We start from the raw sequence: 56,929 nt of genomic DNA, 5'->3' as shown, positions 1-56,929 counted from the left end.
TGGCGTTGACATAGAATTCGCCCGAAATACGCGCCGTCGCCTTGTCGCCGGCGAAGGTGAACATGCCGACGCCAGGCATCAGGTAGACGACGGCATTGGGATCGCGGATGGCGGGCGAATCCGGATGCTTGCAGCTGTCGTAGTAGACCTGGTAGCCGACGCGGTAGGCGGCGACATCGTCGGCGAGGCGCGCGATGACGGCATCGACATCGGGCTTTGCCGGATCGAATTCGATCACCAATGGGCGGATCTTGGTGCGCAGGAAATGGTCCGGGCAAGAGGTGCCGAGTGCGGCCAGCGGCCGCAAATCCCTGGAGTTGACGAATTCGAGTACGGCGGCCTGGTCGTCGAAATGGCCAAGCTTGTGGCTCTTTTCCGAAATCAGGCCGCGGATTTTTGGCATCAGCTTGGCCGCGATGGCGCGGCGTTCGGCGGCGTCGAGCGACTTGACCGCTTCACCGCCGAAGATGGCGAGGCCTTCGGAGCGGCGCTCGAACCATTCGATCGCCTGATTGATCACCGAGATCGTCGTCTCGTAGCATTCTCGAGGGGTGTCGCCCCAGGTGAACAGGCCGTGGCTTTCCAGGATGACGCCCTTGGCGGCGGGGTGTTCGAGGCAGAACTTCTCCAGCCATAGGCCGAGTTCGAAGCCCGGCCGCTTCCACGGCAGCCAGCCGATGGCGTCGCCGAAGATCTCCCTGGTCAGGGCCTTGGAATCCTTCGCGGCGGCGATGGCAATGATCGCGTCGGGATGCATGTGATCGACATAGGGTTTCGGCACGAAGGCATGCAGCGGCGTGTCGATCGAGGCCGCGCGTGGGTTCAGATTGAACGTGCAGTGCGGTAGGAAGCCGACCATCTCGTCTTCATGCGCGAGGCCGCGGTAAAGCCCCTTCAGCGCGCGCAGCTTGTCCATGTAGAGGGTGGCGAAACCATCTGTTTTAATCGAGGCGCTGTCGCCGCCCGAACCCTTGACCCAGAGCACTTCGACGTCCTCGCCGGTGAGCGGATCTTTCTGCCATATCTTCGAGGAAGTGTTGCCGCCGCCATAATTGGTGACGCGTTTATCGGAACCGAGCGTGTTCGAGCGATAGACCAGCCGCTCCGGCTCACTCATCGATTGGGCCTTGGCCTCGTCCCACAGATTGGCGAGGCGCGCGCCGGTGCGCTTGTCGAGCATGGATGATCCTCCCGAAGGCACGCAAACGGTGCGGCCCATTTGGTCCGAATTTCCACGGAAGCGTCCGACTTGTCAATCACAAACGATCAACATCGATCATATTGCACTGCACAATGAAATTATATGATCGGAAATGATTGACACTGCGCGGTTTGGGTGCCTAGATGTTTGGGCAGGGAGGAACCATGCACGAAAAAGAGCGCCACAGGATCATTCTGTCCGCCGTCCAGGAAAAGCCTGTGGTGACGGTGCAGGAAATGGTCGACCTGACGGAGTCCTCCGAGGCGACGATCCGGCGCGACATCGCGGCACTCCACGTGCAAAAGCGCCTGCGCAGGGTGCGCGGCGGCGCCGAGGCGATCTCGCCGCCGCAGTTCATCGGCCTTGCCGGCAGGCCCTTTTCCGTCAACGAAACGCTCAACGCCGCGCAGAAACGGGCGATCGCCCGCGAAGCAGTCGAGCTTTGCAAGGACGGCGAACCGATCATCATCAATGGCGGCACCACCACCTTCCAGATGGTGCATTTCCTGACCGGCCGCCGCATGCCGATCTTCACCAATTCGTTCCCGATCGCCGAGCACCTGCTCAAGCATTCCAAGAACACGGTCATGCTGTCGGGCGGCACCATCTACCGCGAACAGAACATCATCCTGTCGCCCTTCGACAATGACGTGACCCGCAATTTCTACGCACGCCGCATGTTCATGGGCGCGCAGGGGCTGGGGCCACTCGGGCTGATGGAAGGCGACCCGCTGTTGATCCAGGCGGAGCAGAAGCTGATCGACCAGGCCGACGAACTGGTGGTGCTGGTCGATTCCTCGAAATTCCGCAAACGCTCCAGCCTGATCCTGTGCGGCCTGTCGCGCATCGCCACCGTGATCACCGACGACGGCATCGAGGACCGTGAAGCCAAAATGCTCGAGACCGCAGGGGTGGCGCTGATCGTCGCCCGCAAATCGGCAACCAACAAGGAAGAATCTTCACTGCAGGCCTGAGACCAACTCGCGCCCGCAGCGGCGATGGAATGCAACGCTCAAGGGAGGATATTCGATGAGCTTTTTGAAGAAATTGATGGTGACGGCGGCATTCTCGGCCGCCATGTTCGTGAATGCAGCCTACGCGGAAAACGTCAAGATCGCGCTGGTGGTGAAGTCGCTCGGCAACGGCTTCTTCGATGCCGCCAACAAGGGCGCCGAAGAGGCGGCCAAGGAACTCGGCGGCGTCGACATCATCTACACCGGCCCGACCAAGGCGACCGCCGAGGCCCAGATCGAAGTGGTCAATTCGCTGATCGCCCAGAAGGTCAACGCCATCGCCATTTCGGCCAATGACGCCGACGCGCTTGTGCCGGTCCTGAAGAAGGCCATGGAGCGCGGCATCACCGTCATCTCCTGGGATTCGGGCGTCGCCAAGGAAGGCCGCCAGCTTCACCTCAACCCGTCCGACACCGGACTGATCGGCGAGACCATCATCAAGCTTGCCGCCGACTATCTGCCGGAAGGCGGCGACGTCGCCATCCTGTCGGCGTCGTCCACCGCGACCAACCAGAACGCCTGGATCGACGCGGCCAAGAAAATCCTGCCGGAGAAGTTCCCCAAGATCAAACTCGTCGCCACCGTCTATGGTGATGACGATTCGGCCAAGAGCACGGACGAAGCCAAGGGCCTGCTGAAGTCCTACCCGAACCTCAAGGCGATCATCGCACCGACCACCGTCGGCGTTGTTGCCGCCGCCCAGGTGGTCACCGACGAGAACCTGATCGGCAAGGTCAATGTCACCGGTCTCGCGCTGCCGTCCGAGTTCAAGAAGTTCATCGACAACGGCGCCTCGCAGGCGGTTGCGCTGTGGAACCCGATCGACCTCGGCTATTCGGCCGTCTACCTCGCCCATGATCTGGCGGTGAAGAAGGAAGAGGCCAAGCCTGGCGCCACGCTGTCGATCGGCCGCGTCGGCAAGGTCACGCTCGACGACACCAACTCGGCTGCGATGGCTCCGCCCTTCCAGTTCGACAAGAGCAACATCGAGAAGTTCTCCAAGATCTATTGATCTCGGACGCATGCACCCTCCCCCTTGTGGGGAGGGTCGGCGAGCCGGCTTTGGGCAGCAAAATCGGCGAGACGGGGTGGGGGTGGCGACATCTCCACACACCAGGACCTTGATATGCTAGACAACACCCACCCCGCTCAAATTGTTCGCGACCTTCCCCACAAGGGGGTGGGTGACGCAACCCCTCGCCTGACGCTGTCCGGCGTCTCCAAGAGCTTTCCCGGCGTGCGCGCATTGCACGATGTCAGCCTGTCGCTATATCCGGGCCAGGTGACGGCGCTGATCGGCGAAAACGGCGCCGGCAAGTCGACGCTGGTCAAGATCATGACCGGTATCTATCAGCCCGATACTGGAACCATCAGCATTGACGGCCAGGCCGTCACTCTGCCCAGCGCGCACGCCGCCTTCGGCTATGGCGTCACCGCCATCCATCAGGAAACCGTGCTGTTCGACGACCTGACAGTGGCTGAAAACATCTTTCTCGGCCACGCGCCGCGCACGCGCTTGGGCACTATCGACTGGCGCACGATGCGCAAGAATACGCGCGAAGTGCTCGATGCAATGCACGCCGGCCATATCGACGCCGATACAAGGCTGAAGGACCTCGGCATCGCCAACAAGCATCTCGTCGCCGTCGCCCGTGCCATGTCGATCGACGCCCAGATCGTCATCATGGACGAGCCGACGGCCGCGCTTTCGATGAAGGAGATCGAGGAGCTTTTCCTGCTCATCGAGTTCCTCAAGAGCGAAGGCAAGGCGATCCTGTTCATCAGCCACAAGTTCGACGAGATCTACCGCATCGCCGACCGCTACACGGTGTTTCGCGATGGCGAGATGGTTGGTGAAGGGTTGATCAAGGATGCCGGGCAGAGCCAGATCGTGCGCATGATGGTCGGCCGTTCGGTCGACCACATCTTTCCGCAGCGCAAGGCCGAGATCGGCGCGCCGGTGCTTTCCGTTTCCGGCTTGTCGCACCCAACCGAATTCAACGACATCGGCTTCGAATTGCACAGGGGCGAGATCCTCGGCTTCTATGGCCTTGTCGGCGCCGGGCGCAGCGAGGTGATGCAGGCGATCTCCGGCATCACCCGCACCACGGGCGGCACGATCACCCTGGAAGGCAAGACGATCGCGCCGAAATCGGCGGCGGATTCGATTGATGCCGGCATCGTCTACGTGCCGGAGGAACGCGGCAAGCAAGGCGTGGTGATCGGCCTGCCGATCTTCCAGAACGTCTCGCTGCCTTCGCTCAAGCGTACCTCCAAATCCGGCCTGCTGCGGCTGTCGGAGGAGTTCGCGCTCGCCCGCTCCTACACCGAGCGGCTCGACCTGCGCGCCTCCTCGCTCAGCCAGGATGTCGGCACTTTGTCGGGCGGCAACCAGCAGAAGATCGTCATCGCCAAATGGCTGGCGACCGCGCCCAAGGTGATCATCCTTGACGAGCCGACGAAGGGCATCGACATCGGTTCCAAGGCCGCCGTGCACGGCTTCATGGCCGAGCTGGTGGCGCAAGGCCTGTCGGTGATCATGGTGTCGTCCGAATTGCCCGAAATCCTCGGCATGTCCGACCGCGTCGTCGTCATGCGCGAGGGCCTCGTCGCGGCAGTCTACGACAACAACGAACTGGACGCCGAGACGCTGGTCAGGACGGCAGCGGGGATCGCGGCATGAAAGCCTTTCTCAAATACCGCGAAACCTGGCTGCTGGCGGCCATCGTCGTGCTAATCGGACTGATCTCGACGCGCTTCCCGGCCTTTGCCGACCCCGGCAATCTGCGCCAGGTGTTCAACGACACCTCGATCCTGACGATCCTGGCGCTCGGCCAGATGGTGGTGATCCTGACCCGGTCGATCGATCTGTCGATGGCGTCCAACCTCTGCTTCACCGGCATGGTGGTGGCGATGCTGAACGCCGCGCACCCGGCAATCCCGATCCCGCTGCTGATCGTCATTGCACTGGTCGTCGGTCTGGTGCTCGGCGCCATCAACGGCCTGCTGGTCTGGCGGCTGAACATCCCCTCGATCGTGGTGACATTGGGCACGCTGACCATCTATCGCGGCGCCACTTTCGTCCTGTCCGGCGGCGCCTGGGTCAATGCCGACAAGATGAGCCCCGACTTCATCGGCTTTCAGCGTGCCGCCTTCCTCGGTATTCCGGTGCTATCGTGGATCGCCATCCTGGTGATCGCGTTGTTCTTCGTCTTGATGACGCGCACGGCGCTCGGCCGCTCGATCTACGCTATCGGCGTCAACCCGACGGCATCGGTCTATGCCGGCATCGATGTCGGCCGGACGAAATTCATCGTCTTCTGCATCTCCGGCATGATCGGCGGCCTTTCCGGCTACCTCTGGATATCACGCTACGTGATCGCCTCGGTCGAAGTCGCCAACGGTTATGAGCTCAACATCATAGCCGCCTGCGTCATCGGCGGCATTTCGATCGCCGGCGGCATCGGCTCGGTCGGCGGCGCGGTGCTCGGCGCGTTGTTTCTCGGCATCATCTCCAACGCGCTGCCGGTCATCAACATCTCGCCCTTCTGGCAAATGGCGATTTCGGGCAGTGCCATCATCCTTGCCGTCGTGCTCAATGCGCGCAGCGAACGCCAGCAGGGCCGCATCATCCTCAGAAAAGTGGAGGCGGTGACATGACCGAAATCCCTGCCCCGCGCCACATTCCCGACCGGCTCGACAAGCCACTGAGCTCGGCGATCTTCTCCTGGGAAGCGCTGCTGGTCGTGGTGGCCGTCGCCATCTTCGCCATCAACAGCTTCGCCTCGCCCTATTTCCTCGATCCCTATTCGCTGTCGGACCTCACCTTCAATTTCACCGAGAAGGGTCTGATCGCCTTCGCCATGGCGCTGCTGATCATTTCCGGCGAGATCGACCTGTCGGTCGCCGCCATTATAGCGCTGGCGTCGACGATGATGGGCATGGCCGTGCAGGCCGGCGCCGGCACGCCAGTGTTAGTGCTGATCGGCATCGTCGTCGGGCTCGGCTGCGGCGCCTTCAATGGCTTGCTGGTCACAAGGCTGGGATTGCCGTCGATCGTCGTCACCATCGGCACGATGAGCCTGTTTCGCGGTATCGCCTTCATCATCCTCGGCGACCAGGCCTACAAGGGTTACCCCGAAAGCTTTGCCTTCTTCGGTCAGGGCTATGTGTGGTGGGTGGTGTCGTTCGAGCTGGTGCTCTTCCTCGTCGCGGCCGTCGTCTACTGGCTCGTGCTGCATCGGACGAGTTTCGGCCGCCGCGTCTTTGCAATCGGCAACAATCCGGTCGCGGCGCAGTTTTCCGGCGTGCGCGTCGGCCGCATCAAGTTCATCCTGTTTTGCCTGACCGGGCTGATGTCTGGCATCGCCTCGGTGCTGATCACCTCGCGGCTCGGCTCGACGCGGCCGTCGATCGCTCAGGGCTATGAGCTCGAAGTCATCACCATGGTGGTGCTTGGCGGCGTCAGCATCCTGGGCGGCGCCGGCAGCATTTTGGGCGTCGTGCTTGCCGCCTTCATCATGGGACTGGTGACCTTCGGGCTTGGCCTGCTCAACGTACCCGGCATCGTCATGTCGATCTTCATCGGCCTGCTGTTGATCATCGTCATCGCGCTGCCGATCGTCTGGCGGCGGCTGCGCGGAGGACGATGATGGCTGAGAAACACGCGTTCAAGATGAAGCTCAAGCCAGGCATGAAGCCCGAATACAAGAAGCGTCACGACGAGATCTGGCCGTCGCTGGTCGCTCTCCTGAAGCAGGCGGGCGTTTCCGACTATTCGATCCACCTCGACGAAGAGACCAACATCCTGTTTGGTGTGCTGTGGCGGCGAGACGGCCATGGCATGGACGATCTGCCGAGGCATCCGGTGATGCAGCGCTGGTGGGCTCACATGGCCGACATCATGGAAACCAAGCCGGACAACGAGCCGGCGGCCGTGCCGCTGGAAACCGTGTTCCACATGGCATGAGCGCGATGCGCCACATCGCCGTCATCGACATCGGCAAGACCAATGCCAAGGTGGCGCTGGTCGATCTCGCGACGTTGAGTGAGGTCGCGCTGCGCCGCATGGCCAATGCGCCGGTGCGGCAGGCGCCCTATCCTCATCACGATGTCGAGGCGTTGTGGACGTTCATCCTCGACAGCCTTGCCGACATCAACCGCGAACAGCGCATCGACGCCATTTCGATCACCACGCATGGCGCGACGGGCGCGCTGGTCGACGCCGCGGGCGAACTGGTGCTGCCGGTGCTCGACTATGAGTTCGACGGCCCCGACAGGCTGGCAGCGGACTATGATGCGATCCGCCCATGCTTCGCCGAGACCGGCACGCCGCGGCTGCCGCTCGGCCTCAATCTCGGCGCGCAGTTCTTCTGGCAGCAGAAAACCTTCCCGGCGGAGTTCGCCAAGGCCGCCGCGATGCTGATGTATCCGCAGTACTGGGCCTTGCACCTGACTGGCGTCGCCGCCAACGAGGTGACCTCGCTCGGCTGCCACACCGATCTTTGGAACCCGTGGACAGCCGACTTTTCATCGCTGGTCGACCGCCTGGGTTGGCGCGAGCTGATGGCGCCGGTGCGGCCAGCCAAAGACCGCCTCGGCCCGATCCTGCCTGCGCTCGCCGCGCGGACCGGGCTCGCTCCGCGGACGCCGGTGTTCTGCGGCCTGCACGATTCCAACGCCTCGCTGCTGCCGCATCTCCTGTGCGACGCGCCCCCCTTCTCCGTGGTCTCGACCGGCACCTGGGTGGTGTCGATGGCGGTCGGCGGCAAACAGATCGTGCTGGACGCGGCCCGCGATACGCTGGTCAATGTCAGCGCATTGGGCGATCCCGTCCCTTCGGCGCGCTTCATGGGCGGCCGCGAGTTTTCCCTGCTGACGGAAGGCCAGCCGGACATCTGGACCGACGATGATGTCGGCGCCGTGCTGGCGCAAAAGACGTTGCTGCTGCCCTCGACCCAGCAAGGGTCGGGACCGTTCCCGTATCATGCCGCGACATGGCTCAACACCGACGGCGCGAGCAAAGGCCAGCGCTTTGCCGCCATCTCTTTCTATCTGGCGCTGATGACGGCGACCTGTCTCGACCTGATTGGCGCCGACGGACCGACCACGGTCGAGGGCCCCTTTGCCCGCAACCGGCTCTTCGTCGGCATGCTGGCGGCCAGCACGGGGCGCGCCGTTGTCGCGTCAGAGGCCGCCACCGGCACCAGCATCGGCGCCGCGTTGCTGGCAACGGACCGGGTAACGGCCCACGGTAAAGGCGAGAGAATGGGGCCGCCGACCGATCCGGCCTGGGCTGATTATGTCAGTGCATGGCGGGCAGCGGTCGAAGCGCAATGCTGATCACAATATCCGCTTGCCGAAGGCCGACATCACGAGGTTGACCGTATCGGCGCCGATCCGCGGCTCCAGATCCGCGGTCAGGCCCGAAACATCCATCGACAACAGCCCGTCGGAGAGCGCGATCGCCTCCATCGCCTGATGGGTTTCCCGTAAGGTGAGGCCACCGGAACCTGCCGCCCAGCCAGCGAATTCGGTGACATCAGGCGAATAGCTGACATGAAAACCCTGCGTGCCCGAGGTGGCGATGCGGATCGCTTCGTGCATCAGGTCGCGCATGCCCATGGCGTCGATGTCGGTCATGGTGAAGGCCGAGACGCGCGAATCCTTGAGCACCCGCGCTTCCGCCGGATCGGCGTGGCGCAGGCCGATGATGACGACATTTTCCGGCGACAGCTGCGGCTGCAGCGCGCCCGCCTTGTGGTCGAGGCCGAGCGCGCGGGCCAGCACCGAGCGTTCCGGCAGATCGATGCCGTCCTCGTCCTCGGGCATCAGGGCGGCGATGGAATCGATCCAGATCAGGCCGAAGGAGTGCGTCGCGCGCGCCGTTGCGGTCAGCGCCTTGTGCGCGATGCGACGGTCGGCACCCGCCGCCAGCCGTATCAGCCCCGATGGCGGCCGCTCGATATCGGCCAGCTCGACGACATCGAAATTCATCGCTTCGAGCCGCGCGCCGGTTCCTTCCCGAGCCAGGATACCGGCGGCGCCCTGTTCCGCCAGTATCGACACCATCTTGCGGCCGGAAAAGTCCTCGACATCGTGCATCGGGGCCTTTTCGACATATTCCGAGGTCATCGCCAGCAGCATGGCGCCATAGCTCATGCGGAAGGCGACGCGGTCGCCGACGGCCGGCGGCGGGTCGGCGTCGGCCACATCCAGCAGCAGATGGTCGCTGGAGGCGCCGAGCACCCGCACCCCCTTGGCGATCGGCGTCAGTCCCTCGACCAGCACGTCCTCGCGGCCGATATTGGCGATGGCGCGCAGCCTGTCGCCCTCGTCGGGGAAGACCGGCTGGTTGCCGAAGGCGTCGTAGCCGGATTGCCCGATCGGCCGTGACGGCTTGAGCTTGACCTCGATGATGTCGCTGGTCAGGCGGCAGGCGTCGGGTTCGAGTTCAGCCCACGGCACATCGCGGAAGGTTTCGACGCCGCCTTGCAGGATCGCCTCGCCGACGCGCAGATTGTTGATGCCGGCCGGCAGCTTGCCTTCGAGCAGCAGCGGCAGCGATGACGAGGCGCCGCCGGAAATCCAGTCGAGGCTTTTGCCGGACAGGCGCTCGGTCTTGTAGGCGTGGGCGACGAGCTGGCCGAGATTTTCCTGCGTCGGCATGATGGCGCCGAAACAGCCGAGATTGGTGCCGATGCCGGCGATCCGCACGCCCTTGAACTGCAAGATCTGCTCGACCGTTGGGATCAGATCGCTCGGCCAGATGCCTTCGCGGAGATCGCCGAGGTCGATCATCAGCATGATGTCGTGGACGCGGCCCATGCGCTCGGCGATGCGTGAAATCTCTCGGATGATGGTCAGTTCCGACTGCAGGCTGATGTCGACGGTCCGCACCACCTCCTCGACACGCGCCATCGGTGGACTGCGCAGCAGCATGATCGGCGCGTTGATGCCGCTGTCACGCAGCCGGCGGATGTTCTCGAAGCGCGATTCGGCGATGCCGGCGACACCACCGCGCAGCATGGCGCGCGCCACTTGCGGCATGCCGCAGGTGCCCTTGGTGACGCCGAACACCCTGATGCCCGACAGCGCGCAACGCTCGACGATCGTGCGCGTGTTGCGCTCGATGCGGCCAAGGTCGATGGCGACTTGCGGTCCCGACATTCCTAGCCTCCGTAGACCAGTCCCTGTGGGTCGATCTCCGGCTTGCGGCCGGCGACGAGATCGGCAAGGAATTTCCCCGAGCCGCAAGCCATGGTCCAGCCGACATGGCCGTGCCCGGTGTCGAGATAGAGGTTCTTGTAGCGCGCCTGGCCGATGACCGGCACGGAGTTGGGCATCATCGGTCGCAGCCCAGCCCAGAGTTCGGCCTTCTTCTCGTCAAAGGCGCCGGGGAAGAGATCCTTGCCTGTTCTGAACATGGCGGCGAAGTCGCTTGGCTTGTGGGTGCGGTCGAAGCCGGTGAATTCCGCGGTTGAGGCGAGCCGCAGCCGGTTACCCAGCCTGGAATAGGCGATCAGCTGGTCCTCGTCGGCGCCGCCCATGGTCGGACCCTTGCTCTCGTCCTCCAGGGGGATCGTCGCCGTATAGCCCTTCACCGGATAGACAGGCAGGTCGATGCCATAGCGGCGGCCGAGCAGGCCGCTCTCCGGTCCCATCGAGATGACCACGGCATCGCCGGCAATCGGACCGGCCGAGGTCATCACCGCACCCACCCGGTCGCCCTCGATGGCGAGGCCTTCGACCGTCGTGCCGTAGAGAAATCTCACACCGAGCTTTTCGGCGGCATGAGCCGCCAGCTTTTCCACGAACTGCCGGGAATCGCCGGTCTGGTCGATCGGCGAATAGACGCCGCCAGCGATCTTTTCCTTCACGCCGGCAAGACCTGGTTCAAGCTCGATCAGCCGGTCGCGGCCGACGATCTCGATCGGCAGCCCATGCTCGGCCAGATAGCGGTAATTGTCGGTGCCGGTGTCGAGGCTGTGCTGCGAGCGAAAGAAATAGAGGATGCCCTTCTTGCGCTCGTCATAGCCGATCTCGGTGTCGGCAGAGATAGCGTTGATGCAGTCGCGGGAATAGAGCGCCAGGCGCAGCTTGACCCGGCTGTTGGCACGCAAGTGCTCTTTCGTGCACTGGCGCAGGAAGCGCAGGCTCCAGGCGAGGAAATAGGGATCGAAGCGCAGCCGCACCTTAATGCCGAGATCATGGTTATAGAGCGCTCGCAGGAATGTCTTCAGCGCCGCCGGCGATGCCCAGGCGGTGGCGTCGCCCGGCGATACCAGGCCGGCATTCGACTGGCTGGTGCCGCGCGCCGGTGCCGGATGGCGCTCGATCACGGTGACCTCGTGGCCGTCGCCGGCCAGATAGTAGGCGGCCGCCGTGCCGACGACGCCGGCTCCAAGCACCGTTATTTTCATGCCATCCCCCAAAGCTCTTCGCGGCGCAGCGCCCTGCCGCGAATGCCTTCAATAGCGCTTCGCTGGCCGCCTTGCGAGCCCTGGGGAGGACCCGGCTCAGCCCCGTGCGGAGTTCTTGCCAGTCAGGATGCGCTCCCAGGCGAGCGCGTCGGCAACGATCTGATCGAGATCGTCGCGTTGCGGGGTCCAGCCGAGTTCCGCGCGGGCGAGATCCGAATTGGCGACCACCGCCGCGGCGTCGCCGGGACGGCGAGCGCCCATCTTCACCTCGAAATCATGGCCGAAGGCGCGGCGCACGCTATCGATGACCTCGAGCACCGAATAGCCATGGCTGTAGCCGCAATTGGCGACGAGGCTTTGTCCCCCGTCGCGCAGCCGCTGCAGGGCAAGGCGATGCGCCGCCGCCAGATCGCTGACATGGATATAGTCGCGCATGCAGGTGCCGTCCGGCGTCGGATAATCGGTGCCGAACACCTGCATGAACGGGCGCTTGCCGAGTGCCGTTTCGCAGGCGACCTTGATCAGATGGGTGGCACCCGGCGTCGACTGGCCGGTGCGGCCCTTCGGGTCGGCGCCGGCGACGTTGAAGTAGCGCAGCGCGGTGTAACGGAGCCCATGCGCGATCGCCGCATCGCGCAGCATCCATTCGCTCATCAGCTTGGACAGGCCATAGGGTGACTCGGGAGCCAGGCGGGCATCTTCGCGCACCGGCTCCAGCCCGGCGCCGCCATAGACGGCCGCGGTCGAGGAGAAGATGAAATTGGACACGCCCTCGCGCACCGCGGTCTCGATCAGCGTGCGCGTCTTGCAGGTGTTGTTCTCGTAATAGCCGAGCGGATCGGCGACCGATTCCGGAACCACGATGGAGCCGGCAAAATGGATGATCGCGTCGACCTTGTTGTCCCTGATGATCGAGCCGACAAGTTCCCTGTCGGCGACATCGCCGACCACCAGCTTCGCCTCCGGCGCCACTGCCCATTCGAAGCCAGTGGAGAGGCGGTCGAGAACGACCACGCTCTCGCCGGCATCCAGCAACTCCCAGACCATATGACTGCCGATATAGCCGGCACCGCCTGTTACCAAAACCGTCATCCCAGTCCTCGCATCTCAAGATTTATCGGAAACTGTCTCAACCACCGCCTTACTGGAAAGCCTGCCGCATGGCCATTACAACCCTTGGTAACCGGCATCATCGGCATGTGGCATCATCCTGAAACAAAATTGATCCACATCAATGGAATAGGCCACGATCCGTGGTCGTTAGGAACAGGTCCGGGGCGTGGCATTTTGACCAAAAAGGCCCGGTGGACGACCAATGGGCCAATGATTATGATCCCGCGCAAAATTGGGAAGTCGACATGAACTATCAGCGGTTCTTCGAGGAAGCGATCGACCAGCTCCATGCCGAGCGTCGCTACCGCGTCTTCGCCGACCTCGAGCGCATTGCAGGCAAGTTTCCGCGCGCCATCTGGCGTTCCAATGGGCGCGCCGAGGAAATCACCGTCTGGTGCTCCAACGACTATCTCGGCATGGGCCAGCATCCCGATGTCATCGCCGCGTTCCAGAATGCGGCGGGCAAGATGGGCTCCGGCGCCGGCGGCACCCGCAACATTTCCGGCACCAGCAACCCGCTGGTCGAGCTGGAACTGGAGCTTGCCGACCTGCACGACAAGGAAGCCGCACTCGTCTTCACCTCCGGCTTCGTCTCCAATGAAGCGTCGATCTCGACCATCGCACGGCTTTTGCCCAATTGCCTGATCATTTCGGACGAGCTGAACCACGCTTCGATGATCGAAGGCGTGCGGCGATCGGGTGCGGAAAAGAAGATCTTCCGTCACAATGACGTCGCGCACCTGGAAAGCCTGCTGCAGGCGGCGGGCCGCGAACGCGCCAAGCTGATCGTCTTCGAAAGCGTCTATTCGATGGATGGCGACATCGCGCCGATCAAGCAGATCGTCGAACTCGCCGAGCGCCACAACGCCATGACCTATATCGACGAGGTCCATGCCGTCGGCATGTACGGATCGCGCGGCGGCGGCATCACCGAGCGCGAAGGCCTGGCCGACCGCATCGACATCATCGAAGGCACGCTGGCCAAGGCGTTCGGCACGCTGGGTGGCTATATCACCGGCACCAGTGCCGTCATCGACGCCGTGCGCTCCTATGCGCCGGGCTTCATCTTCACCACGGCCCTGCCGCCGGCGATCGCCGCCGCCGCGACCACGTCCATCCGCCACCTCAAGCGCTCGCAAGCCGAGCGCGACGCGCAACAGCGGCAGGCGACGCGAACCAAGCAGATCCTTTCGGCCGCCGGCCTGCCGGTGATGGAGTCGCCGACGCATATCGTGCCGCTGCTGGTCGGCGACCCGGAACTCTGCAAGATGGCCAGCGACCGCCTGCTTGGCGTGCACGGCATCTACATCCAGCCGATCAACTATCCGACCGTGCCGCGCGGCACGGAGCGGCTGCGTATCACGCCGACGCCGTTCCATTCCGACGCGCTGATCGCCGAACTGCAGGACGCGCTAGTCGAGACCTGGGATGCGCTGGGCATACCCTACGGATCCGCTGGCCGCCCCTCGGTCGCCAAGAGCGACCGGATCATTCCACTGCTGGTGCCCAAGTCGGGCGGTTGAAGCCCGTTTGAACCTCGGTCCGATGGCGGCTCAAATAGTCTTCATCCACTTCGCCAGCCGGTTCGCCGCTTCCTCGACCTGGTCGAGGCGGCGGTGGAAGCACAGTCTGAGGAAGGCTTCGCCACCGGGGCCGAAGGCCGTGCCGGGCGCCAGGCCGACATTGGCCTTGTCGACGATGTCGAAAGCGGCGGTGCGTGAATCGGTGATGCCGTCGACCGTGAAGAACAGATAGAACGCGCCTTGCGGCACGGTGAACCGGGCGCGGTCGGTAGCCCCGAGAATGCCGCAGACCAGGTCCCGGGCCTTCCTCGCCCGCTCGACCTGTTCGGCAATGAAACCATCACCCTCATCAAGGGCGGCGACCGCGCCGCGCTGCATGAACTGGGCGACGCCCGAGTTGGAATACTGGATCAGGTTCTCGAACACCTGCTGCAAGGCAGGATGGGTCTTGATCCAGCCGACGCGCCAGCCGGTCATCGCCCAGTTCTTGGAAAAACTGTTGACGAACAGGATGCGATCCTCAGCCGTCGCGATGTCGAGGAAGGAGGGCGCACGGCCATGGCCGTAGTGAAACAGCGAATAGATCTCGTCGGCGATGATCCAGAGATTTTTGGCACGGGCGAGATCGAGGATCGCCTGCAAGGTTTCGTGGTCGGCGGTCCAGCCGGTCGGATTCGACGGCGTGTTGATGAACAGCGCCTTGGTGCGCGACGTGATCGCCGCCGCGATCTTCTCGACGGCGCAGGACCAGCCATTGCCGGAGTGATCGAGCGTGACCGGCACCGGAACGGCTCCCGAAATCGCCGCGGCAGCGTCGAAATTCGGCCAGGCCGGCGACAGATAGACAACCTCGTCGCCGGCGCCGGCGAGCGCGTCGAGCGCCAGCTGGATGGCATGCATGCCAGAGCCGGTGACGATGAACTGCTCCTCGGGGAACGTCTTGCCGAAATGCCTGGCATAGTAGCGGGCAAGCGCCTGCCTGAGATCGGGGATGCCCCTTTGCCAAGTGTAGAACGTCTCGCCGCCGGCCAGAGCCTTCGAAGCGGCATCGGTGATGAAGGCGGGCGTCGGCAGGTCGCCCTCACCGGCCCAGAGCGGGATCATGCCCTCGCGCAGGCGGCCGTAATTGACGACGGCGACAATACCGCTTTCGGGCGCCGCACGGGCTTCCGCGCGCAAGCTGTCGATCAAGGTCATGGCGGGTCCGTTCCAATCTCGAGCGTCCATCAGCGCTCCATACCAGATGCGAAAACAGAAAACCCCGGCCGCGAACGACCGGGGTTTTGGTCCAGCAAAGCTGCCCGAGACGTTAGCGCTTGGCGAGCAGATCGCGAATTTCGGTCAGCAGCGCAACGTCGGCGGGCGGCGGCGCGGCAGGTGCCGCAGGCTTCTCGGCCTCAAGCCGCTTGCGCATGTTGTTCACCGCCTTGACCATGAGGAAGATGATGAAGGCGAGGATGAGGAAGTTCAGCACCGCGGTGATGAAGCTGCCATAGGCGAAAACAGCGCCTTGCTTTTTGGCGTCCGCCAGCGCGGTGGCGTTGACTGCCGAGGACAGTCCAAAGAAATAGTTGTTGAAGTCCAGTCCGCCGAAGATCGCGCCGACGATTGGCATGATGACGTCGTCGACCAGCGAAGTGACGATCTTGCCGAAGGCCGCGCCGATGATGACGCCGACCGCAAGGTCCATCACATTGCCCTTGGAAATGAATTCCTGAAATTCCTTCAGCATTCGACCCTCCTTGTCGTGACCGGCCGCTCTGCCGTTCCGTCCTTGCGGCATCGACCTGAGGGCAACATAACAAAAACCTGGGGTTGCAACATGGGCAAAAGGGAGAAAGCAACTGGTTTCTCCCTACCTAGCGGAAACCTTGGGCGGCGCCTTTGACGTCAGCTTGGTTGCTGTCTGAATGTCGCCACCATGCTTCCAAAGCCGCAATGGACTCGGACGCCAAGCTGTGATTGCGTTCGGACAAGCCGGATAGAAAGACGGCAAGGGAGGAAATTCCAAGCGTGCAGGGCTTGTTCATCGTCATCATCGCGATCGCCTATGTGACGCTGCTGTTCGCCATCGCCAGCCTGGGCGACCGCCGCTCGGCGATATCCGGGCCGAGCCGGGCGCGACCGTTCATCTATGCGCTCAGTCTAGCCATCTACTGCACGTCCTGGACCTTCTTCGGCTCGGTCGGCCTCTCCTCCGAGCGCGGCCTCGAATTCCTCGGCATCTATACCGGCCCGGTGCTGGTGTTCGTGTTCGGTTTTCCACTGCTCAACCGCATCGTGCGGCTGGCCAAGACAGAGAAGATCACCTCGATCGCCGACTTCCTTGGCGCCCGCTATGGCAAGAGCTTCACCGTCTCGGCGATCGCGACGCTGATCGCCACCATCGGCGCCGTGCCTTATATCGCGCTGCAGTTGAAGGCGATCTCCGGTTCGGTCAGCCTGATGGTCGAGCATTACACCGGCTCGCCACCCTCCTTCGATCCGTTCGTCAGCGACATCTCGCTGGTCGTCGCCATGCTGCTGGCGCTGTTTGCGGTGCTGTTCGGCACCCGCCATGCCGATGCCACCGAACACCAGGATGGGCTGGTGCTGGCAGTTGCGGTTGAAACCGTGGTCAAGCTCGCCGCTTTCCTGGCGATCGGTCTGATGGTCACCTTCCTGATCTTCGGCGGCCCTGGCGACATGTTCGACAAATTGGCGCAGAACGCACAGGTCCGGCAGGCGATGGGCTACAACACCTCGCTTGCCACCTGGCTGGTGCTGACTTGCCTGAGCGGCTTCGCCATCATCATGCTGCCGCGGCAATTCTACGTCACCATCGTCGAGAACCGCGGCGAGGCCGAGTTGCGCACCGCGACATGGGTGTTTCCGCTCTATCTGGTGGCGATCAATTTGTTCGTGCTGCCGATCGCCTTTGCCGGCCTGTCGCTGGTCGGCACCGGGACCAGCAGCGACCTCTATGTGCTATCGCTGCCTTTGTTCAGCGGCCATGATCTGCTGGCGATGACAGCCTTCGTCGGCGGCCTGTCGGCAGCAACGGCCATGGTGATCGTCGAAAGCGTGGCGTTGTCGATCATGATCTCCAACGACCTCGTCATTCCGCTGTTCGTGCGCCGCCTGCTCAAGACCTCGACCTCCGAAAACGAAGACTGGTCGACGCTGATCCTCAATGTGCGGCGCGGGGCGATCTTCATCCTGCTGTTCATCGCCTTCCTCTACTACCGCGAGAGCACCAACAGTGCGCGGCTGTCGTCGATCGGCCTGATGTCGTTCGCGGCCATCGCCCAGTTCGCACCCGCGCTGATCGGCGGACTGATCTGGCGTGGCGCCAACGGCCGGGGTGCTGCACTCGGCATGGTCGCCGGCATCCTCGTCTGGGGCTACACGCTGCTGCTTCCATCGCTTGCCGCACCCGACACCGACATCATCGCACACGGGCTGTTCGGTTTCGAGGCGCTGCGACCGCAGGCGCTGTTCGGCACCGTCGCCGAACCGCTGAACCACGGCGTGTTGTGGAGCCTGTCGATCAACGCGGTGTTCTTCGTGCTCGGCTCCCTGTCGCGCGCGTCGGTGCCGTTGGAGCGCATCCAGGCGTCGATCTTCGTGCCGCGCGATGCCGGGCCGATGCCCAGCCTGCGCCGCTTCCGCACCGCCATCACCGTCAACGACCTCAAGGACACGATCTCGCGCTATCTCGGCGTCGAGCGCACCGAGCGCTCCTTCCAGTCGTTCGAAAAGACCAATGGCGCCTCGCTGCACGGCAAAGAGCAGGCGAGCATGGACGTCATCCGCTTTTCCGAGCAATTGCTGGCCAGCGCCGTCGGCTCTTCCTCGGCACGACTGATCCTGTCGCTGCTGTTTCGGCGCCACGACCGCGAATCCAGGGATGCCTTCCGGCTGCTCGACGATGCCACCGAGGCACTGCAGCACAATCGCGACCTCTTGCAGATCGCGCTCGACCAGATGGAGCAAGGCATCACCGTTTTCGACCGCGATTTCCGCCTGATCTGCTGGAACCGCCAGTACCGCGCGCTGTTCGACCTGCCCGACGAGATGGGCCAGGTCGGCGTCTCGCTCGACCGCATCCTGCGCCATCTTGCCGAGCGCGGCGACATTCCATCGGACCAGCGTGTGGCCATGCTCAACCGGCTGACCAGCTTCGTCAGTCCGTGGCAGATGGAGTTGAAGACCAGCGGCCGCATCCTGGAGCTGCGTTCCAACCCGATGCCGGATGGCGGCATCGTCGCCACTTATGCCGACATTTCCGGACGCGTCGAACAGGACCTGGCGCTGAAGCGCGCCAATGAATCGCTGGAGCAGCGCGTCAAGACCCGAACCATCGAGCTGACCCGCGTCAACGAAGAGCTGGCGCAGGCACAGATGCTGGCCGAGGAGGCCAATCTCGGCAAGACACGCTTCCTTGCCGCCGCCGGCCACGACATCCTGCAGCCGCTGAACGCTGCCCGGCTCTATTGCTCGTCGCTGATCGAGAAGGCCGGCAAGGGGCCTGCCGGCAAGGCAGCGGTCAACATCGAATCCTCGCTGGAATCGGTCGAGACCATTCTCGGCGCCGTGCTCGACATCTCCCGCCTCGATGCCGGCGCGATGAAGCCGGACGACACCGCCTTCAACCTCGACGGATTGCTGCGCCAGATCGGCAATGATTTTCGGCCACTGGCTGCCGAAAAGAAACTCGGCCTGACGATCATGCCGTCGTCGCTGACCGTGATGACGGACCGCAACCTGCTGCGCCGCCTGATCCAGAATCTCGTCTCCAATGCCATCAAATACACGCGGAACGGCCGTGTGCTGGTCGGCGTTCGGCGACGAGGCGACCTGGCCGAAATCCAGGTGATCGACACCGGCATCGGTATTGCCGGCGACGAGCTGAACACCGTCTTTCACGAATTCACCCGGCTGGACGAAGGTGCGCGCGAAGCCGAGGGCCTCGGTCTCGGTCTTTCCATCGTCGACCGCATCGCCCGGGTGTTGCGCCTGGAGATCCGGATCTTTTCCAATCCGGGCAAGGGTACGCGCTTCTCCGTCATCCTGCCGGTCGCGGCCGTGCAGGAGCCACGACGCGAGATCGAAACCAGGGCCCCTGCCCGCGCGACAGCTTCGCTGGCCGGCCTGCATGTGCTCTGCATCGACAACGATGCCCGCATCCTCGAAGGCATGCGGCTCCTGCTCGAGGGCTGGGGCTGCAATGTCGACACGATATCAGGCTCGAGGAATCTGGCGGGTTCCACGATGCACCGCCCGGACATCGTCCTTGCCGACTACCATCTCGACGGTGAAACCGGCCTCGACATCATCGTCAGGCTGCGCGCGATCCATGGCGACGCCCTGCCGGCCGTGCTGGTCACTGCCGACCGCTCCAACGAGGTGCGCACGGCCGCGGGCGGGCTCGAGATTCCGGTGATCAACAAGCCGCTGAAACCGGCGGTGCTGCGTTCGATGATGGCCAGGGTCAGGCCGCTGGCATCGGCCGCCGAATGACGATTCCGACGAGACCCGCGTGTCAGCCGGCCGGCTGCAGCGGATCGCTGCCGATCTTGGACAGCAGGATCACTGCCTGGGTGCGGCTATCGACGCCGAGCTTCTGCAGGATGGCCGAGACATGCGCCTTGATGGTGGCCTCGGAGACGCCGAGCTCATAGGCGATCTGCTTGTTGAGCAGGCCCTCGGCCAGCATGCCGAGCACGCGGGTCTGCTGCGGGGTCAGCGCCTGCAGGCGCTTGATCAGGTCGGAAATCTCGGGATCGCGCTCGACGCCGAGATCGATGCCGACGGGCGCGGCGATGTCGCCGGCAAGCACCGACTGCACGGCGTCGCGGATCTCCTCCATGCTGGCCGACTTGGAGATGAAGCCGGAAGCGCCGAGATCGAGCGCACGCCTGATGGTCGCCGGATCGTCATGCGCCGAGACCACGACAAGCGGCACCGCCGGATGGATGCCGCGCAGCGAGATCAGGCCGGAAAGGCCGCTGGCGCCCGGCATCGACAGATCGAGCAGCACCAGATCGACATCTTCGTTGGCTACGACCAGCGCCTTGGCGCTCTCGAAATCACCGGCCTCGTGGATTGCCGCGACATTGCCGATGCCGGCGAGCGCTTCGCGCAGCGCACCGCGAAACAGCGGGTGATCGTCGGCGATGACGAAAGAATAGCCTGACGGCAAATGTCCCTCCCCGAATCCCGATGATTTTTTAGCTCTTTGCGGGACCAGTTGGACGATTATGAGGGGCTGCGCGCTGTTTTCAAGCGGCAAAGCCAGCGCGCCGCGTTTTCCCTGTTTCGAGCGCTCAGGTCTTCTGCGAGTTGAGCTGGGCGCCGTTGTCCTTGTCCATATCCTTGACGATGCCCATGAATCCACGCAGGAAACGCTCCATGTAGCTCATCGTCTTGTTGAAATCCTCCTCGCTCGGCAATTGCGATTCGAGGCGGGCGGAGAGCGAATTCTCGAGCTTGGTGACGCGCTCGTCCATCGCCTTCATCGAGGTCTGGAGGCGGTCGACCTCGTCCTGGAAAGCGGCCCGTTCGTCGGCCGCCATCTTGCAGACGAGCTGGCCGGAGCGTTCCTCGCAGATCGACATCGCACCGGTCTGCGTATCCATGCGGACATAGCCGTTACCAGACTTCTCCAGCCGGTAGCGGTCGGTTTCTTCCGAATAAGCTGAAGCCGCGACCAGCGAAACGAGCGCGGCGGGGATCAAGATGTGCTGCAGACGCATGTTGTCCTCCATGGCCAAAGCCTGATTTATCGCATGTTTGCGCCGGAAATGGGGAAGACCCTTGGCGTGGTCTTTCCCGCGTGGCTGGTTCGGACTATAGCGCAACCATGTCTCAGTTTATCTACAAGATAACCCCGGAAGCGCCTTGGCGCGAGGCCGAAGCCAATGGCCGCTTCACCGGCGCGCCGATCGATGTCGCCGATGGCTTCATCCATTTCTCCACGGCGGGGCAGGTTAGGGAAACGGCGGCGAAGCATTTTACCGGCCAGACCGGCCTGCTGCTGGTCGCCATCGACGGCTCGCGTCTGGGCGCCGCGCTGAAATACGAGGTCTCGCGCGGCGGCGCGCTGTTTCCGCATCTCTATGGCGTGCTGGACATGAAAGCCGTCCTTTGGGTCCGACCGCTGCCGCTTGGCGCCGACGGCACCCACCTGTTCCCGGCACTGGAGGTCGAATGAGCGTGCTCGACCGGCTCGGCCAGAAGCTGCTGTTCACATTCGATCCGGAAACCGCGCATGGCATGTCGATCGCGGCGCTGCGATGCGGCCTGCCGGTCGGCGCGCGGGCAACGCACGATGCGCGGCTGAAGGTGACGGTCTGCGGCCTTGATTTCCCCAACCCGCTCGGCATGGCGGCCGGCTATGACAAGAACGCCGAGGTGCCTGATGCGCTGCTTGGGCTCGGCTTCGGCTTTGCCGAGGTCGGCACGGTCACGCCGCTGCCGCAGGCCGGCAACCCGACACCGCGCATCTTCCGGCTGACGGCGGATGAAGCGGTGATCAACCGGCTGGGCTTCAACAATGAAGGCCACGCGGCCGCCGAAAAGCGCCTCACTGCCCGCAAGGGGCGCGGCGGCATCGTCGGCGTTAATATCGGCGCCAACAAGGACAGTGCCGATCGCATCGGCGACTATGAGCTCGGCGTTACCCGCTTTGCGCTCTACGCCAGCTATCTGACCGTCAACATCTCCTCGCCCAACACGCCGGGGCTGCGCAACATGCAGGCGCGCGAGCAGCTCGGCGAGCTTTTGTCACGCGTCATGGCCGCGCGCGCCGCTGCAACGGTGCAGCCGCCGGTCTTCCTCAAGATCGCGCCGGACCTGGTCGAGGCCGAGCTGGAAGACATCGCCGCCGAGGTGAGCGAGAAGCGGATCGACGGTGTCATCGTCTCCAACACCACCATCTCCCGGCCAGGGCTGCGCAGCGGCGACGCCGCGCGCGAGACAGGCGGGCTCTCCGGCAGACCACTGTTCGAACGCTCGACCATCGTGCTGGCCAGGATGCGCAAACTGCTCGGGCCAGAGCTTGCCATCATCGGCGTCGGCGGCGTCGATTCGACCGACGCGGCGCTGGAAAAGATCCGAGCCGGCGCCGATCTCGTTCAGCTCTACACCAGCATGATCTATGCCGGCCCCGCACTGCCGGGCCGGATCGTCGCCGGGATGGCACGCTTTGCCGAAACGGGGCGCCTCAGATCCATTCGCGATTTGCGCGACAGCCATCTCGATCAATGGGCGTCGAAACCGCTCAGCTGAACGCCGTCCGCAGTCGCAGCCGCAAAATCGTCAGCAGGCTGAAGCCTCGTGCGAGCAGGAAGACGTGCAGCGCCGCCCACAGGCCATGATTGCCAAAGGCAGGCGCCAAGGTGAGCAACGCGACTACAAAGACCAGGAACGACAGCAGCATCATGTTGCGCATGTCACGCGACCAGGTCGCACCGATGAAGACGCCATCCATCTGGAAAGCCAGCACGCCGCTCAACGCAGTGAACGCTGCCCACGGCAGGTAGATATCGGCCACTGAACGGACCTCCACCGCCGTCGTCACGAGAGCGACCAGATTGGCGCCGGCCAGCAGCAGCACCAGGGTCGCCGCGCCCGCCAGCCCGAACCCCCAAAACAAGGTGAGCCGCACGGCCTGCCGGAACGGTGTGGCGGCACGCGCGCCGACGGCACGGCCGGCCAGTTGTTCAGCAGCGGTGGCAAAGCCATCGAGGAAATAGCCGGCAACGAGAAAGAAATTCATCAGGACGGCGTTGGCGGCCAGCGTCACCGTGCCGAACTGCGCACCCTGGCGGGTGAACAGTGCGAAGGCGGCCAGCAGCGAGAACGAACGGATCATGATGTCGCGGTTGAGCGACAGCATGCGCAGGAAGGCGGCCATGTCGAGCAGGCGGTGGCGTGGCAAGGACGGCGCCGCCCGGAATCGGAGGACCACGATCGCCAGGCCGAGCAGCATGGCGAGGAACTCCCCGGCGACGGTAGCCCAGGCGACGCCTGCAACGCCCCAGCCAAGCTTCAATCCAAGCAGGAAGCAGAGCGCGATGTTGATGCCGTTCAGCACCAATTGCAGCATCAGCCCGAGCCCGCCCTCGCCGCGCCCCAGGACATAGCCGAGGATGGCATAGTTGATCAGCGAGAAGGGGGCTGCGAGCATCCTGATGTGGATATAGACGGCCATTGCCTCGCTAACGCGCGGTTCGGCGCCCATGAACTTTTGCCCGGCGATGGCAACCAGCGGCGCAAGTGCGGCGAGCACGATGCCGGCGACAACCGCGATCAGCACGGCGCGCCAGAACACTGCCTGTTCCTCCAGTTCGTCGCCGCGCCCGAAGGCCTGGGCGACGAGGCCGGTGGTGCCCGAACGCACGAAATTGAACGTGGTGAAGACGACGTCGAAAACAAGTGCGCCTGCCGCCAGGCCGCCGAGCAAGGCGGCGTCGCCGAACTGGCCGACGACAGCCGTGTCGACCAGGCCGAGCATCGGTGTCGTCAGATAGGCGAGCGTCATCGGCACCGCGATGGCGAGCACGGACCGGTTGGTGACGACAAAGGACCTTGCGTCGGCTGGGATTGCACCCTTGTCCAGAGGATTGCTGCCTTGCTGATTGCGGCTTGATCGAACAGCCGGTGTGCCCCATTTTGCCGGCATCGCGCAATCACCCATCCCGTGACGGCCAACCGAATCCCCGACCTGGCGCGAGCCCGCCGGACCGAGTTCATGCCCCTGCAGATCGTCCACCATCCCGACTACGACGCCGGCTTCGCCGTCAACCATCGCTTTCCGATGAGCAAATATCCGCTGCTGATGGAAGCCTTGCGCGCGCGCGGTCTGGCCGGGCCCGGCGCGCTCAACATCGCCGAACCGGCGCCGGCATCATGGCTGAAACTTGCCCATGCGGCGGAGTATGTCGACCAGGTCATCAACTGCTCGGTGCCTGAAAAAATCGAGCGCGAGATCGGTTTTCCGGTTGGCCCACGTGTCTCCTTGCGCGCCCAGCTTGCCACCGGCGGCACGGTACTGGCGGCGCGGCTCGCCTTGCACCACGGCATCGCCTGCAACACCGCCGGCGGCAGCCATCACGCGCGGCGCGCGCAAGGCGCCGGCTTCTGCACCTTCAACGATGTCGCTGTCGCCGCGCTGGTCCTGCTTGCCGAGGGCGCCGCACAAAACATCCTGGTCGTCGACCTCGACGTGCATCAGGGCGACGGCACGGCCGACATTCTCGCGGGCGATCCACGTGTGTTCAGCTTTTCCATGCATGGCGACCGCAACTACCCTGCGCGCAAGATCGCCTCCGACCTCGATGTCGCGCTGCCCGACGGCACAGGTGACGCTGCCTATGTCGAAAGGCTCGCCGCCATCCTGCCGGAATTGTCGGCCCAAGCGCATTGGGACATCGTCTTCTACAATGCCGGCGTCGACGTCCATGTCGAGGACAGGCTTGGACGGCTGTCGCTATCGGATGACGGCCTGCGCGCCCGCGACGACATGGTGATCCGCCATTTTCGCACGCTGGGCATTCCCGTCTGCGGCGTCATCGGTGGCGGTTATTCAACCGATGTGGCAACGCTCGCCGCTCGCCACGCCATCCTGTTCGAGGTGGCGTCAAGCTATATCAGATAATCCTTTTACGCATGATCTTGTCCAAAAACCGGTTCCCACTTTCGGGATCATGCTCTACTTCCGGTAGCTGGCGATCCTAAGCAGGATGAAGGCCGGGACGACGATCGCCGCACCCAGCAGGATGTAGCCGAGAAAGCGATCGATGGCGTGGAAGCCGAGATTCCAGAGATCGGTGAAGAACTTCCGGATGCCATAGAACACATCCAGCGGCGACCAGCCGAAGGCATTCATGACCAGGCCGACGAGGAACGACACCACCAGCAGCTTCAGGATCACCCTAAGCGGCGAGTCGCCGAGAAAGCGCGTCAATGCGGACAAGGCCCGTCTCCCGATTGAGGTGCCCAGACTCGAGGGCGTCGGCCCAGACATACGCACTTGGCTTCCTGGCTTCAAGCCGACAGGTTTGCCAGGATAGCCTAGGCCTTGGGCGAGACAGAGCGCGGCACTGTAGTGCGAATGATACTGATCGAGCCCATGCCGATTTTCTAAGAATCGGTAAACAGCACCTATCTAATTTGTTGAAAATACAGCGAAAAATCTTCATTTTTCGATTTCCCGCAATGTGCGTGCAATTCTCGCCTGCGAGATGATCCACGTCTTTCAGGCAGAGGTTGCGCGAAAGATCCGGTCACCCACGACTGCCTTGCGTCAGTTCCCGTGGCCAGCGCGACCGTTCCCGGCGAGACAAGTGAGCGGGAGCGCGACCGTCCCAATGGTCAGGCTCCCAAGAGATCAACCTGCGTATCTTCGGATGCGCGTGCGTGTTGGAGTAATGCAATGTCCCCCCAAGCAATGATGCTGCTGACGGCAAGTGCGCTTGCCATGTGCCTGAACGGCTCGGCAATGGCTGCCGATCTTGCGCCTGCCTATAACGTTCCTCCCGCCTTTCAGTGGAGCGGCGCCTATGTCGGCGTACATGGCGGCACGACATTCACTGGGATGCCGAATCCGTTTGCCGGCAGAAACGGCCTCAGCGGCGGTATCCAGGCCGGCTAGAATCAGCAGCTAGGCCCGGGAGTCCTGGGGGCCGAGATCGAAGGCTCCTACCTGCGCGGCGCCGCGCACGACGTCGAGGGCGGCAAGGTCAAGGAAAAGTGGGCGGTGCCGCCAAGGCCAGGGCCGGCGTAAGCTTCGACCAGACGATGCTGTTCGGAACCGGGGGCGTTGCGCTGACCAAATTCGACAAGGGCGACAAGGTGAGCAGCACCGACGGATGGAAACTCGGCTATCTCTTCGGCGCCGGTATCGAGCAGGGTTTAGCCGGCGGCCTCCCGGCCAAGGTCGAACCTTTCCCGCCAGGTCGCGCTTCTGCATGATGGCACCATCCGGATATTGGCGGGGTCCTGGCGCGGCGCGCGCATCCGCATGGAACTGCCGGTTCGGTCGTGACCGTGGCCGCCGGCGAGAGGCCGGCCAATGCCCGCGACCGACCCCGCTGGCTTATCTGTTTTCTAACCAATTGCCGCTATTCCCAATCGAATAGCGGGAGCAAGGCATTTGGTGGAGATGGAGAAAAACACCGCGCGACGCGCCGTCATGCTGTCGGTGGTCGTCCCATGCTACAATGAACTGGATGGGGTGGCCGAACTTCATCGACGGGTGACGGCCGCATGCCTGGAACAGGGATCCTCCTATGAGATCGTGCTTGTCATCGACGGCGCGACCGACGGCACACGCGAGGCCATTTTCCAATTGGCGGAAAAGGACGACCATGTCGTCGCCATCGACCTTGCCCGCAACTACGGCCACCAGATCGCGTTGAGCGCGGGGCTCGAATTCTGTCGCGGCCAGCGCATTCTCATTCTCGATGCCGACCTGCAGGATCCGCCGGAACTGCTCGGCGCGATGATGGCGAAGATGAATGAAGGCTTCGATGTCGTTTACGGCCAACGGCAGAGCCGCGACGGGGAAAGCTGGTTCAAGCTCGCCTCCGCCTCGATGTTCTATCGCTTGCTGCGCCGCATGGTCGATGTCGAGATCGCTTCGAATTCAGGGGATTTCCGGCTGATGAGCCGCCGCGCGCTCGACCATCTGAACGCGATGCCCGAACGCTACAGGTTCATTCGCGGCATGGTGAGCTGGATCGGGCTGAAACAGGTGGCCTTCCCCTATGAACGGCATCGGCGCTTTGCCGGCACCACCCACTATCCTCTGAAGAAGATGGTTCTTCTGGCGGTCGACGCGATGACCAGCTTTTCCATCGCACCCTTGCGGTTCGCCTCGCTGCTTGGAATGTTGTTCGGGCTTCTGGGCCTGGTCGTGCTCGGCTACACCCTGGTCGAATGGTCGGTCGGAAACGTGTTGCCCGGCTGGACCAGCCTTGCCGCGATCGTGCTGATCCTTGGCAGCGTCCAGCTTATGGTGCTTGGTATCTTCGGCGAGTATCTCGGGCGCATGTACATGGAGACAAAGCGGCGGCCGCTTTACTTCGTCAACGAGATCGTTTCGCGCAGCCAGGCAGTCGAGGACAAGGATCTGCCCGTCCACCGCCTGCAGGAGATGGCAAAGAGGGCCGCACGTGCTTGAGGCGGAGTTCGACCAGTTTGCACGGGAATACCAGGAGCAGCACGCCGCGAGCATAAGGCTGAGCGGCGAAACCCCGGACTTCTTCGCCAGGTACAAGATCGACGACATCGCCGCGACGCTGCGGCGGGCCGGCGTGACACCGCGACGAATACTCGATTTCGGCGCCGGTGTCGGCAATTCGCTCGGCCATATGCGCAACGCCTTTCCCGACAGCGAGATCACCTTGCTCGATCCTTCGCGGGAATCGCTCGATATCGCCAGCAAGCGCTTTCCCGGCCAGGCTGCCTTCACGCATTTCGACGGCGAGACAATTCCCTTCGCCGACGGCAGCTTCGACCTGGCTTTCGCGGCCTGCGTCTTCCACCACATTCCCGAAGATCTCCAGGTCGGACTGCTCGCGGAGATTGGCAGGGTGCTGGCCGGTGGCGGCAGCTTCTTTGTTTTCGAGCACAATCCGTGGAACCCGCTGACCACGCACGCGGTGAGAAATTGCGCCTTCGACGAGAACGCGGTTTTGATCAATTCGCACGAGATGCGCAGGCGCATGGCCGAGGCTGGTCTTGCCAACACCCGGATCATCTACCGGATCTTCTTTCCTCGGCTGCTTGCGCAGCTGAGGCCGTTCGAGCGTTTCCTCACCAAGATTCCTGTCGGAGCCCAATATTTTGCGCATGCGGTCAAACCTGCCGTTTGACTATCCGAGGATGCTGCGATTTGGCGTCGTCGGTCTGTTGAACACGGCGCTGGGCTACGCCGTCATTCTGGCCGGACTTGCGTTGGGTTTTGGCGACATCGTCGCCAATGCCACGGGCTTTGGCGCCGGCCTTGTCCTCGGCTTCTTCCTCAACCGCCAATGGACCTTCACCAGCGCCGATGGCTTCCGGTCAGGAACCCTGTTGCGATATGGGGGCGTCTTCCTGGTCGCCTACAGCATCAATCTGGCAGTCGTGATCGCCGCCCGGTCAGCAGGCATCACAGAAAGCCCCCTGGTTCACCTCGCGGGAATCTGCGTCTATTCGGTTGTTTTCTACCTCGGTTCGGCTCACTTCGTGTTTGTCGGGCGCGGAGGTCGCGAAGACGATGAAGCCGACCGGAACCTTCCGATGGCCGGTGGGTCTCGGCGGATGCCGACCAGTCGAAATCCTTGAACCAACTGTCATCGGAAGCGATTAGAGGCGGCGCCATGAACAACGCTCAGGCCAGTGCGGGCGCGGCAACGTACGATCAGCGTATCCAACTGATATTCTGCCTGTTCACCGCCTGTATCATGGCGGCGGTGCTGGCCGCCTTTGCGCCCTCCATCCTGCAGGATCCCGACAGTTGGTGGCAAGTGAAGGTCGGACTGGATCTCCTGGCAAGCCGGACATTTCCGACAGTCGACCCCTATTCCTACACGTTTGCCGGCCAGCCATGGATCGCCAAGGAATGGCTGGGGCAGGTCCTTTTGGCTCTTGCCTACCGGGCGGGAGGCTGGAACGGCGTGGTCACGCTGATCATCGCCATGATTTCCCTGACGGTTTTCCTGATGGGGTGGTTTCTCAGCAGATGGCTGAAGCCGATCCTGTCGATTGCGCTGGCCTTCATTGCAATGGCCCTGATCACCCCGATCTTTACGGGGCGTCCACATATCTTCACTTTCCCGATCATCGTCGTCTGGACGGCGATGCTCTTTCGTGCGGCATGGGAAGAACGGGCGCCACCCTGGTGGCTGCTTGTGCTGGTTGTGTTGTGGGCGAACCTGCACGCCACCTTTACCTTGAGCTTCGTCATCGCAGCTTTCGCCGGTCTCGATCTGCTGACGCGTACAGGTCTCACAAAACCGGCCCTCGTGGCGAAATGGATCGCATTTGGTCTGCTTTGTCCGCTGGTCAGCCTGATCCACCCCTATGGCGTCCAGGCTATCCTGGCGACCTTCGCCGTGGCCTATGGCAACGAGGCGGTGTCGCTGATCGCGGAATGGCGACCGTTCAATGCGCAGGATCTCGTTGTCCAGGAAGTTGCGATGCTGGTGGCGCTGTTCGGGCTGCTGGTGTCACGGTTGCGAATTGGCTGGGCCAAGGCGTTGTTCATCGTCTTCACCTTGCATGCCTTTCTCGCTCATCTGCGTTTCATGTATCTGTTCTTCCTCCTGGTCCCGGTGGTGATCGCGATGGAGGTCGCACAGCAATATCCCTCGCTTTCGGCCACCGCATGGCTGGCTGAAAAGCGCGACGGGCTGGAACAATTCTTCGCCAGGCGGTTTTACGCGATCTGCGGCGCGGCAGCTGTTTTGGTCATCGGCGCGGTCGCCGTGTTCGGCAGCGTCTATCAGGTCGCGCCGAGCCCGAAGACGTCGGCCAGCGGGGCGCTGGCGTTCGCCGAAAGCCATCATCTGTCCGGCAACGTGCTGAATTCCTACAATTTCGGCGGCACGCTGATCTTCCACGGGATCAAGACCTATATCGACGGTCGGACGGACCAGCTGTTCCTCGGTGGTTTCACAAAAGCCGATGACGAGACGGGACACAGCAACGGCAAGCCACTTCTCGAAGCCCAGCTGAAGAAATACGCCATAGGCTGGGCGCTGATTGCAGCCGACGACAGTCGCATTCCCTTCTTCGACCAACTGGGCTGGAAGCGGGCCTATTCGGACGATCATGCGGTGATCTACCTGCCCGGCGCCTGATCCCGCCGCGCCGGCCCGGATCGGCCTCGCCGGCATTCGAACTGGCACATGCCTTGACACTTATGTTGCGGTGCAGCAAAGTTGCACCGCAGAGGATAGGCATGTGAGAGCGACGAGCCGGAATTTTTTGCACGAGCGGGACATCGCCGCATGAGCGGCGTCTTGAACTCGCAGAACCAAAGCTTCCGGCCGCGGCGCGCGAGCCTGTCCGGATGAACTACAGGCGCGACATCGATGGCCTTCGGGCCGTGGCGGTGCTGCCCGTCCTGCTCTTCCACTTCGGCGTCTCCGCCATTCCCGGCGGCTTCACCGGCGTCGACATCTTCTTCGTCATATCGGGATACCTGATCAGCGGCAGCCTGCTCGACGATCTCGAGCGCGGCGAGTTTTCGATCGGTCGCTTCTATTGGCGCCGCGCACGGCGGATCCTGCCGGCGCTGACCTTCGTCATCCTGCTCGCCAGCATTGCCGCCTGGTTCATCCTGCTGCCGTCGGATCTGCACGAATTCAGCTTGAGCGTGATCGCCGCCTCGACCTTCTGGTCGAACATCTATTTCTGGAAGACGACGAACTATTTCTCCATCGACGCCGAACTGCGGCCACTGCTTCACACATGGTCGCTTTCGGTCGAAGAGCAGTATTATATCTTCGCACCGATCCTGCTCTATTTGATCTACCGATATGTCTCGAAGCGCTGGCTGACGGTACTGCTGCCGATCGCCATCGGCAGCTTTGCCGTAGCGGTCATGGCAACCTCGCTGGCGCCGACAGCCGGCTTCTACCTTTTGCCGACGCGCTTCTGGGAACTGGCGCTTGGCGCCATGCTGATGCTGAAGAAGCCGCCGGCGCTTGCCAGCCGGTTGGCGATGGAACTTATCGGCCTCGCCGGCTTTGCCCTGATCGCCTTCGGCTTTCTAACGATTTCGGAGAGCGACCCGTTTCCGGGCTACAATGCCTTGTTCCCCTGCATCGGAACCGCCCTGCTCATCTATGCGGGCCACGATCACCCCGGCGCCGACAGGCCGGCACCTCTTGCGACCCGCGTCCTTCGGTTCGCGCCGCTGGTCTGGGTTGGCCTCATTTCCTATTCGCTCTACCTCGTTCACTGGCCGATAAATTCGTTCGTCCACTATCTCTCGCTGAAGGCCATCGGCGTGCCGACGGTCATCGCGATGATGGTAGCCAGTTTCGCCCTGGCGACATTTTCCTGGAAATATGTCGAGCAGCCGTTTCGCCGGAAACGGGCGTTCACCGCCCCATTGCCGATCTTCGCCTTTTCGGGGGCGGCGATCGTCCTGCTCTGTGTCGGCGGCTTGGCCGGCGCGCTCGGCGGTGGTTTTCCGCAACGGTTCCCGGACTTCTCGACCGAGCCGATCCGGGTCGGCGACTGGCGCAACGGCGTCTGCTTCAACGAAGGGGCCCGCATCGACACCTGGAACCTCGCCGACTGCACCCGCACCCAAGGCTTTGCCACCAACGTGCTTTTGTGGGGCGATTCCTTCGCCGCCCACTATGTTTCGGGACTCGACGCCAACGCCCAGAAAATCCAGGCCAATGTCATCCAGTACACCTATGCCGGCTGCCCGCCCGACCTCACCTATTTTTCCTATGCCCGGCCAAGCTGTACGCTTTTCAACGAACGAGCCTTGTCGATTATCCGCGACGCTAACATCCGGGCGGTGATCCTGAGCGGCCGATGGACCGACTACCAGGTCAGGGGCTTCGATGGCCTGCAAAAAACGATCGATCGGCTTCGCGACATGGGCGTCAAGGTCTATGTCATCGGCCAGTCGCCCGAATTCATCGCCGACGTCCAGAAAATCGCTTTCTTCGCAAGGCGGGAGCATGCCGGGAACACGTCCTGGCCGACTGCCATGGATCCGGGGATCAACAAGCGGGTGCTGCCGTTCGCCAAAGGGGCGACATTCATAGATCCGCTGGCATATCTGTGCGATGCGGCCGGCTGTTCGTACGCAGATGCCGACAGCAAGCAATTTCTCTATTTCGATTATGGTCATTTCTCTTCCGCCGGCGCGACGTTAGCCATCTCGAAGTACTGGCCAAGCTTTGCCGCCGGCAACAAGCTCGCCAGGGCAAGATAGCAATCGCAGGTCGATATGCATCGCCGCAGCCTGCGGTGTAAAAGCCGCTTTGCGATTGCCCGAAGGCCAACCCGCATGGTAACGAGGGATCGCGCGGGTATGATGTAATGGTAGCTTGTCAGCTTCCCAAGCTGAACGCGAGGGTTCGATTCCCTCTACCCGCTCCAGCCAATGGCGCCAGCAACAATTTCAGCGCCCGCCTGTTCGTCGAACACAACCGAGCAGCCTCGTGCAAGCGCAACCGTTGCAAGCGCGTTTGCCACTACGTCATCCGATGAGACGAAATCGCCGGTCAGTACCCGCAATTCTTCCACGCCTTCAGCCATCGACACGAAATTCCCGACCGATCGTTCGTGCTTGCAGGCCTCGACCACGCAAAGCAGGTCGATCATTTCGAAGCTGCGCATGTTCGGTCTCCTGAAGAAATCGTCCGTTGCAGGAATATCAACGCATCGGCAGGAAATAATGTTCCCGCCTTGCTGTTCGCCAGCCCCGAACCCGAAGCCTGGCTGAGCCGTCATCCCACCTCTCGCAGGATGAAGTCGTGCAGCATCTTGGCGGCCGGCGACAGCACACGGTTCTTCACCGTGATCAGGCTGTAGGGTCTGACCTCGATGTCGAATTCGGTCTGGACGACGTCGATGGCGCCGGCCAGCCCATCGGGATTCTGGATGAATTTCGCCACCTGGACCGATACCGGCGCAATCGCATCGGAATGTGCGACCATGACCAGGGTCAAGAGCAGCGAGCTGGTGTTGAGGATACGGTCCGGCAAAGCGATGTTGCGGTTGAGGAAATTGCTCTCCATCGCCTGGCGCAAAGGCGACCCGCCCGACTGGAAAACCCAATCGTAGGCGGCGGTGTCCTCCAGCCGCACTGCCTCGCCCTTGGTGAGCGGATGGCCCCTGCGCACGATCAGGCAGGCCTTCTCGACGCCGATGACGCGCGACTCGAACAGCCGCGGATTGAGATCGTCAGGGATGCGCGCGATGATGAAATCATGGCGCGTGGCGATCAATTCGCGTGCCAGCACGTTGGAGGTCTCGACCTGCATGGTGATCTCGATGCGCGGATAGATACGGCGGATTTCGCGAATCGCCGGCACCGCCAGCTCGATTGCCGGTGCCGTCACAGCGCCGAGGAACACCGAGCCGCCTTTGCCCGCCTTAAGTTCGGAAATTTCGCGGTCGACCTCGCGCATTTCCAGGAGGATCGAGCGCGCGCGCCTGGATAATGCCTTGCCGAAAGGCGTCAAGGTGATGCCGCGCGGCAGCCTTTCGCACAGCTTGACCTCCAGCACGGCCTCCATTTCGCTGATCATGCGCGAAGCCGCCGGCTGAGAAATGTTCATAACTTGGGCTGCCGCGCTCACCCGGCCATGGTCGTCGAGCGCGACGATCATACGCATGTGGCGCAAGCTGAGGCCACTGCGCAGCAAGGTTTCGCCGTCGCCCGGCATCTCTCTGTAACCATTTGAAATCGCAGTCGGATTCCTTAGCGCCGCCATAGCCTCTCCTTGCTTCTGCGCGCAGGCGGCCAGCGGTCGTGCCAGCCGTCTCGCCTCGATAGCATATACCAATATTGATATAGCAATCATCAAAGATCGCATTTGACAGTTATGGCAAAGGATCACAACCTTCGCGCGTTCCGAGACGCGACGGTCGCAGACGAGAAAAATCGTATCGATTGAAATCAGCGCCTCGGGGCCATGGGAGGATACCGGAGATCGATATGACGGCAGCAGTGCCTTGGCGCTTCTGCACGATTGCGCGGCCCGCGACCCCCGGGGTGCCGCGTCCATCAACCAGGGAGAGTTAAGTGAAAATCATCAAGACGTTAGTCGCCGCCTTGGCGGTCAGCATCGCGGCCATGTCGGCCACCGCCTACGCAGCCGACAAAGGCCTCGTCGGCGTGCTGATGCCGACCAAGACCTCGCAGCGCTGGATCAACGACGGAGACGCCGTCAAGTCCCAGCTCGAGGCTCTGGGCTACACCGTCGACCTGCAATATGCGCAGGACGACATTCCAAACCAGCTCAGCCAGCTGGAAAATGAAATCACCAAGGGCCCGAAGGCGCTGATCATCGCCTCGATCGACGGCACCACCCTGTCGGACGCGCTGCAGAAGGCCGCTGACGCCGGCGTCGTCGTCGTCGCCTATGACCGCCTGATCAAAAAGACCGCCAACGTCGATTACTACACGACCTTCGACAATTTCGGCGTCGGCGTCATCCAGGCGAATTCGCTGGTCAAGGGCCTCAAGGAGCGTTTCCCGAACACCAAGCCGTGGAACGTCGAACTGTTCGGCGGCTCGCCCGACGACAACAACGCCTTTTTCTTCTACAATGGCGCGATTTCCGTCCTGCAGCCACTGATCGACGACGGCTCGATCAAGATCAAGTCCGGCCAGACCGGCATGGACAAGGTCGGCACGCTGCGCTGGCTGGCGGCCACCGCTCAGGCCCGCATGGACAATCTGCTTTCGGCCAACTACTCGGACGGCAGCCGCGTCGATGGCGTTCTGTCGCCCTATGACGGCCTGTCGCGTGGTATCACCGCATCGCTGCGCGCTGTCGGCTACGGCACGGACGCTCAGCCCTGGCCGATCGTGACCGGTCAGGACGCCGAGACCGCCTCGGTCAAGCTGATCATCTCGGGCGAGCAGTACTCGACCGTGTTCAAAGACACCCGCGAACTGGCCAAGTCGACCGTTGAGCTCGTCGACAAGGTGCTGTCGGGTGGCAAGCCGGATGCCCTCGACACCAAGACCTACAACAACGACGTCAAGGTCGTTCCCTCGATCCTCTTGACGCCACATGAAGTCGACAAGTCGAACTACCAGGCGCTGGTCGTCGACTCCGGCTACATCAAGGCCGACGAGCTGAAGTAATTCGGTTTCAAATCCAGGGGTCCTGCGCAACGCAGGGCCCCTTTTCGTTCACCAGCAGGCCCGGTATTGTTACCGACCTCGCCGGCAGTGTTTGCCGACCTCTCAGGGAGCGGTAGTCCCAATGGCCTCGACGATTTTGGAGATGCGCGACATCACCAAGACGTTCCCCGGCGTGAAGGCGCTGTCGAACGTCAACCTCAGCGTCGAGGAAGGCGAGATTCATGCCGTGGTCGGCGAGAACGGCGCCGGCAAGTCGACGCTGATGAAGGTGCTCTCGGGCGTCTATGCGTCCGGCACCTATGATGGCGCGATCGTCTACCGTGGCGAGGAATGCCATTTCAAGGGCATTCACGACAGCGAGCACAAGGGCATCGTCATCATTCACCAGGAGCTTGCACTGGTGCCGATGCTGTCGATCGCCGAAAACATTTTCCTTGGCAACGAACACGCCAGATTTGGCATCATCGACTGGAATGCCAACGAGACACGTACCAGCGCCTTGCTGAAGAAGGTGGGCCTCAAGGAGGACCCCAAGACGCTGATCACCAATATCGGCGTCGGCAAGCAGCAGCTGGTCGAGATCGCCAAGGCGCTCAGCAAGGAAGTGCAGTTGCTGATCCTCGACGAGCCGACGGCGAGCCTGTCCGAAAAGGACAGCCAGGCACTGCTGGACCTGCTGCTCGAATTCAAGCGGCAAGGCATCACCTCGATCCTGATCTCGCACAAGCTCAACGAGGTGAACCGGGTCGCCGACAAGGTCACCATCATCCGCGACGGACGGACCATCGAAACACTTGCCAAGAAAGACATTTCGGAGGACCGCATCATCACCTCGATGGTCGGCCGTTCGCTCGACGACCGTTATCCGCCGCGCGAGCCCAAGATCGGCGAGGTCGTGCTCCAGGTGAAGAACTGGTCGGTCTATCACCCAATCCATGCCGAGCGGCAGGTGATCAAGGGCATCGATATCGATGTCCGCAAGGGTGAGGTGGTCGGCATTGCCGGGCTGATGGGCGCCGGACGCACCGAATTCGCCATGAGCCTGTTTGGCCGCTCCTATGGCCGCCGCATCACTGGCGACGTGCTGCTCAAGGGCAAGCCGATCGATGTTTCGTCGGTGAGCAAGGCTGTGGAACACGGCATTGCCTACGTCACCGAGGACCGCAAGACCTACGGTCTCAATCTCATCGATCACATCAAGCACAACATCACGCTGGCCAACCTGCCCGGCGTGTCGCGCCACGCCGTGATCGACGACCTGCGCGAACTTGCCGTCGCCAATGACTACAAGGCCAAGACCAACATCCGCTCGTCCAGCGTCTATCAAATGACCGGCAATCTGTCGGGCGGCAATCAACAGAAGGTGGTGCTGTCGAAATGGCTGTTCGCCAATCCGGAAGTGCTGATCCTCGACGAGCCGACGCGCGGCATCGACGTCGGCGCCAAGTATGAAATCTACACCATCATCGCCCGCCTCGCCTCCGAGGGTAAGGCGATCATCGTCATCTCGTCGGAGATGCCAGAACTGCTCGGCATCACCGACCGCATCTACGTCATGAACGAAGGCCGCATCGTCGGCGAAATGGCGGCGAGCGAAGCCAGCCAGGAAAAGATCATGCGCGCCATCGTTCGGGGAGAAGGAAAAGCATCATGACCACCGAAAGCGCTCCCGCGCCGAAAAGCGGCGTCGCCGAAGATGTGCAGCAGGGGCCGCGTGTGGCCGTCTCGGCGCTGATCACGAATCTGCGCGAATACGGCCTGATCCTGGCGCTGATCGCCATCATGGTGTTCTTCCAGTTCACCACGTCCGGCACGCTCTTCAAGCCGGTGAACCTGAGCAATTTGGTGCAGCAGAACAGCTTCATCATCGTGATGGCGCTGGGTATGCTTCTGGTGATCGTTTCGGGCCATATCGACCTCAGCGTCGGCTCCGTCGCCGGTTTCATCGGCGCGCTGGCGGCAATGATGATGGTCATCTGGCCGCTTGGCCCCCTCAGCAATCCGCTGGTTGTATCGATCATCTGCCTCATCATCGGCGGCGGCATCGGCGCGGCCCAAGGCTACTGGATTGCCTATCACCGAATACCGAGCTTCATCGTGACGCTGGCCGGAATGCTCATCTTCCGCGGCATCTGCCAGGCGCTGCTGGGTGGCGGGTCTTCCGTGGGACCGCTTCCAGATGGCTTCAAGGCGCTCAGTTCCGGCTTCATTCCGGACGTGATCGGCCCCTTGACGCTGATCCCGCCGACGGTGAACGCCGCCGGCAAGACCATCATCGGCAGCGGCCTGACACTGCACATGACGACGATCCTGATTGGCGTCGTCGCCGTGCTCGCCTATGCGTATTTCGGGCTCAAGGCACGGCGCACGCGCGAGCAGCACGGCTACGAAGCCGAGCCTTTCACGCTGTTTGTCATCAAGACCCTGGTGACCAGCGCGCTGGCGCTGTTCCTAGTCTACCAGTTCGCCAGCTACAGGGGCCTGCCAATCGTTCTCATGGTGATGGGCGTGCTGATCGCACTGTTCGTGTTCGTCACCAAACGCATGACGATCGGCCGGCGCATCTACGCAATGGGCGGCAATGCCAAGGCGGCACAGCTATCGGGCATCAAGACCGAGCGACTGACCCTGATGGTGTTCGTCAATATGGGCGTGCTGTCAGCGCTTGGCGGCCTGATCATCGCGGCCCGCCTTGGGCAGGCAGTGCCGGCGGCAGGCCTTGGCAGCGAGCTCGACGTCATCGCCGCGGTGTTCATCGGCGGCGCCTCGGCGATGGGTGGTGTCGGCCAGGTCATCGGCGCGGTGGTCGGCGGCTTCATCATGGGCGTGATGAACAACGGCATGTCGATCATGGGCGTCAATGTCGACTGGCAGCAGGTGGTGAAAGGCCTGGTGCTGCTCGGCGCGGTGGTGTTCGACGTCTACAACAAGAACAAGGGCTGAGGGAACCAGGAAGGCATACGGGTCACATCGCGGCGCTGCCCGGCGGCACGAAAAGAAGTCCCTGAGGGACCAGGCTCGCGAGCGCAATCCGAATGGAGAATTTCACCCGTGGCATGGACGAGGTCCTGGCCGCGCTGGGCAAGGTTTGCCGTCCCGGCAGCCCCTGCCAAGGCAAATGAGAGAGGATTCATCATGCTGATCTCCCAGATTCTCGATGACGCCGAGACCATCCGCGTCGTTGCCCGCAACGGCGGCAAGACCCGGATCATCAATGGTGCGCGCAGCGTCTATTCGCTGGCGATGGAGGCCGCCCGCACCGGCGTCGGGCTCGTCGCGCTGATCGAACGCAAGGGGCTTGGCGAGACAATCGATCTCGATGCCGCCTACAAGAAGGGGCGGCTGCTGTCGCCGATCAACCACCCCGATCCGGCGCACCTGCATCTGACCGGCACCGGACTGACGCATCTCGGCTCGGCCGCGACGCGCGATTCCATGCACAAGAAGCTCGGCGCCGAGGGCGAGGAACAGCTGACCGATTCCATGAAGATGTTCCGCATGGGGCTGGAGGGCGGCAAGCCGGCGAAAGGCCAGATCGGTGTGCAGCCGGAATGGTTCTACAAGGGCAACGGCACGATGGCTGTGGCGCCAGGTGCCGCACTGCTGTCGCCGGCTTTCGCCAAGGACGCCGGCGAAGAGCCGGAAGTGGCCGGCATCTATGTCATCGGCGACGATGGCGCACCGTTCCGTGTCGGCTTCACGTTGTCGAACGAGTTTTCCGACCACGTCACCGAGCGCGTGAACTATCTGTTCCTGGCCCACTCCAAGCTGCGCAACGCCTCGTTCGGGCCGGAAATCCTGATCGGCGACCTGCCGTCCGACATCCGCGGCAGCTCGCGCATCTATCGTGACAACGAGGTGCTGTGGGAAAAGCCGTTCCTGTCAGGCGAAGCGAACATGTCGCACACCATCGCCAATCTCGAACACCACCACTTCAAATATGCGGCTTTCCGCCAGCCAGGCGACGTGCATGTGCACATGTTTGGAACGGCGACGCTGTCCTTTGCCGACGGCATCAAGACCGAGGCTGGCGATGTGTTCGAAATCGAGGCCAAGGATTTTGGCCTGCCGCTGCGCAACCCACTCGAGATCGAGCAGCCGGTGAAGGTGGCGGTGAAGGCGCTTTGACAGCACGACCTCCCCTACGAGTGGGGAGGTCGGCCGTTCGAAGCTCAATAAATATCGAAGTCGAAGTACTTGGCCTGGATCTTCTTGTAGGTCCCGTCGGCAACGATGGCGTCTATTGCCGCATTGAGCTTGTCGCGTAGCGCGGTGTCTTCCAGGCGAACGGCAATGCCGGCCTGGGTCTCCGTGCCCTTGACGTCACCGACCAGCTTGCAGCAGCCGTCGCTTGCCTTCTTCAACCAGTCCACCAGCACGAATTTGTCAGAGATGACGGCATCGAGACGGCCGTTCGTCAGATCGGTGATCGCCTCTTCCTGGGTCGGGTAGAGTTTCGCCTCCGCGCCAGCCTTGCCATAGACATTCTGGGCATAGTCGGCCTGCGTGGTCGAGGCCTGGGCGCCGACCGTCTTGCCGGCAAGGGCCGCCGGTTCGGTCGAGGTGAGTTCGGTATCCTTCGGCGCCACCAGCGCGAGTGGCGTCGTATAGTATTTGTTGGTGAAGGAGACCTGCTTCTTGCGTTCCTCGGTGATGCTCATCGAGGCGATGATGGCATCGAATTTCTTGGCCTGCAGGGCGGGGATGATGCCGTCCCAGTCCTGGGTGACGATCTCGCACTCGACCTTCATCTGCGCACACAGCGCATTGGCGATGTCGATATCGAAGCCGACGACCTTGCCGTCCGGGGTGATGGTGTTGAACGGCGGATAGGCACCCTCGGTGCCGATCTTCAGTTTCTCAGCAGCCTGCGCCGACAGAGAGCCGGCCGCCATCAGCAACACGGCAGCACCTGCTGCCGATATGATCCATTTTGAAATCCGCATTTTCTTGGTTCCCTTGAACGCCGCCAGCTTGGCGACCAGAAAGCCAGCCAAGCATGACGAGCCATCGCAGGCAAGTGTATTGCCCGACGGGAATTGGGTTCAGCGCGCTGGGCGGAAATGCTTGGACAGCTTCAGGCCTTGCGCCTGGTAGTTGGAGCCGAGATCGGTGCCGTAGAGTGCCTGCGGCCGCTTCAGCATATGCTCGTAGACCAGCCGGCCGACGATCTGGCCATGGTCGAGGATGAACGGCACTTCGTGGCTGCGCACTTCGAGCACTGCGCGACTGCCGGTGCCGCCGGACGCCGAATGGCCGAAACCCGGATCGAAGAAGCCGGCATAGTGGACGCGGAACTCGCCGACCAGCGGATCGAACGGCGTCATCTCGGCGGCGTAGAGCGGCGGCACATGCACCGCTTCCTGGCTGACGAGGATGTAGAATTCATCGGGATCGAGCACCAGTTCGCCGGCGCCGCTCTTGTGGATCGGCTCCCAGAAATCGACGACCTCTTGTGCCGCGCGCTTGTCGACATCGACGAGACCGGTGTGATGCTTGCCGCGATAGCCGACCAGGCCGTTCTGATCGCCGTTAAGATCGATCGACAGCGCGATGCCGCCGCCGGAAATGTTCGGCGGCTCGGTTGCGACCAGCATCTCGGCGCGATGCAGGTCATGCAGCTCGGCTTCCGAGAGCAGTGCATTGCCGGTGCGGAAACGGATCTGGGACAGACGCGAACCGGTGCGCACGACGATCGGAAAGGTGCGCGGGCTGACCTCGAGATAGAGCGGGCCGTGATAGCCGGCGGCGATCTTGTCGAACTCGTGTCCGCGATCGGTCATGACGCGGGTGAAGATGTCGAGCCGCCCGGTGGAACTCTTCGGATTGGCCGAGGCCGAAATGTCCGCCGGCAATGCCAGGCTTTCAAGCAAGGGCACGATATACACGCAGCCGGTCTCCAGCACCGCCCCCTCTGCAAGATTGATCTCGTGCAGCTGCAACCGGTCGAGCTTTTCCGAAACCTTGTGGTTGGGACCCGGCAGGAACGAGGCCCGCACCCGCCAGGCCTTGTCGCCGAGGCGCAGATCCAGGCTCGCCGGCTGGATCTGATCGGCATCGAACGCGCGCGCCGACTTCAGCGCGCCGGACCGGAACAGCGCCGAAATGTCCTGATCGGGAAGAATGCCTGTCTGCCGCAAGGCTCCACTCCTAGGCCAGGCGATTCTTGGGGCCAGGCGATTTTCTGTTCGCAGGTTCTTGCCGCAAAACCGTGGAACACTGCTGCGGAACCTGCTTGGTACAAACCTCTTAATCAAGCCGGCAATTGACGCAAGCGTGGCGCGGGTCTAAAGGGTCGTTATCCCGTGGTGATTTGGCCGGTCGGCTTGCAGCCACGTTAAACAAGTCGCTAAAGGACCGTCGGGCCGCAAGGCCGTATGGACCGGTTGCGACTTTCGCGGCCGGTTTTTTTGTGTCTGGAACAAAAGCGATGAGCACCAAGAAGCGTAACTGGAAGCCTCAAACGACACTCGTGCATAGCGGAACCCTGCGTTCCGGTTTCGGCGAAACCTCCGAGGCGATGTACCTCACCCAGGGCTATGTCTACGAAACTGCGCAGGCCGCCGAAGCCCGCTTCAAGGGCGAGGAGCCGGGGTTCATCTACTCGCGCTACGCCAACCCGACCGTCGACATGTTCGAAAAACGCATGTGCGCGCTCGAAGGCGCCGAGGACGCGCGCGCCACCGCATCCGGCATGGCCGCGGTGACGGCCTCGCTGTTGTGCAGCGCCAGGGCCGGCGATCATATCGTGGCAGCACGCGCGCTGTTCGGCTCCTGCCGCTGGGTGGTCGAGACGCTGGCGCCGAAATATGGCATCGAGGCGACGCTGGTCGACGGCACCGACATCGCCAACTGGGAAAAGGCGGTCAAGCCGAACACCAAGCTGTTCTTCCTGGAAAGCCCGACCAACCCGACGCTGGAAGTGGTCGACATCGCCGCGGTTGCCGCGCTTGCCAATTCGATCGGTGCGCGGCTGATCGTCGACAATGTCTTTGCCACACCCCTGCAGCAGAAGCCGCTGCAGCTCGGTGCGCACATCGTCGTCTACTCGGCGACCAAGCATATTGACGGCCAGGGCCGCTGTCTCGGCGGCGTCATCCTGTCGGACAAGAAGTGGATCGACGAGAACCTGCACGACTATTTCCGCCACACCGGCCCCAGCCTGTCGCCGTTCAATGCCTGGACGCTGCTGAAAGGGCTGGAGACGCTGCCGGTGCGCGTGCGCCAGCAGACGGAAAGCGCCAGCAGGATCGCGGATTTCCTGGCCGAGCGGCCCGAAATCGTCCGCGTCATCTATCCCGGCCGCGCCGACCACCCGCAGGCGGCCATCGTCAAGAAGCAGATGTCGGGCGGCTCGACGCTGATCTGCCTGGACGTCAAGGGAGGCAAGCAGGCGGCCTTCGCCTTGCAGAACGCGCTCGACATCGTACTGATCTCCAACAATCTCGGCGATGCCAAGAGCCTGATCACCCATCCGGCGACGACGACGCACAAGAATCTGAGCGACGAAGCGCGTGCCGAACTCGGCATCGGGCCGGGCACGCTCAGGCTGTCGGTCGGCCTGGAGGATACCGACGATCTTCTGGAAGACATCGAACAGGCGCTGAAGTCGGCCAAGTAAAAGGCCTTTGGCCATCAGGCGCCGGACGGCGTCTCTTCCAACTCGGCCGCCTTGGTGCCGATGGTCATCGCGTTGCCGCGCCAGTCGACGGCGCCACCCAGCCAGCCGCGCGCCCACATCGCCGGCAGGATCAGGTCGCGCATCATGATCGCCGCGACCATGCGCGACGACAGGTACCAGCCTTTGGACCAGGCCAGGGCGCATTCAGGAAGGTAGAAGGCCGCCAGCACGGCAATGGCGGTTGCCCAGAGGCTGACGCCCGCGCTTGCCGCCGCCAACAGCGCGAGTGCCAGCGGCACCACTGCCCCGGTCAGGATTTCGGGTGCGAAAAACCATGGGAAAGTGACGCGGCGCAGGCGCGCCCAACGGGCCTGACGCGACCAGATCTCGTCAAAGGTGCGCCGGCCGAGCGGTTGCTCGAAGGGCGCGGCGACGAGATTGACGCGCAGGCCAAGGCCATTGACCAGCTTGGTCGCGGCAGCGTCCTCGGCGATCTCGGCGGCGAGCGCACGGATGCCACCACTGGCGTCGAGCATCGGCTTGTTCCAGAGCATGCTCTTGCCCTGGGCAAAGCCGAGGCCAAGCGCCTCGCCGGCATATTGCCAGCGCGCTTGCAGCGTGTTGAGGAAAGCGCATTCGACCTCGGCCCAGAAGCCAGCGGGCCGCGAGCCTATCGGCGTCGAGCAGACAAGGCCGGTGTCGGGCCGCCATGCAGCCATCAGGTGCTGCACGTAGTCTCTCGGCATCAACACGTTGGAATCGGCCAGGACAACCCAATCGTGGCGCGCTGCCTCCCAACCCTTGACGCAATTGTTGAGTTTCGGATTGGCGCTGATGCGGTCGTCGCCGATCAGCAGCCGCGCCGGCACCTTGGGAGAACGGGCGATGGCGGCACGGATCAGCCTGACCACCGGATYGTCCGCATGGGCGACGCAAAAGACCAGTTCATAGCGAGGCCAGTCGAGCGAGAGGGCGCGCTCCAGCGTCTCCTGCGCGAACGGCTCGACGCCACGCGATGGCACGATAATCGACACCGGCAGCGGCTTGCCGGCCGGCGGCGCGATGGTGCGGTGGCGCTTCAGACGCGAAGCGGCGAGCAGGATGCTGGCGAGGTTTGAAAGGATGAGAGCGATCGAAAGCGAGGCGGCTATGAGGGTGAGTTCCATCGAGACCTGGCCACTCCAGAAAAGACGGCCCGCGTGATGGCCGTTTTCAACAGTTCGACAGAGCGCCGAGTCGCCCGCTTCGTGCACACCACCATTGTCATGTGTCACTTAAATGACATTCTTTGTCGGCACCTGCCTTTCAGGCCGGGCGCGACAAGACGCGCACGTTGACCTGCTCGCCCGGAGCGAGGACAGTTCGACTTGGATTGTTTTGGAGCCGCTTATGTACCGCGCCGTGACGCGCAACATCGAAGTGCAGGTCAGGCCGTTCTATCTGGAGGACCGTTCGGACCCGTCGGAGAACCGCTATGTCTGGGGCTATCAGATAACGATCGACAACCAGTCGGATGAGTTCGTGCAGCTGTTGTCGCGCTATTGGCACATCACCGACGGCACCGGACGGGTCGAGGAGGTGCGCGGTGCCGGCGTCGTCGGCGACCAGCCCGAACTCAATCCCGGCGACAGCTATCAATACACGTCCGGTTGCCCGCTTTCGACACCGTCCGGCATCATGGTCGGGCACTACACGATGCGCAACAAGCGGGGCGAGACGTTCGACATCGCCATCCCCGCCTTCTCGCTGGATCTGCCGGGGACGCGAAGGACGGTGAATTAGCTTCGCCTCACCGGCCGCCAAGCAGCCGGTGAGGCTCGTTCTCTACTGGGCCGCCGCAAATTCCGCCGGATCGAAGTCATATTGCTTCGAGCAGAATTCGCAGGCGACGTGGATGCCGCCGTCTTCGGTGCTGTCCTTGATCTCCTGCGCCGAGAAGCCCTCGAGGATGCCACGGATCTTGTCCCTCGAGCATGAGCACTGGTCGGCGACCGGTACGCCGCCGAAGACGCGCACGCCATGCTCGTGGAACAGCCTGTACAGCAGCCGCTCGGCGCCGATCGTCGGGTCGATCAGTTCGGTCGGCTCGATGGTGCCGAGCAATGCCAGCAGCTCCTGCCAGGAATTGTCGGCCGGATCGTGGATCTCCTCGCGCGGATCGCCATCGCCGCCCGGCAGGTCCGGAACGCGCATGCGCTCGGGCGACTGCGGCAGGAACTGCGCTAGGATGCCACCGGCACGCCACTGCTCGCGAGCGCCGCCGACGCCAGGCGTCAGCAGCTTGGCCACCGAAAGCCTGATATCGGTCGGAATCTGCTCCGACTGGCGGAAATAGGTGCGGGCCGCGTCTTCCAGCGTTTCGCCATCGAGCTGGACGATACCCTGATAGCGCTGCGTGTGAGCACCCTGGTCGATGGTCAGCGCCAGCACGCCGCTGCCGAGCAGCGTCTGCTGAGACGTTTCGCCGGCCGCGACCAGCGCCTCCAGCCGGTCTGCATCGAAGCGGGCATAGGCGCGCAGTGCCGAGGGCGTGGAAAAATCCGCCACCAGCATGTCGACCGGCCCGTCGGTGCGGGTCTGCAGGATGAACTTGCCCTCGAACTTCAGCGAGGTGCCGAGCAGCACCGTCAGCACGCAGGCTTCCGCCAGCAGGCGGGCGACCGGTTCGGGATAGTCGTGACGGCTGAGGATGGCGTCGAGCATCGGCCCGAGCTGGACGGTGCGGCCGCGCACATCGAGAGGGCCGACCTCGAAGGGCACGACGTGATCGTCGCCGGCGTAGCCGAATTCGCCGAGTTTGGGGTGATGTTCAGTCACTTGATAGGTTTCCAACATGACAATGCTCCAGGGCGCGGCCATGCCGCCCTGGAGGGCGCATGCTTCGAAACGCGCTTGATTTGCGTGATGCGGCGCAAATAGGCATCACACCCCCAGAGATCAAGCGCCGAGACACCAGGCGAGCACGGCCTTCTGGGCATGGAGCCGGTTCTCGGCCTCGTCGAAGACCACCGAATGCGGCCCGTCAATGACCTCGTCGGTCACTTCCTCGCCGCGGTGCGCCGGCAGGCAGTGCATGAACAGCGCCTCCGGCTTGGCCTTCGCCATCAGCTTGGCATTGACCTGGTAGGGCGAGAACACGTTGTGGCCGCGGGCACGATGCTCCTGGCCCATCGACACCCAGCAATCGGTGACGACGCAGTCGGCCTGGTCGACGGCCTCCTCGGGCGAGCGGGTGAAGTGCAGCTTGCCACCATGCGCCTGCGACCAGTCGATATGCTTCTGCTCCGGCTCGCTGCCTTCGGGCACGGCGACGTTGAGGTTGAAGCGGAACCGCGCCGAGGCCTCGAGCAGCGAATGCAGCACATTGTTGCCGTCGCCGGTCCAGGCGATGGTCTTGCCGGCAACCGGACCGCGATGCTCCTCGAAGGTCATGATATCGGCCATCAGCTGGCAGGGATGGGTGTCGTCGGTCAGTCCATTGATGACCGGAACGGTGGCATTCTCGGTCAGTTCGAGCAGCCGCTCATGCGAGGTGGTGCGGATCATGATCGCGTCGACGTAGCGCGACAGCACCTTGGCGGTGTCGGCAATGGTCTCGGAGCGGCCGAGCTGCATCTCGGTGCCGGTCAGCATGATGGTTTCGCCGCCGAGCTGCCGCATGCCGACGTCGAAGGACACGCGGGTGCGCGTCGAGGGCTTGTCGAAGATCATCGCCAGCACCTTGCCCTCGAGCGGCCTGGTGCGTTCGCCTGCCTTGAGGCGAGCCTTTCGCACCACCGCATCATCGAGCATGAAGCGCAGATCGCCTTCGGAAACGGCGGAAAGATCGGTGAAATGGCGAACTGACATCAGCAACGGTTCCGGGATTACTTCGCGGCGGCGGCTGCGATCGCCTCCGCCAGGCCCTTGGAGGCGGCGCGGATGCGGTTGAGCGCGTCGTGGATCTCGGCATCTGTGACAGTGAGCGGCGGCAACAGGCGAATGACGTTGTCGCCGGCCGGAACCGCCAGCAGGTGCTGGTCGCGCAATGCCATGTTCACCTTGGTGTTGGGCATGGCGCATTTGAGCCCGAGCATCAGCCCGGTGCCCCTGATGTCCTCGATGACCTCGGGAAACTCGTCGGCGACCGCAGCCAGCCCCTGCTTCATCAGCAGCGCCTTGCGCTGGACATCTTCGAGGAAGCCGTCTTCCAGCACCACGTCGAGCACCGCGTTGCCGACCGCCATGGCCAGCGGGTTGCCGCCGAAAGTGGTGCCATGCACACCGGACGTCATGCCAATGGCCGCTTCATCGGTGGCAAGGCAGGCGCCCATCGGGAAGCCGCCGCCAATGCCCTTGGCGATCGCCATGATGTCGGGCGTGACGCCGGACCATTCATGCGCGAACAGCTTGCCGGTCCGGCCGATGCCGCACTGGACCTCGTCGTAGATCAGCAGCAGGCCGTGCTGTTCGCACAACTGCCTGAGCCGCTTCAGCGACTGCGTCGGCACCGGGCGGATGCCGCCCTCGCCCTGTACCGGTTCGATCAGGATCGCCGCGGTCTCTGGCGTGATCGCCTTTTCGGCCGCATCGATGTCATCGAAGCCGACCTGGTCGAAGCCCTCGACCTTGGGTCCGAACCCTTCAAGGTACTTGTACTGACCGCCCGCCGCGATGGTCGCCAGCGTGCGGCCATGGAAGGCCCCCTCGAAGGTGATGACGCGGAAGCGTTCGGGATGGCCCTTGACGAAATGGTAGCGTCGCGCCGTCTTGATCGCGCATTCCAGCGCCTCGGCGCCGGAGTTGGTGAAGAACACCTTGTCGGCGAAGGTGGCGTCCACCAGCCGCTCGCCGAGCCGGCTTTGGCCCGGAATCTCGTAGAGATTGGAGACATGCCAAAGCTTTGCGGCTTGCTCGGTGAGTGCGGCGACCAGATGCGGATGGCTGTGGCCCAGCGAATTGACGGCGATGCCGCCGGCGAAATCGAGATATCGCTCGCCTTTGTCGGTAACCAGCCAGGTGCCTTCCCCATGGTCGAAGGCCAGGGGTGCGCGAGCAAAGGTCTCGTAAAGCGCCGAACCGCTCATTATATGCGTCTCCGGTACCGGAAAATCAAAAAAGCCGCCAAAGCGGCGGCCTGTGCGGCTTATCGTGTTTTTCGGCCATGAAGTCAACGAAAACGTCGCGTAGTGTCCCGCGGCAAGCCCTCCGACGCAACGCCGGCTCACGAGCGACCGGGCAAGTTGGGGAAAACCTAAAAAACCGATTCGTGTTGCACTTGGGACTCTTGTCACCGAGTCAGCGCATAGAGTAGTTGTAGTCAAGAAATAACTAGATTTCGTGCGGCGGACCTAATCACCAGATATATGTGGTGTCTGCCCCGGCAAATGTTGCCGGGCCGGGAGTGGATTCCGATTGCCGCACGCTTAGCAGGAGCGGTCTCATGAACTGGACTGACGAGCGGGTAGAACTTCTCAGAAAACTGTGGTCCGAGGGTCTGAGCGCAAGCCAGATTGCTGCGCAGCTTGGTGGGGTCAGCCGCAATGCGGTCATTGGAAAGGTGCACCGGCTGAAACTGTCGGGCCGCGGGCGGTCGACCGCCACGCCGGCACGCCAGAAGAAGGCGGCGCAGGGATCGACGGTTCAGAAATCGGTGTCGCGCGCCGCAAGCACGGTCCGTCATGTCACGACATCGATCGGCGCAACGGCATTGCAGACGCAGTTCGACGCCGAACCTGTGGCACGCCACTATATCCGCCCGGTCGAGAATGTCGTGGTGCCGATCTCACGGCATCTGCAGCTCGTCGAGCTGACCGAGCGGACCTGCAAATGGCCGAACGGCGATCCGCTTTCGGAGGACTTCAATTTCTGCGGCAACGAAGCCGCCGAAACCGGCCCCTACTGCAAGTACCACGCCCGCGTGGCGTTCCAGCCGGCATCGGAGCGGCGGCGGAGTCGATAACAGAGAAGGGAATAGGGGAGTAAGGCAATACGGCAGTAGGCGTGCGGAAAGTCGCGCTTGCGAAATGTCATCCTACTGCCCTACTGCCCTACTGCCCTACTGCCCTCTTCTTCACAGCCAGCCATTCTTGCGAAAGCGCCAGTAGAGAAACGAGCAGATCAGCGCGATCGTGGCCAGCACCACCGGGTAGCCATATTCCATCTTCAATTCCGGCATGTCGCTGAAATTCATGCCGTAAATACCGGCGAATGCCGTCGGCACCGCCAAGATGGCGGCCCAGGAGGCTAGCTTCTTGGAGATCGCCGTTTCCTGGCTCTGGCCGACCAGAAGGCTGGCCTCGAAAGCGAACGCCAGCACCTCGCGCAGACTGTCGATTTTTTCCTGCACGGTGCGGATATGGTCGGTCACGTCACGAAACAGCGGATGCATGGCCGTGTGAATCTGCGGCAGGTCGGCACTGGTCAGCCGGCGACAAACCTCGACCAGCGGCAGCGCCGCATTGCGCAAGCGCAAAAGATCGCGGCGCAGCATATAGAGCCGCTCGATGTCGGGACCTGTCATCGGCTTCAGCAGGACCCTGTCCTCGATCAGTTCGACCTCGTCCTCGATCTGCTCGAGCACGGGCATGTAGTTGTCGACGATGAAATCGAGAATGGCGTAGAGGACGAAATCCTCGCCCTTGGCCAGCGAATGCGGGCAGCTTTCCCAATGCTGACGCACGGCGGCATAGGATGTGGACGGGCCATGCCTGACGCTGACGATGTAGCCGCTGCCGACGAACAAATGGGTCTCGCCGAAGGTGACCCGGCCGTCGATCAGCTGTGCGGTGCGGGCGACGATGAACAAGGCGTCGCCATATTGCTCGATCTTCGGCCGCTGGTGCGGGTGCTCGGCGTCCTCGATCGCCAGTTCATGCAGGTGAAACTGCGCCTGGACGCGAAGCAGCAGGTTGCGGTCGGGCTCGAGCAGGCCAATCCAGACGACATGACCAGTTTTTTTTGCCCATTCGCCGGCTTCCTCGATGGGAATGTCGGCGATGCGACGCCCAGCCGTGTAGACGCCGCAAGCGATAATGCCGGAGGTCGGCGCAGGCGCCGGAGTCAGGTTCCGAACATTTTCCATCACAACCTCCCGAAGCAAATCCACGGACGAGGATACAGGAAAGCCCGGAAAGTCTAGCGCAATTCGGATGATGGTTCGAGAGTGCGACCGTTCAATTAACCGGAGGCGTCGCGGAAAGGCTGATCTTGTCGGTCTTGTCGCCCTTCGGCCGCTCGGCCGGCATCTGCTCGCCGGTGACGATGTAGTAGATGGTCTCGGCGATGTTGGTGGCGTGATCGCCGATGCGCTCGATGTTCTTGGCGCAAAACAGCAGATGCGTGCACGGCGTGATGTTGCGCGGATCTTCCATCATGTAGGTCAGCAATTCGCGGAACAGCGACGTGTACATGGCGTCGATCTGGTCGTCGCGGTCGCGCACGAAGCCGATCTTGTCGACCGAGCGCGATGCGTAGACGTCGAGCACTTCCTTGAGCTGGGTCAGCGCCAGGTTGGCCAGGGCCTCTAGGCCACGGAACAGGCTGGTCGGCTGGCGTCCGTCGGTGACGGCGCCCACACGCTTGGCAACGTTCTTGCCGAGGTCGCCGACCCGTTCGAGGTCGGCGGAAATGCGGATGGCGCCGACGATCTCGCGCAGGTCCGTCGCCATCGGCTGGCGCTTGGCGATGATGATGATCGCCTTGTCGTCGATTTCGCGTTGCCCTTCATCGAGCACTGCATCGTCGCGGATGACCTTCTGGGCGAGGCCGGGGTCGGCATTGACGAGGGCGGCAACCGCCTGTTCGACCATACGCTCGGCATGGCCGCCCATCGCCGCGATGCGCTTCGACAGATATTTCAGCTCCTCGTCATAGGCGCTCATGATATGCACGGACTGCATGGCGAAATGCCTTCCCACGGGTGTCTTGTTTTGAGTCGTTTCCTCGAATCCCCGCTGATACGCTAGCCGGATGACAGAAAAAAGAAACGGTCCCGTGGAAAACTAGGGCAGTATCAGTGCGTCGGCAAATGAACCGAGAAGGCAGCGCCCTTGCCGAACTCGGACTTGATCGAAAGCCGGCCATTGTGGCGTGTCAGGATATGCTTGACGATCGACAGACCGAGGCCGGTTCCCTTCTGGGTGCGGCTGGTCTCGACATCGACGCGATAGAAGCGCTCGGTGATGCGCGGAATGTGTTCCTCGGGAATGCCGGGGCCAAAGTCCCTGATGGTCACGTCGATGCCTGGCTCCGAGCCGGGATCGCCGCGCGCGATCGACACCACCACGCGGCCGCCCGACTGCCCGTACTTGCAGGCGTTTTCCAAGAGGTTCTCGAAGACCTGGAAGAGCTCGTCGCGATCCCCCGGCACGTCGAGCGGGCCGTCGGCGTAATCCCGTTCGACGATAACGCTGTTTTCCCTGGCCAGCGGTCCGAGCGAATCGATGACGCTATCGACCGTCTCACGCAGGTCGACCTCGGTTCCCGGCTTCAGATAGGGCTTCATCTCGAGCCGCGATAGCGACAACAAATCATCGATCAGGCGCGCCATGCGCCCGGTCTGGCTCTGCATGATCTGCAGGAACTGGTCGCGCGCCGCCGGGTCGTTGCGGGCCGGTCCGCGCAGCGTTTCGATAAAGCCGGAGATCGAGGCGAGCGGCGTGCGCAGTTCGTGGCTGGCATTGGCTATGAAATCGGCGCGCATGCGGTCGATCCTGCGCGCTTCGCTCTGGTCCTTGAACACCAGCACATAGAGATCGGTGCCGTGGCCGACCGAGGAGGCACTCACCCGGTAAGCCCGTTCGACCGGCAGCTTCTCCGTATAGTCGACGACGTCAGAGGCGACATCGCCCGACAGCACGCCGTCCAGCAGAGCCTGCATTTCCGGCGCCCGGAATTTCAGCGACAGCGACAGACCGGGCGCAATCCCGCCGAAGGCGGCGAAGGCGGCGGCATTGGCGTGGACGATGGTGGCGGTTCGGTCGAAGATGATCAGCGGGTCGGCGACGGCGGCCGCAAGATATTCGCCGGAGAGCCGTTGCAAACCGATTGCCTCGATCGCGGCGGCACTCTCGGCCGATTGGCGCGTGCCGGTGACCGGCAGCATTGCCGCTGCAAGCAGCAGCGTCAGCGCCGCAAGGACGACAAAGCCGGATATCGCGGCCAAGGCATACACGCCGAGAATCGCGACGACGCCGGCGATCAGCAGCCAGCGGCTGCTCCACAGCCGGACCGCCAGGCCTTGCGCCATGCCACTCTGCTCTGCGTCCAGGTCAGCCATTCGCTCGCGCGCCCGCACCCTTGCCTCGCACCCGGTCGACCGGCGACGGAAACTTCCGCGCGACCGGTCTAACGCATGACCCAGAAAATCGGAATCGATTTTCTGAAAGGATCATGCGCAAAATCAAAAGTGCTGTAGTGGCTCCCAATAGCATGAGTCCGGAAGCAGAAAAGGGTTCGTCTCGATGAAAAAAGCCAAGGAAACTCCCGCCGCGCCAACTTCGGGTCCGCTGAAGATCAGGATCGGCGGCAAGGAGCGGGAGTTCGATATTGAAAATCCCGTACTTCCCGACTGGGTCGAGGACAACAAGCTGACCGCCGGCGGCTACCCCTACGACAAGAAGATGAAAAGCGAGGAGTATGACGAGACGCTCGAGAAATTGCAGATCGAGCTGGTCAAGGCGCAGGCGTGGCTGCAGTCCACCGGCAAACGGGTGATGGCGCTGTTCGAGGGCCGCGACGCCGCCGGCAAGGGCGGCACGATCTTCGTGCTGCGCCAATACCTCAACCCTCGTACCGCGCGCAACGTGGCGCTGACCAAGCCGACCCCGACAGAGCAGGGGCAATGGTACTTCCAGCGCTATGTCGACCATTTCCCGACATCGGGTGAGTTCCTCACCTTCGACCGCTCCTGGTACAACCGCGCCGGCGTAGAGCCGGTGATGGGTTTTTGCACGCCGCAGCAGCACGAGCAGTTTCTCGACGAGACACCGCATTTCGAACGCATGATCGCCAATGAGGGCATCCACTTCTTCAAATTCTGGCTCAACATCGGGCAGGAGACGCAGCTCGAGCGCTTTCACGATCGCCGCTTCAGCCCGCTGAAAAGCTGGAAGTTTTCGCCGATCGACGTTGCCGGGATCACCAAGTGGGACGACTACACCAAGGTCCGCGACACCATGTTCGAGCGCACCCACAAAGAATTCGCGCCGTGGATCATCATACGGGCCAATGACAAGCGGCGCGCGCGGCTCGGGGTCATTCGGCGCATCCTCCTGTCGCTGCCCTATGACGGGCGCGATCTCGACATCATCGGCAAGGAAGACAAGAAGATCGTTGGCGAAGGGCCGTCGTTTCTGGGAAAGCAAGACTGACGTCTTTTGCGCCGCGCAGCCAGAGGCCGCGCGGCGCGTTCGTCATCGGCGCCTTTCGGTCGGACCGTTCAAGCCACCAGCCGGGCTATGCGCTGCAATCGCCGCAGCGTGGTGTCGTCCTGCAGCGCCTGCTGGAAAAGCGAAATCTCCTGATCGATACGGTCGCACAGCGCGCCGGTGTTGCCCTTGAGCAGGCCGCGCGTCTGCAGCAAGGCGGCGACCGGCTTCTTGACAAGCTGTCTCGCCCGGCCGAGGGCCGCGTCCTCGACGCTGCCGCCCGGCACGATCTCGGCGACGAGGCCGAGCGCCCTGGCATCCTCGGCGCGAAGTGTGTCGCCGAGGCAGAAGAAGCGGAAAGCACCGGCATAGCCGAGTTTCTGCGGCGCCAGGATGCTGGTCGCGGCATCCGGGACCAGGCCGAAATCGACGAACGGCACCCGGAACGTGCTTTGATCGGACGCGATCACCATGTCGCAATGGAACAGGATCGTGCAGCCGACGCCGACGGCATCGCCATCGACGCAGGCAAGGATGGGCTTGGGGAACGTCGCCAGCGTGCGAAACAGATCGGTGACGGCGGCGATCAGTTTCTGGTGCTTGGTGGCGTCGAGGAACTCGGAGAAATCGCCGCCGAGGCAGAAGCAGCCTGACAGGCCGCGTAGCACGACGACGCGCACCTCCTCATTGTCGGCGGCTTCATGGAAGGTCTTTGCCAGGCTTTCGTAGGCTCTTCTGTCCAGCACCGGCCGGCCGTCATTCGACGATACGGTGACAATTAGCGTGTGGTTGCGGAGTTCTGGTTGCGGATGGGGGCTCATGACTGTCTCCGATTTCACGACGCACGCCTTTGGCCGAGCATGTCGGGGTATCCCCTGGTCAGCACGGGAGCAAAATGATTGCGGCGCGAACGCACCACATCGAGCGTGTGCTCGTTGAAGGTAAGCAAGGTGGCTACGACCTGCTGGTTGCCGTAGGTGCGCTGATAGCCCAGCGGGGTCGCCAGGAAATGCAGCTGCAATGCGCGCAGCACCCACATCGGCTCGAACTCGATGATCACCTGGTTGACGTTGCGCTTCAGTCCCCACTCGACGAAGCCAGCGATCAGCTCGGTGCCGACGGTTGACACGCCGCGACGGCCATCGCGGTAACCTGGAGCGACCGCATAGCGGGTCAACTCGTAAATGTTGGGTCCGGAGGGCGGCGTTCCTTCAAAGAGGTCGGTCAGCACCTCGGTCAGAAGATGTCCCCGCGTCGTCGGCAAAAGCCTCTGGTAGCCTGCGACTTCACTGCCCCTGATGACGATTTGATGGACGGCCTCGTCATGATCGAACTGGTCGCATTCGAGCCCGTCGGGGCGCCTGAGGTCCTCCCATCCCATCTCCTCGACGAATATCTTGTAGCGCAAGCGATGGACCGCCTCCCAAAGGTCCGGGCGTTCCATCAATTCTTGGGTTGTGAGAGAAAAAAGCATTCCGTCATCTCCTGGTTTCAGAGGAAGATACGGCCGTGCTTCGATGAGAAAATTGCGTGATCGCGTAGGCTAGAATTGCTAGGCCGGCACGGCCGACCTAACTAATGTAGCCCCGCCTTATCGCTTCGGCGACCGCCTGAACCCGGTTGACGGCACCAAGTTTGCTTTTGGCGTTAAGAAGATGTTTCTCCGAGGTATGTTCGGAGATGCCGAGGATTTGCGATATCTCCCACTCGGACTTGCCGACGGCGGCCCATTGCAGGCATTCGCGTTCGCGCGGCGTCAGTACGATGTGATCGATGGTGTTGCTCGCCATCGTGTGGAGCTGCATGGCGCGGCCGACCGCATAGGTCGACACCAGCGACACCAGGCCGAAATCGGCCGCCGACAATTCGACTGCCTCGCCGCCCAGCGACACCATGACGATCTGGCCGTCGAGCGTGATCAGCGGGAAGGCCAGTCCGTCGCGCAACTTGAACGCGCCGGCATCGCCCATCACTTCGCCGCTGCTTTTGTCGATGCGGGCGCCCTGTGAGGCTTCGCGCCACTGGAACGGCGCCTGCAGCTGTTTCATGTGGCTGACGACCGGGTCGTGATCGACATAGTTGCGCGCTACATAGCGCTCCAGCCATTCAACAGGCCAGTCGCACAGAAGCACATGCTGCTTTTGCTGGCCGCTTGGCGTGCCCGGCTGCGGCACGGTTCCCGCCATCAGAGCGGTGAGCCCGAAATCCGACGTTACACCCAGCAACGTTTCGCAGACTGCCGCCGCCGTTCCGGCGTGCTGCAGTTGGTCTATGAATTCCAGCGTGCGATCGAACTGACCCATCGCAACATCAACCCTATGTTGCCTCATGCATTGCGACCAATGATGCGTGCTTCGTTTGCACTTCACCACCGACCACGGATTGCAAACCGCATGTTTCCGGTCGTGGTTCTCACCTTGGTCCCCCAACCAAGGCAGCCACTGCTATTTGCAAACTCCCTAAAGCATATCCTGAAATTGACGCGTTGAAATCAAAAAGCATTGTACCTTTGTCATTTTCGTACCAAAACCTGCCAACACGACTGCGGCGGAGTCTGATCGTGGCGTTCCAGTGGAGGTCTTTGGCTCTTGCGTCGCTGCTGATCGCAGCGCTGTCGGTCGCCGGTACCGCGCGTGCCGCTGAGCCGCAGGTGCCGGTGCTGTGGGATGCAAAGGAGCGGCTGCCGAAACCGGACCTTTCGGCACTGCCCCGGCTGCGCTTCCTGACGACCACGGATTTTCCACCCTTCAATTTCCTTGACGGCTCGGGAAAACTGTCCGGTTTCCATATCGATCTGGCGCGCGCCATCTGCGCCGAGCTGGGTATTGTCGACAAATGCCAGATCCAGGCCCTGCCCTGGGCAGAGCTCGAAGGCGCGCTGCAGAAAGGCGAGGGCGAAGCGATCATCGCCGGCATCGCCGCAACGGCCGAATCGCGCTCGACCTATGCCTTCTCACGCTCTTACCTGCAGTTCCCGGCCCGCTTCGTCACGCAGAAGAGCAAGGATCTAACCGACCCGGTCTTTGACAAATTGCGCGGCAAGCGTGTCGGCGTGCTCGCCGGCTCGGCGCATGAGCGCATGCTGCGCGACTATTTCAACACCGTTCAGATCGTCCCCTTCGACAGGCCGGAAGATCTCTATGCCGATCTCAAGGCCGGCAAGCTCGACGCCGCCTTCGGCGACGGCATGCGGCTGGCCTTCTGGCTGGGCGGATCGGATGCGGCCGGCTGCTGCCGCTTTGCCGGCGGACCGTATCTAGCGCCCGAGTACCTGGGTTCTGGCATGGCCATCGCCACCAGGGCGGACGATCCAGCACTGGCCGCCGCGTTCGACTACGCGCTGCAGGAGATCTCGATGAAAGGCACGTTCGCCGAATTCTATCTGCGCTATTTCCCGGTCAGCTTTTTCTAGGCCCCGAAAGGCAGCGCCCTAAGTCAGGGTGCGCAGCCTCGCCTTGGCGGCACGACCGATGGCGGCGACCGTCAAGGTGTCGAGGTCAAGCTGACGCCGGATGAGCTGCAGCACCCGGACTTCCTCCATGCGCATTTCGAGATCGACGGCGGCCACCTCGAAGGCGGCGGCATAGGCGGTGTCGCGCAAGCGCTCGGGCAGCGCCTCGGCAACCCGCGCAAGAACGCCTTCCAGCCCGCCCTTTTCATTCAGCATCTTCTGGCAGGCCTGGGCGACGCCGACCAGCCGGTCGTGATTGAAATCTTCAAACACCGGCCACGAGCGGACGACGTCGCCGATCCGGGCCAGTTCGACATCGGTCATGTCGCGGTCGGAAGCCGAGGTGATGACCATCAGGTAGATCAGCGCTTCATGCGGCGTCGGCAACGGCATTCTATACTCCTTGAATGGG

The 56,929-nt window shown here is 62.8% G+C and carries 53 protein-coding genes, 1 tRNA gene and 1 riboswitch (1 of these 55 cut by a window edge); of the genes, 29 read left to right on the top strand and 25 right to left on the bottom strand.

What is annotated here, in order from left to right; all coding sequences use genetic code 11:
- Positions 1–1,180: the 5' portion of a bifunctional rhamnulose-1-phosphate aldolase/short-chain dehydrogenase gene (locus tag AC1DYW_RS05870; RefSeq protein WP_477225391.1), read on the bottom strand. It extends 923 nt beyond the left edge of the window; 1,180 of the gene's 2,103 nt are visible here — the first part of the coding sequence; the start codon lies at positions 1,178–1,180; its stop codon lies beyond the left edge, outside the window.
- Positions 1,181–1,365: 185 nt separating this feature from the next.
- Between AC1DYW_RS05870 and AC1DYW_RS05865 the strand changes: the two genes are divergently transcribed.
- The 7 genes from AC1DYW_RS05865 (at position 1,366) to AC1DYW_RS05835 (ending at position 8,556) form a co-directional block, all read left to right on the top strand.
- Positions 1,366–2,175 carry a DeoR/GlpR family DNA-binding transcription regulator gene (locus AC1DYW_RS05865; protein ID WP_457151000.1) on the top strand — a complete coding sequence of 270 codons (810 nt, stop codon included), beginning with the start codon at positions 1,366–1,368 and terminating at the stop codon, positions 2,173–2,175.
- A gap of 55 nt (positions 2,176–2,230) precedes the next feature.
- Positions 2,231–3,226, top strand: coding sequence for a rhamnose ABC transporter substrate-binding protein (rhaS, locus tag AC1DYW_RS05860; protein WP_457150999.1), 996 nt, complete (start codon positions 2,231–2,233; stop codon positions 3,224–3,226).
- Positions 3,227–3,340: 114 nt separating this feature from the next.
- Positions 3,341–4,897 carry a sugar ABC transporter ATP-binding protein gene (locus AC1DYW_RS05855; RefSeq protein WP_477225390.1) on the top strand — a complete coding sequence of 519 codons (1,557 nt, stop codon included), beginning with the start codon at positions 3,341–3,343 and terminating at the stop codon, positions 4,895–4,897.
- Positions 4,894–5,874, top strand: a complete 981-nt coding sequence (locus AC1DYW_RS05850; RefSeq protein WP_477225389.1) for an ABC transporter permease — start codon at positions 4,894–4,896, stop codon at positions 5,872–5,874. The genes AC1DYW_RS05855 and AC1DYW_RS05850 overlap by 4 nt, the downstream gene beginning before the upstream one ends.
- A complete protein-coding gene (locus tag AC1DYW_RS05845; protein WP_477225388.1) occupies positions 5,871–6,866 on the top strand; it encodes an ABC transporter permease in 996 nt (331 codons plus the stop codon). Before AC1DYW_RS05850 ends, AC1DYW_RS05845 begins: the two co-directional genes overlap by 4 nt.
- A complete protein-coding gene (gene rhaM / locus AC1DYW_RS05840; protein ID WP_477225387.1) occupies positions 6,866–7,183 on the top strand; it encodes an L-rhamnose mutarotase in 318 nt (105 codons plus the stop codon). The genes AC1DYW_RS05845 and rhaM overlap by 1 nt, the downstream gene beginning before the upstream one ends.
- Complete coding sequence (locus AC1DYW_RS05835; RefSeq protein ID WP_477225386.1) at positions 7,180–8,556, top strand: FGGY-family carbohydrate kinase; 1,377 nt, start codon at positions 7,180–7,182, stop codon at positions 8,554–8,556. The genes rhaM and AC1DYW_RS05835 overlap by 4 nt, the downstream gene beginning before the upstream one ends.
- On the opposite strand, the gene AC1DYW_RS05830 is transcribed toward AC1DYW_RS05835, so the two are convergent.
- From AC1DYW_RS05830 to galE, 3 genes are all read right to left on the bottom strand, one after another.
- Complete coding sequence (locus AC1DYW_RS05830; protein WP_477225385.1) at positions 8,557–10,383, bottom strand: alanine racemase; 1,827 nt, start codon at positions 10,381–10,383, stop codon at positions 8,557–8,559.
- A gap of 2 nt (positions 10,384–10,385) precedes the next feature.
- Positions 10,386–11,636 carry a D-amino acid dehydrogenase gene (locus tag AC1DYW_RS05825; protein ID WP_477225384.1) on the bottom strand — a complete coding sequence of 417 codons (1,251 nt, stop codon included), beginning with the start codon at positions 11,634–11,636 and terminating at the stop codon, positions 10,386–10,388.
- Between the two features lie 96 nt (positions 11,637–11,732).
- Positions 11,733–12,728 carry a UDP-glucose 4-epimerase GalE gene (gene galE, locus AC1DYW_RS05820; protein ID WP_095082225.1) on the bottom strand — a complete coding sequence of 332 codons (996 nt, stop codon included), beginning with the start codon at positions 12,726–12,728 and terminating at the stop codon, positions 11,733–11,735.
- A 266-nt stretch (positions 12,729–12,994) separates the two neighbouring features.
- Here galE and hemA point away from each other — a divergent pair, with 266 nt between their 5' ends.
- Entirely contained in the window at positions 12,995–14,272 is a 1,278-nt protein-coding gene (hemA, locus tag AC1DYW_RS05815; protein ID WP_095084256.1) for a 5-aminolevulinate synthase, read from the top strand.
- Between the two features lie 30 nt (positions 14,273–14,302).
- Here the strand turns inward: hemA and AC1DYW_RS05810 are convergent, their stop codons facing one another.
- Positions 14,303–15,469: a pyridoxal phosphate-dependent aminotransferase gene (locus AC1DYW_RS05810; RefSeq protein ID WP_477225584.1), complete on the bottom strand. Its 1,167-nt coding sequence runs from the start codon at positions 15,467–15,469 to the stop codon at positions 14,303–14,305.
- Between the two features lie 112 nt (positions 15,470–15,581).
- Complete coding sequence (gene mscL / locus AC1DYW_RS05805) at positions 15,582–16,004, bottom strand: large conductance mechanosensitive channel protein MscL (protein WP_095084257.1); 423 nt, start codon at positions 16,002–16,004, stop codon at positions 15,582–15,584.
- Between the two features lie 281 nt (positions 16,005–16,285).
- On the opposite strand from mscL, the gene AC1DYW_RS05800 reads away from it, so the two are divergent.
- Entirely contained in the window at positions 16,286–19,774 is a 3,489-nt protein-coding gene (locus AC1DYW_RS05800; RefSeq protein WP_477225383.1) for a PAS domain-containing hybrid sensor histidine kinase/response regulator, read from the top strand.
- A 22-nt stretch (positions 19,775–19,796) separates the two neighbouring features.
- Here the strand turns inward: AC1DYW_RS05800 and AC1DYW_RS05795 are convergent, their stop codons facing one another.
- Complete coding sequence (locus tag AC1DYW_RS05795) at positions 19,797–20,456, bottom strand: response regulator transcription factor (RefSeq protein WP_095082229.1); 660 nt, start codon at positions 20,454–20,456, stop codon at positions 19,797–19,799.
- Positions 20,457–20,580: 124 nt separating this feature from the next.
- Positions 20,581–21,009 carry a hypothetical protein gene (locus AC1DYW_RS05790; RefSeq protein WP_477225382.1) on the bottom strand — a complete coding sequence of 143 codons (429 nt, stop codon included), beginning with the start codon at positions 21,007–21,009 and terminating at the stop codon, positions 20,581–20,583.
- A gap of 107 nt (positions 21,010–21,116) precedes the next feature.
- Between AC1DYW_RS05790 and AC1DYW_RS05785 the strand changes: the two genes are divergently transcribed.
- Together AC1DYW_RS05785 and AC1DYW_RS05780 are read left to right on the top strand one after the other, a co-directional pair.
- Complete coding sequence (locus tag AC1DYW_RS05785; RefSeq protein WP_477225381.1) at positions 21,117–21,467, top strand: DUF952 domain-containing protein; 351 nt, start codon at positions 21,117–21,119, stop codon at positions 21,465–21,467.
- Positions 21,464–22,543: a quinone-dependent dihydroorotate dehydrogenase gene (locus AC1DYW_RS05780; RefSeq protein WP_477225380.1), complete on the top strand. Its 1,080-nt coding sequence runs from the start codon at positions 21,464–21,466 to the stop codon at positions 22,541–22,543. Before AC1DYW_RS05785 ends, AC1DYW_RS05780 begins: the two co-directional genes overlap by 4 nt.
- Here the strand turns inward: AC1DYW_RS05780 and AC1DYW_RS05775 are convergent.
- Complete coding sequence (locus AC1DYW_RS05775) at positions 22,536–23,876, bottom strand: MATE family efflux transporter (protein ID WP_477225583.1); 1,341 nt, start codon at positions 23,874–23,876, stop codon at positions 22,536–22,538. The genes AC1DYW_RS05780 and AC1DYW_RS05775 overlap by 8 nt on opposite strands.
- 132 nt (positions 23,877–24,008) lie before the next feature.
- On the opposite strand from AC1DYW_RS05775, the gene AC1DYW_RS05770 reads away from it, so the two are divergent.
- Positions 24,009–24,914 (top strand): histone deacetylase family protein, encoded by a 906-nt coding sequence (locus AC1DYW_RS05770; protein ID WP_477225379.1) that lies wholly within the window; start codon positions 24,009–24,011, stop codon positions 24,912–24,914.
- Positions 24,915–24,968: 54 nt separating this feature from the next.
- On the opposite strand, the gene AC1DYW_RS05765 is transcribed toward AC1DYW_RS05770, so the two are convergent.
- Positions 24,969–25,232 (bottom strand): DUF6460 domain-containing protein, encoded by a 264-nt coding sequence (locus AC1DYW_RS05765; protein ID WP_477225378.1) that lies wholly within the window; start codon positions 25,230–25,232, stop codon positions 24,969–24,971.
- A gap of 459 nt (positions 25,233–25,691) precedes the next feature.
- Between AC1DYW_RS05765 and AC1DYW_RS05760 the strand changes: the two genes are divergently transcribed.
- From AC1DYW_RS05760 to AC1DYW_RS05725, 8 genes are all read left to right on the top strand, one after another.
- The gene (locus tag AC1DYW_RS05760; protein WP_477225377.1) at positions 25,692–25,910 is read left to right on the top strand and encodes a hypothetical protein; all 219 of its coding nucleotides are present in this window, start codon (positions 25,692–25,694) and stop codon (positions 25,908–25,910) included.
- A gap of 98 nt (positions 25,911–26,008) precedes the next feature.
- On the top strand, positions 26,009–26,230 hold the full coding sequence (locus AC1DYW_RS05755) for an outer membrane protein (RefSeq protein ID WP_477225376.1): 222 nt from the start codon (positions 26,009–26,011) through the stop codon (positions 26,228–26,230).
- Between the two features lie 190 nt (positions 26,231–26,420).
- The gene (locus AC1DYW_RS05750; RefSeq protein ID WP_457153268.1) at positions 26,421–27,440 is read left to right on the top strand and encodes a glycosyltransferase family 2 protein; all 1,020 of its coding nucleotides are present in this window, start codon (positions 26,421–26,423) and stop codon (positions 27,438–27,440) included.
- Positions 27,433–28,134, top strand: a complete 702-nt coding sequence (locus tag AC1DYW_RS05745; protein ID WP_477225375.1) for a class I SAM-dependent methyltransferase — start codon at positions 27,433–27,435, stop codon at positions 28,132–28,134. The genes AC1DYW_RS05750 and AC1DYW_RS05745 overlap by 8 nt, the downstream gene beginning before the upstream one ends.
- A complete protein-coding gene (locus tag AC1DYW_RS05740; RefSeq protein WP_477225374.1) occupies positions 28,112–28,588 on the top strand; it encodes a GtrA family protein in 477 nt (158 codons plus the stop codon). The genes AC1DYW_RS05745 and AC1DYW_RS05740 overlap by 23 nt, the downstream gene beginning before the upstream one ends.
- A gap of 35 nt (positions 28,589–28,623) precedes the next feature.
- On the top strand, positions 28,624–30,105 hold the full coding sequence (locus AC1DYW_RS05735) for a hypothetical protein (protein ID WP_477225373.1): 1,482 nt from the start codon (positions 28,624–28,626) through the stop codon (positions 30,103–30,105).
- 212 nt (positions 30,106–30,317) lie between these two features.
- Positions 30,318–32,207 (top strand): acyltransferase family protein, encoded by a 1,890-nt coding sequence (locus tag AC1DYW_RS05730; protein WP_477225372.1) that lies wholly within the window; start codon positions 30,318–30,320, stop codon positions 32,205–32,207.
- Between the two features lie 93 nt (positions 32,208–32,300).
- Positions 32,301–32,374, top strand: a tRNA-Gly gene (locus AC1DYW_RS05725).
- Here AC1DYW_RS05725 and AC1DYW_RS05720 read toward each other — a convergent pair.
- On the bottom strand, positions 32,363–32,614 hold the full coding sequence (locus AC1DYW_RS05720) for a hypothetical protein (RefSeq protein ID WP_457154195.1): 252 nt from the start codon (positions 32,612–32,614) through the stop codon (positions 32,363–32,365). The two genes, AC1DYW_RS05725 and AC1DYW_RS05720, sit on opposite strands and share 12 nt — an antisense overlap.
- Positions 32,615–32,724: 110 nt before the next feature.
- Entirely contained in the window at positions 32,725–33,714 is a 990-nt protein-coding gene (locus tag AC1DYW_RS05715; protein WP_477225371.1) for a LysR family transcriptional regulator, read from the bottom strand.
- Positions 33,715–34,025: 311 nt separating this feature from the next.
- Here AC1DYW_RS05715 and chvE point away from each other — a divergent pair, with 311 nt between their 5' ends.
- From chvE to araD1, 4 genes are all read left to right on the top strand, one after another.
- Positions 34,026–35,096 carry a multiple monosaccharide ABC transporter substrate-binding protein gene (gene chvE / locus AC1DYW_RS05710; protein WP_184877702.1) on the top strand — a complete coding sequence of 357 codons (1,071 nt, stop codon included), beginning with the start codon at positions 34,026–34,028 and terminating at the stop codon, positions 35,094–35,096.
- A gap of 121 nt (positions 35,097–35,217) precedes the next feature.
- On the top strand, positions 35,218–36,750 hold the full coding sequence (gene mmsA / locus AC1DYW_RS05705) for a multiple monosaccharide ABC transporter ATP-binding protein (protein WP_477225370.1): 1,533 nt from the start codon (positions 35,218–35,220) through the stop codon (positions 36,748–36,750).
- Entirely contained in the window at positions 36,747–38,039 is a 1,293-nt protein-coding gene (gene mmsB, locus AC1DYW_RS05700) for a multiple monosaccharide ABC transporter permease (protein WP_095082262.1), read from the top strand. Before mmsA ends, mmsB begins: the two co-directional genes overlap by 4 nt.
- A 192-nt stretch (positions 38,040–38,231) precedes the next feature.
- Positions 38,232–39,224, top strand: a complete 993-nt coding sequence (araD1, locus tag AC1DYW_RS05695) for an AraD1 family protein (RefSeq protein WP_457152065.1) — start codon at positions 38,232–38,234, stop codon at positions 39,222–39,224.
- Positions 39,225–39,268: 44 nt separating this feature from the next.
- Here the strand turns inward: araD1 and AC1DYW_RS05690 are convergent, their stop codons facing one another.
- Complete coding sequence (locus AC1DYW_RS05690) at positions 39,269–40,042, bottom strand: ABC transporter substrate-binding protein (protein WP_095084265.1); 774 nt, start codon at positions 40,040–40,042, stop codon at positions 39,269–39,271.
- A 99-nt stretch (positions 40,043–40,141) separates the two neighbouring features.
- A complete protein-coding gene (locus tag AC1DYW_RS05685) occupies positions 40,142–41,236 on the bottom strand; it encodes a 2'-deoxycytidine 5'-triphosphate deaminase (protein ID WP_457152064.1) in 1,095 nt (364 codons plus the stop codon).
- A 155-nt stretch (positions 41,237–41,391) separates the two neighbouring features.
- Positions 41,392–41,469: riboswitch (SAM riboswitch) on the top strand.
- 57 nt (positions 41,470–41,526) lie between these two features.
- On the opposite strand from AC1DYW_RS05685, the gene AC1DYW_RS05680 reads away from it, so the two are divergent.
- Positions 41,527–42,717, top strand: a complete 1,191-nt coding sequence (locus AC1DYW_RS05680; RefSeq protein ID WP_457152063.1) for an O-succinylhomoserine sulfhydrylase — start codon at positions 41,527–41,529, stop codon at positions 42,715–42,717.
- Between the two features lie 14 nt (positions 42,718–42,731).
- Here AC1DYW_RS05680 and AC1DYW_RS05675 read toward each other — a convergent pair whose 3' ends face one another.
- On the bottom strand, positions 42,732–43,883 hold the full coding sequence (locus tag AC1DYW_RS05675) for a ceramide glucosyltransferase (protein WP_477225369.1): 1,152 nt from the start codon (positions 43,881–43,883) through the stop codon (positions 42,732–42,734).
- A 223-nt stretch (positions 43,884–44,106) separates the two neighbouring features.
- Between AC1DYW_RS05675 and apaG the strand changes: the two genes are divergently transcribed.
- The gene (gene apaG / locus AC1DYW_RS05670; protein WP_091579771.1) at positions 44,107–44,499 is read left to right on the top strand and encodes a Co2+/Mg2+ efflux protein ApaG; all 393 of its coding nucleotides are present in this window, start codon (positions 44,107–44,109) and stop codon (positions 44,497–44,499) included.
- A 42-nt stretch (positions 44,500–44,541) separates the two neighbouring features.
- Here the strand turns inward: apaG and AC1DYW_RS05665 are convergent, their stop codons facing one another.
- The 3 genes from AC1DYW_RS05665 to AC1DYW_RS05655 all read right to left on the bottom strand — a co-directional run bounded on the left by AC1DYW_RS05665 (position 44,542) and on the right by AC1DYW_RS05655 (position 47,783).
- Positions 44,542–45,576, bottom strand: coding sequence for an Hsp33 family molecular chaperone (locus AC1DYW_RS05665; RefSeq protein ID WP_457152061.1), 1,035 nt, complete (start codon positions 45,574–45,576; stop codon positions 44,542–44,544).
- Positions 45,577–45,654: 78 nt separating this feature from the next.
- Positions 45,655–46,566, bottom strand: a complete 912-nt coding sequence (argF, locus tag AC1DYW_RS05660; RefSeq protein WP_457152060.1) for an ornithine carbamoyltransferase — start codon at positions 46,564–46,566, stop codon at positions 45,655–45,657.
- Between the two features lie 17 nt (positions 46,567–46,583).
- Entirely contained in the window at positions 46,584–47,783 is a 1,200-nt protein-coding gene (locus AC1DYW_RS05655; RefSeq protein ID WP_477225368.1) for an acetylornithine transaminase, read from the bottom strand.
- A 356-nt stretch (positions 47,784–48,139) separates the two neighbouring features.
- On the opposite strand from AC1DYW_RS05655, the gene AC1DYW_RS05650 reads away from it, so the two are divergent.
- Entirely contained in the window at positions 48,140–48,658 is a 519-nt protein-coding gene (locus AC1DYW_RS05650) for a GcrA family cell cycle regulator (RefSeq protein WP_457152058.1), read from the top strand.
- A gap of 111 nt (positions 48,659–48,769) precedes the next feature.
- On the opposite strand, the gene AC1DYW_RS05645 is transcribed toward AC1DYW_RS05650, so the two are convergent.
- The 3 genes from AC1DYW_RS05645 to AC1DYW_RS05635 form a co-directional block, all read right to left on the bottom strand.
- A complete protein-coding gene (locus AC1DYW_RS05645) occupies positions 48,770–49,780 on the bottom strand; it encodes a magnesium and cobalt transport protein CorA (RefSeq protein WP_095082303.1) in 1,011 nt (336 codons plus the stop codon).
- 91 nt (positions 49,781–49,871) lie between these two features.
- The gene (gene phoU / locus AC1DYW_RS05640; protein ID WP_477225367.1) at positions 49,872–50,597 is read right to left on the bottom strand and encodes a phosphate signaling complex protein PhoU; all 726 of its coding nucleotides are present in this window, start codon (positions 50,595–50,597) and stop codon (positions 49,872–49,874) included.
- Between the two features lie 113 nt (positions 50,598–50,710).
- Positions 50,711–51,976 carry a sensor histidine kinase gene (locus AC1DYW_RS05635; protein WP_477225366.1) on the bottom strand — a complete coding sequence of 422 codons (1,266 nt, stop codon included), beginning with the start codon at positions 51,974–51,976 and terminating at the stop codon, positions 50,711–50,713.
- Positions 51,977–52,160: 184 nt separating this feature from the next.
- Here AC1DYW_RS05635 and ppk2 point away from each other — a divergent pair, with 184 nt between their 5' ends.
- On the top strand, positions 52,161–53,069 hold the full coding sequence (gene ppk2, locus AC1DYW_RS05630; protein ID WP_477225365.1) for a polyphosphate kinase 2: 909 nt from the start codon (positions 52,161–52,163) through the stop codon (positions 53,067–53,069).
- A 68-nt stretch (positions 53,070–53,137) separates the two neighbouring features.
- On the opposite strand, the gene AC1DYW_RS05625 is transcribed toward ppk2, so the two are convergent.
- From AC1DYW_RS05625 to AC1DYW_RS05615, 3 genes are all read right to left on the bottom strand, one after another.
- Positions 53,138–53,887 carry an enoyl-CoA hydratase-related protein gene (locus tag AC1DYW_RS05625; protein WP_457151617.1) on the bottom strand — a complete coding sequence of 250 codons (750 nt, stop codon included), beginning with the start codon at positions 53,885–53,887 and terminating at the stop codon, positions 53,138–53,140.
- A 14-nt stretch (positions 53,888–53,901) separates the two neighbouring features.
- On the bottom strand, positions 53,902–54,540 hold the full coding sequence (locus tag AC1DYW_RS05620) for an acyl-homoserine-lactone synthase (protein ID WP_095082315.1): 639 nt from the start codon (positions 54,538–54,540) through the stop codon (positions 53,902–53,904).
- Positions 54,541–54,637: 97 nt separating this feature from the next.
- The gene (locus AC1DYW_RS05615) at positions 54,638–55,369 is read right to left on the bottom strand and encodes a helix-turn-helix transcriptional regulator (RefSeq protein ID WP_095082317.1); all 732 of its coding nucleotides are present in this window, start codon (positions 55,367–55,369) and stop codon (positions 54,638–54,640) included.
- A gap of 257 nt (positions 55,370–55,626) precedes the next feature.
- On the opposite strand from AC1DYW_RS05615, the gene AC1DYW_RS05610 reads away from it, so the two are divergent.
- Positions 55,627–56,478, top strand: coding sequence for a transporter substrate-binding domain-containing protein (locus AC1DYW_RS05610; protein WP_457151616.1), 852 nt, complete (start codon positions 55,627–55,629; stop codon positions 56,476–56,478).
- 18 nt (positions 56,479–56,496) lie between these two features.
- On the opposite strand, the gene AC1DYW_RS05605 is transcribed toward AC1DYW_RS05610, so the two are convergent.
- The gene (locus tag AC1DYW_RS05605) at positions 56,497–56,910 is read right to left on the bottom strand and encodes a tellurite resistance TerB family protein (RefSeq protein ID WP_477225364.1); all 414 of its coding nucleotides are present in this window, start codon (positions 56,908–56,910) and stop codon (positions 56,497–56,499) included.
- Between the last annotated feature and the right edge of the window lie 19 nt (positions 56,911–56,929).

This window comes from Mesorhizobium sp. P2_D5 (genome assembly GCF_056404355.1).
Note: the sequence above shows the minus strand (reverse complement) of the source record. Positions and strands in the feature narration are given on the sequence as shown.

Coding starts and splice junctions, on each gene's coding strand:
- AC1DYW_RS05865 (WP_457151000.1), top strand. CDS start 1,366: ATGCACGAAAAAGAGCGCCACAGGATCATTCTGTCCGCCGTCCAGGAA.
- AC1DYW_RS05770 (WP_477225379.1), top strand. CDS start 24,009: ATGCCCCTGCAGATCGTCCACCATCCCGACTACGACGCCGGCTTCGCC.
- phoU (WP_477225367.1), bottom strand. CDS start 50,597: ATGCAGTCCGTGCATATCATGAGCGCCTATGACGAGGAGCTGAAATAT.
- AC1DYW_RS05735 (WP_477225373.1), top strand. CDS start 28,624: ATGAACAACGCTCAGGCCAGTGCGGGCGCGGCAACGTACGATCAGCGT.
- AC1DYW_RS05605 (WP_477225364.1), bottom strand. CDS start 56,910: ATGCCGTTGCCGACGCCGCATGAAGCGCTGATCTACCTGATGGTCATC.
- AC1DYW_RS05750 (WP_457153268.1), top strand. CDS start 26,421: ATGGAGAAAAACACCGCGCGACGCGCCGTCATGCTGTCGGTGGTCGTC.
- AC1DYW_RS05655 (WP_477225368.1), bottom strand. CDS start 47,783: ATGAGCGGTTCGGCGCTTTACGAGACCTTTGCTCGCGCACCCCTGGCC.
- apaG (WP_091579771.1), top strand. CDS start 44,107: ATGTACCGCGCCGTGACGCGCAACATCGAAGTGCAGGTCAGGCCGTTC.
- AC1DYW_RS05650 (WP_457152058.1), top strand. CDS start 48,140: ATGAACTGGACTGACGAGCGGGTAGAACTTCTCAGAAAACTGTGGTCC.
- AC1DYW_RS05680 (WP_457152063.1), top strand. CDS start 41,527: ATGAGCACCAAGAAGCGTAACTGGAAGCCTCAAACGACACTCGTGCAT.
- galE (WP_095082225.1), bottom strand. CDS start 12,728: ATGACGGTTTTGGTAACAGGCGGTGCCGGCTATATCGGCAGTCATATG.
- argF (WP_457152060.1), bottom strand. CDS start 46,566: ATGTCAGTTCGCCATTTCACCGATCTTTCCGCCGTTTCCGAAGGCGAT.
- AC1DYW_RS05835 (WP_477225386.1), top strand. CDS start 7,180: ATGAGCGCGATGCGCCACATCGCCGTCATCGACATCGGCAAGACCAAT.
- AC1DYW_RS05645 (WP_095082303.1), bottom strand. CDS start 49,780: ATGGAAAATGTTCGGAACCTGACTCCGGCGCCTGCGCCGACCTCCGGC.
- AC1DYW_RS05825 (WP_477225384.1), bottom strand. CDS start 11,636: ATGAAAATAACGGTGCTTGGAGCCGGCGTCGTCGGCACGGCGGCCGCC.
- AC1DYW_RS05810 (WP_477225584.1), bottom strand. CDS start 15,469: ATGACCTTGATCGACAGCTTGCGCGCGGAAGCCCGTGCGGCGCCCGAA.
- AC1DYW_RS05720 (WP_457154195.1), bottom strand. CDS start 32,614: ATGCGCAGCTTCGAAATGATCGACCTGCTTTGCGTGGTCGAGGCCTGC.
- AC1DYW_RS05780 (WP_477225380.1), top strand. CDS start 21,464: ATGAGCGTGCTCGACCGGCTCGGCCAGAAGCTGCTGTTCACATTCGAT.
- AC1DYW_RS05740 (WP_477225374.1), top strand. CDS start 28,112: ATGCGGTCAAACCTGCCGTTTGACTATCCGAGGATGCTGCGATTTGGC.
- araD1 (WP_457152065.1), top strand. CDS start 38,232: ATGCTGATCTCCCAGATTCTCGATGACGCCGAGACCATCCGCGTCGTT.
- AC1DYW_RS05830 (WP_477225385.1), bottom strand. CDS start 10,383: ATGTCGGGACCGCAAGTCGCCATCGACCTTGGCCGCATCGAGCGCAAC.
- AC1DYW_RS05635 (WP_477225366.1), bottom strand. CDS start 51,976: ATGGCTGACCTGGACGCAGAGCAGAGTGGCATGGCGCAAGGCCTGGCG.
- mmsB (WP_095082262.1), top strand. CDS start 36,747: ATGACCACCGAAAGCGCTCCCGCGCCGAAAAGCGGCGTCGCCGAAGAT.
- AC1DYW_RS05615 (WP_095082317.1), bottom strand. CDS start 55,369: ATGGGTCAGTTCGATCGCACGCTGGAATTCATAGACCAACTGCAGCAC.
- ppk2 (WP_477225365.1), top strand. CDS start 52,161: ATGAAAAAAGCCAAGGAAACTCCCGCCGCGCCAACTTCGGGTCCGCTG.
- AC1DYW_RS05690 (WP_095084265.1), bottom strand. CDS start 40,042: ATGCGGATTTCAAAATGGATCATATCGGCAGCAGGTGCTGCCGTGTTG.
- AC1DYW_RS05760 (WP_477225377.1), top strand. CDS start 25,692: ATGTCCCCCCAAGCAATGATGCTGCTGACGGCAAGTGCGCTTGCCATG.
- AC1DYW_RS05785 (WP_477225381.1), top strand. CDS start 21,117: ATGTCTCAGTTTATCTACAAGATAACCCCGGAAGCGCCTTGGCGCGAG.
- AC1DYW_RS05850 (WP_477225389.1), top strand. CDS start 4,894: ATGAAAGCCTTTCTCAAATACCGCGAAACCTGGCTGCTGGCGGCCATC.
- mscL (WP_095084257.1), bottom strand. CDS start 16,004: ATGCTGAAGGAATTTCAGGAATTCATTTCCAAGGGCAATGTGATGGAC.
- AC1DYW_RS05855 (WP_477225390.1), top strand. CDS start 3,341: ATGCTAGACAACACCCACCCCGCTCAAATTGTTCGCGACCTTCCCCAC.
- AC1DYW_RS05845 (WP_477225388.1), top strand. CDS start 5,871: ATGACCGAAATCCCTGCCCCGCGCCACATTCCCGACCGGCTCGACAAG.
- AC1DYW_RS05620 (WP_095082315.1), bottom strand. CDS start 54,540: ATGCTTTTTTCTCTCACAACCCAAGAATTGATGGAACGCCCGGACCTT.
- AC1DYW_RS05715 (WP_477225371.1), bottom strand. CDS start 33,714: ATGGCGGCGCTAAGGAATCCGACTGCGATTTCAAATGGTTACAGAGAG.
- hemA (WP_095084256.1), top strand. CDS start 12,995: ATGAACTATCAGCGGTTCTTCGAGGAAGCGATCGACCAGCTCCATGCC.
- rhaM (WP_477225387.1), top strand. CDS start 6,866: ATGGCTGAGAAACACGCGTTCAAGATGAAGCTCAAGCCAGGCATGAAG.
- rhaS (WP_457150999.1), top strand. CDS start 2,231: ATGAGCTTTTTGAAGAAATTGATGGTGACGGCGGCATTCTCGGCCGCC.
- AC1DYW_RS05790 (WP_477225382.1), bottom strand. CDS start 21,009: ATGCGTCTGCAGCACATCTTGATCCCCGCCGCGCTCGTTTCGCTGGTC.
- AC1DYW_RS05665 (WP_457152061.1), bottom strand. CDS start 45,576: ATGGCCGCGCCCTGGAGCATTGTCATGTTGGAAACCTATCAAGTGACT.
- AC1DYW_RS05730 (WP_477225372.1), top strand. CDS start 30,318: ATGAACTACAGGCGCGACATCGATGGCCTTCGGGCCGTGGCGGTGCTG.
- mmsA (WP_477225370.1), top strand. CDS start 35,218: ATGGCCTCGACGATTTTGGAGATGCGCGACATCACCAAGACGTTCCCC.
- AC1DYW_RS05625 (WP_457151617.1), bottom strand. CDS start 53,887: ATGAGCCCCCATCCGCAACCAGAACTCCGCAACCACACGCTAATTGTC.